This is a genomic window from Pseudomonas sp. PS01270 (genome assembly GCF_029959775.1).
Taxonomy (GTDB): domain Bacteria; phylum Pseudomonadota; class Gammaproteobacteria; order Pseudomonadales; family Pseudomonadaceae; genus Aquipseudomonas; species Aquipseudomonas atacamensis.
This window is the reverse complement of sequence record NZ_JASCPT010000036.1, coordinates 1-43,112: the sequence shown is the minus strand read 5'-3', so window position 1 is coordinate 43,112 and position 43,112 is coordinate 1. Positions and strand designations below refer to the sequence as shown.

The 43,112-nt window shown below is 60.2% G+C and carries 36 protein-coding genes and 1 pseudogene; 11 read left to right on the top strand and 26 right to left on the bottom strand.

Annotated elements, in window-relative coordinates; all coding sequences use genetic code 11:
• Positions 1-108 precede the first annotated feature (108 nt).
• The 23 genes from ispD to rpsB all read right to left on the bottom strand — a co-directional run bounded on the left by ispD (position 109) and on the right by rpsB (position 26,241).
• Positions 109-816 (bottom strand): 2-C-methyl-D-erythritol 4-phosphate cytidylyltransferase, encoded by a 708-nt coding sequence (gene ispD / locus QMX86_RS13065; protein ID WP_110645900.1) that lies wholly within the window; start codon positions 814-816, stop codon positions 109-111.
• Positions 813-1,091, bottom strand: a complete 279-nt coding sequence (ftsB, locus tag QMX86_RS13060) for a cell division protein FtsB (protein WP_016771460.1) — start codon at positions 1,089-1,091, stop codon at positions 813-815. Before ftsB ends, ispD begins: the two co-directional genes overlap by 4 nt.
• Before the next feature lie 169 nt (positions 1,092-1,260).
• Positions 1,261-2,550 (bottom strand): phosphopyruvate hydratase, encoded by a 1,290-nt coding sequence (eno, locus tag QMX86_RS13055; RefSeq protein WP_282384254.1) that lies wholly within the window; start codon positions 2,548-2,550, stop codon positions 1,261-1,263.
• 155 nt (positions 2,551-2,705) lie between these two features.
• The gene (kdsA, locus tag QMX86_RS13050; RefSeq protein WP_073476037.1) at positions 2,706-3,551 is read right to left on the bottom strand and encodes a 3-deoxy-8-phosphooctulonate synthase; all 846 of its coding nucleotides are present in this window, start codon (positions 3,549-3,551) and stop codon (positions 2,706-2,708) included.
• 4 nt (positions 3,552-3,555) lie between these two features.
• Entirely contained in the window at positions 3,556-5,187 is a 1,632-nt protein-coding gene (locus QMX86_RS13045) for a CTP synthase (protein WP_016771462.1), read from the bottom strand.
• A 274-nt stretch (positions 5,188-5,461) separates the two neighbouring features.
• Positions 5,462-6,790 carry a tRNA lysidine(34) synthetase TilS gene (gene tilS / locus QMX86_RS13040; RefSeq protein WP_282384250.1) on the bottom strand — a complete coding sequence of 443 codons (1,329 nt, stop codon included), beginning with the start codon at positions 6,788-6,790 and terminating at the stop codon, positions 5,462-5,464.
• A gap of 148 nt (positions 6,791-6,938) precedes the next feature.
• Positions 6,939-7,886 (bottom strand): acetyl-CoA carboxylase carboxyltransferase subunit alpha, encoded by a 948-nt coding sequence (locus QMX86_RS13035; RefSeq protein WP_016771465.1) that lies wholly within the window; start codon positions 7,884-7,886, stop codon positions 6,939-6,941.
• A 139-nt stretch (positions 7,887-8,025) separates the two neighbouring features.
• On the bottom strand, positions 8,026-11,547 hold the full coding sequence (dnaE, locus tag QMX86_RS13030; RefSeq protein ID WP_110645898.1) for a DNA polymerase III subunit alpha: 3,522 nt from the start codon (positions 11,545-11,547) through the stop codon (positions 8,026-8,028).
• Between the two features lie 76 nt (positions 11,548-11,623).
• Positions 11,624-12,250, bottom strand: coding sequence for a ribonuclease HII (rnhB, locus tag QMX86_RS13025; RefSeq protein WP_016771466.1), 627 nt, complete (start codon positions 12,248-12,250; stop codon positions 11,624-11,626).
• A gap of 11 nt (positions 12,251-12,261) precedes the next feature.
• Entirely contained in the window at positions 12,262-13,395 is a 1,134-nt protein-coding gene (lpxB, locus tag QMX86_RS13020; protein ID WP_282384257.1) for a lipid-A-disaccharide synthase, read from the bottom strand.
• Positions 13,395-14,171: an acyl-ACP--UDP-N-acetylglucosamine O-acyltransferase gene (lpxA, locus tag QMX86_RS13015; protein ID WP_073476048.1), complete on the bottom strand. Its 777-nt coding sequence runs from the start codon at positions 14,169-14,171 to the stop codon at positions 13,395-13,397. Before lpxA ends, lpxB begins: the two co-directional genes overlap by 1 nt.
• Positions 14,168-14,608: a 3-hydroxyacyl-ACP dehydratase FabZ gene (gene fabZ / locus QMX86_RS13010; protein ID WP_016771469.1), complete on the bottom strand. Its 441-nt coding sequence runs from the start codon at positions 14,606-14,608 to the stop codon at positions 14,168-14,170. Before fabZ ends, lpxA begins: the two co-directional genes overlap by 4 nt.
• Positions 14,609-14,714: 106 nt before the next feature.
• Positions 14,715-15,770: a UDP-3-O-(3-hydroxymyristoyl)glucosamine N-acyltransferase gene (lpxD, locus tag QMX86_RS13005; protein ID WP_056783213.1), complete on the bottom strand. Its 1,056-nt coding sequence runs from the start codon at positions 15,768-15,770 to the stop codon at positions 14,715-14,717.
• 3 nt (positions 15,771-15,773) lie between these two features.
• On the bottom strand, positions 15,774-16,277 hold the full coding sequence (locus QMX86_RS13000) for an OmpH family outer membrane protein (RefSeq protein ID WP_003222140.1): 504 nt from the start codon (positions 16,275-16,277) through the stop codon (positions 15,774-15,776).
• Positions 16,278-16,322: 45 nt separating this feature from the next.
• Positions 16,323-18,698, bottom strand: coding sequence for an outer membrane protein assembly factor BamA (gene bamA / locus QMX86_RS12995; RefSeq protein WP_073476050.1), 2,376 nt, complete (start codon positions 18,696-18,698; stop codon positions 16,323-16,325).
• Positions 18,699-18,772: 74 nt separating this feature from the next.
• Positions 18,773-20,125: a sigma E protease regulator RseP gene (gene rseP, locus QMX86_RS12990; protein ID WP_282384240.1), complete on the bottom strand. Its 1,353-nt coding sequence runs from the start codon at positions 20,123-20,125 to the stop codon at positions 18,773-18,775.
• 54 nt (positions 20,126-20,179) lie between these two features.
• Complete coding sequence (gene ispC / locus QMX86_RS12985; RefSeq protein WP_256810343.1) at positions 20,180-21,370, bottom strand: 1-deoxy-D-xylulose-5-phosphate reductoisomerase; 1,191 nt, start codon at positions 21,368-21,370, stop codon at positions 20,180-20,182.
• Positions 21,367-22,173 (bottom strand): phosphatidate cytidylyltransferase, encoded by an 807-nt coding sequence (locus QMX86_RS12980; protein WP_073476058.1) that lies wholly within the window; start codon positions 22,171-22,173, stop codon positions 21,367-21,369. The genes ispC and QMX86_RS12980 overlap by 4 nt, the downstream gene beginning before the upstream one ends.
• The gene (uppS, locus tag QMX86_RS12975; RefSeq protein ID WP_016771475.1) at positions 22,173-22,928 is read right to left on the bottom strand and encodes a polyprenyl diphosphate synthase; all 756 of its coding nucleotides are present in this window, start codon (positions 22,926-22,928) and stop codon (positions 22,173-22,175) included. Before uppS ends, QMX86_RS12980 begins: the two co-directional genes overlap by 1 nt.
• Positions 22,929-22,942: 14 nt before the next feature.
• Positions 22,943-23,500, bottom strand: coding sequence for a ribosome recycling factor (gene frr, locus QMX86_RS12970; RefSeq protein WP_007954771.1), 558 nt, complete (start codon positions 23,498-23,500; stop codon positions 22,943-22,945).
• Positions 23,497-24,240: a UMP kinase gene (pyrH, locus tag QMX86_RS12965; RefSeq protein ID WP_003222124.1), complete on the bottom strand. Its 744-nt coding sequence runs from the start codon at positions 24,238-24,240 to the stop codon at positions 23,497-23,499. The genes frr and pyrH overlap by 4 nt, the downstream gene beginning before the upstream one ends.
• A gap of 208 nt (positions 24,241-24,448) precedes the next feature.
• Entirely contained in the window at positions 24,449-25,312 is an 864-nt protein-coding gene (gene tsf, locus QMX86_RS12960) for a translation elongation factor Ts (protein ID WP_016771476.1), read from the bottom strand.
• A gap of 191 nt (positions 25,313-25,503) precedes the next feature.
• Positions 25,504-26,241: a 30S ribosomal protein S2 gene (rpsB, locus tag QMX86_RS12955; protein WP_003222119.1), complete on the bottom strand. Its 738-nt coding sequence runs from the start codon at positions 26,239-26,241 to the stop codon at positions 25,504-25,506.
• A 373-nt stretch (positions 26,242-26,614) separates the two neighbouring features.
• Here rpsB and map point away from each other — a divergent pair, with 373 nt between their 5' ends.
• From map to dapC, 3 genes are all read left to right on the top strand, one after another.
• Positions 26,615-27,397 (top strand): type I methionyl aminopeptidase, encoded by a 783-nt coding sequence (gene map / locus QMX86_RS12950; RefSeq protein ID WP_024011828.1) that lies wholly within the window; start codon positions 26,615-26,617, stop codon positions 27,395-27,397.
• 40 nt (positions 27,398-27,437) lie between these two features.
• Entirely contained in the window at positions 27,438-30,140 is a 2,703-nt protein-coding gene (locus QMX86_RS12945) for a [protein-PII] uridylyltransferase (RefSeq protein ID WP_042606977.1), read from the top strand.
• Positions 30,141-30,362: 222 nt separating this feature from the next.
• Positions 30,363-31,562, top strand: a complete 1,200-nt coding sequence (gene dapC / locus QMX86_RS12940) for a succinyldiaminopimelate transaminase (RefSeq protein ID WP_273527123.1) — start codon at positions 30,363-30,365, stop codon at positions 31,560-31,562.
• Between the two features lie 45 nt (positions 31,563-31,607).
• Here the strand turns inward: dapC and QMX86_RS12935 are convergent, their stop codons facing one another.
• Positions 31,608-33,239, bottom strand: coding sequence for a Na+/H+ antiporter (locus QMX86_RS12935; RefSeq protein ID WP_282384228.1), 1,632 nt, complete (start codon positions 33,237-33,239; stop codon positions 31,608-31,610).
• 106 nt (positions 33,240-33,345) lie between these two features.
• Positions 33,346-33,432 (bottom strand): annotated as a pseudogene (locus QMX86_RS12930) (metal ABC transporter ATP-binding protein); the annotation flags it as partial.
• Positions 33,433-33,531: 99 nt separating this feature from the next.
• On the opposite strand from QMX86_RS12930, the gene QMX86_RS12925 reads away from it, so the two are divergent.
• The 4 genes from QMX86_RS12925 to QMX86_RS12910 all read left to right on the top strand — a co-directional run bounded on the left by QMX86_RS12925 (position 33,532) and on the right by QMX86_RS12910 (position 36,693).
• Positions 33,532-33,894, top strand: a complete 363-nt coding sequence (locus QMX86_RS12925) for an ArsC family reductase (RefSeq protein ID WP_038860603.1) — start codon at positions 33,532-33,534, stop codon at positions 33,892-33,894.
• Positions 33,895-33,925: 31 nt separating this feature from the next.
• Positions 33,926-34,960: a 2,3,4,5-tetrahydropyridine-2,6-dicarboxylate N-succinyltransferase gene (gene dapD / locus QMX86_RS12920; protein WP_073476070.1), complete on the top strand. Its 1,035-nt coding sequence runs from the start codon at positions 33,926-33,928 to the stop codon at positions 34,958-34,960.
• Between the two features lie 126 nt (positions 34,961-35,086).
• The gene (locus QMX86_RS12915; protein ID WP_282384223.1) at positions 35,087-36,292 is read left to right on the top strand and encodes a cysteine desulfurase; all 1,206 of its coding nucleotides are present in this window, start codon (positions 35,087-35,089) and stop codon (positions 36,290-36,292) included.
• Positions 36,289-36,693 (top strand): SufE family protein, encoded by a 405-nt coding sequence (locus QMX86_RS12910; protein ID WP_122505682.1) that lies wholly within the window; start codon positions 36,289-36,291, stop codon positions 36,691-36,693. The genes QMX86_RS12915 and QMX86_RS12910 overlap by 4 nt, the downstream gene beginning before the upstream one ends.
• A gap of 89 nt (positions 36,694-36,782) precedes the next feature.
• Here QMX86_RS12910 and tcdA read toward each other — a convergent pair whose 3' ends face one another.
• The gene (tcdA, locus tag QMX86_RS12905) at positions 36,783-37,601 is read right to left on the bottom strand and encodes a tRNA cyclic N6-threonylcarbamoyladenosine(37) synthase TcdA (RefSeq protein ID WP_282387678.1); all 819 of its coding nucleotides are present in this window, start codon (positions 37,599-37,601) and stop codon (positions 36,783-36,785) included.
• 214 nt (positions 37,602-37,815) lie between these two features.
• Between tcdA and QMX86_RS12900 the strand changes: the two genes are divergently transcribed.
• From QMX86_RS12900 to QMX86_RS12885, 4 genes are all read left to right on the top strand, one after another.
• The gene (locus QMX86_RS12900) at positions 37,816-40,407 is read left to right on the top strand and encodes a glycosyltransferase (RefSeq protein ID WP_282387680.1); all 2,592 of its coding nucleotides are present in this window, start codon (positions 37,816-37,818) and stop codon (positions 40,405-40,407) included.
• 209 nt (positions 40,408-40,616) lie between these two features.
• On the top strand, positions 40,617-41,768 hold the full coding sequence (dapE, locus tag QMX86_RS12895) for a succinyl-diaminopimelate desuccinylase (RefSeq protein ID WP_071174532.1): 1,152 nt from the start codon (positions 40,617-40,619) through the stop codon (positions 41,766-41,768).
• The gene (locus QMX86_RS12890; RefSeq protein WP_282387855.1) at positions 41,768-42,577 is read left to right on the top strand and encodes a putative RNA methyltransferase; all 810 of its coding nucleotides are present in this window, start codon (positions 41,768-41,770) and stop codon (positions 42,575-42,577) included. The genes dapE and QMX86_RS12890 overlap by 1 nt, the downstream gene beginning before the upstream one ends.
• A gap of 75 nt (positions 42,578-42,652) precedes the next feature.
• The gene (locus tag QMX86_RS12885; RefSeq protein ID WP_016771488.1) at positions 42,653-43,030 is read left to right on the top strand and encodes a hypothetical protein; all 378 of its coding nucleotides are present in this window, start codon (positions 42,653-42,655) and stop codon (positions 43,028-43,030) included.
• The last annotated feature ends 82 nt before the right edge of the window (positions 43,031-43,112 follow it).

Genomic DNA, 43,112 nt, shown 5'->3' with positions numbered 1-43,112 from the left:
AGCTCGCTCCCACAGTGGACGTGCAGTGACTGCAAATCTGGTGTCAGGCGCAAATCAAATGTGGGAGCGAGCTTGCTCGCGAAGGCGGCGCAATGGGCGCCACAGCAATCAGCGGCGGTTAGCCCACCGCTGGCGCAACCACTCCAGATCTTCCGGCCGGGTGACCTTGAGGTTATCCGCCCGCCCTTCGATCAGACGCGGTGCCAGACCGGCCCATTCCATCGCCGAAGCCTCATCGGTTATCACCGCATCCGCAACCAGGCTGTCGGCCAACGCCCGATGCAACGCGCCGAGGCGAAACATCTGCGGCGTATACGCCTGCCAGATCACGCTGCGATCCACCGTTTCAACCACACGTCCGTTGTTATCAACGCGTTTGAGCGTGTCGCGAGCGGGCACCGCCAACAGACCACCGACCGGGTCATCCGCGAGTTCGGCAAGCAACTTGTCGAGATCATCGCGACTCAGATTTGGCCGGGCCGCATCGTGCACCAGCACCCAGTCGTCATCGTCGGCACCTTGCGCATGCAGATGCAGCAAGGCGTTTAGCACCGAAGCGGAACGCTCCGCCCCGCCATCAACCCGCTGAATGCGCGGATCGTTGACGCATGCCAGATTCGGCCAATAGGGATCTTCGACAGCAAGACTGACCACCAGGCCCTTGAGGCTCGGGTGATCGAGGAAACAGCCGAGGCTGTGTTCGAGAATTGTGCGCCCGCCCAGTTGCAGATATTGCTTGGGACGGTCCGCGGCCATTCGGGCACCGACGCCCGCGGCAGGAATCACGGCCCAGAAGGCCGGCAGGGAATCGATCATTGGGCCAGCTGGTAAAGGGTTTCGCCATCCTTGACCATGCCCAGTTCGTGACGAGCCCGCTCTTCAACGGTCTCCATGCCTTTCTTCAGCTCGCTGACTTCAGCGTCCATCACCCGGTTGCGCTCCAGCAGGCCTTCGTTTTCGGCATGTTGCTCGGCGATCTGCTGTTTCAGCTCGGCGACCTGCGCCAGACTGCCATTGCCCACCCACAGGCGGTACTGCAGACCGGCCAGCAGCAAGAGCAAAACAAGAAACAACCAGTAAGGACTGCGCATCGAATATCAGGTATCCAGTGAAAAAAGACAGCCACGCATAATGTTGCAGCATCTGATAGCACGAAGCCTGGAAAGATCCAGGCTTGTGCTTAAGGCATCAGATTAGTGGCAAATCCATCGCTGTCACGACTTTTCCGACACAATCCGGTGTCCTTTGATCAGGTTGCGCTTAACCGCGGAACTCGGCACGGCCGTTGTACTTGGCCTTGCCGTTCAACTGCTCTTCGATACGCAGCAGTTGGTTGTACTTGGAAACGCGGTCGGAGCGGCACAGCGAACCGGTCTTGATCTGGCCAGCCGAGGTGCCCACAGCCAGGTCGGCAATGGTCGAATCTTCGGTTTCGCCGGAGCGGTGCGAGATCACGGCGGTGTAACCGGCAGCCTTGGCCATCTGGATGGCTTCCAGGGTTTCGGTCAGGGTGCCGATCTGGTTGAACTTGATCAGGATCGAGTTGGCGATCTTTTTATCGATGCCTTCTTTGAGGATCTTGGTATTGGTCACGAACAGGTCGTCGCCCACCAGCTGGGTATTCTCGCCGATCTTGTCGGTGAGGATTTTCCAGCCAGCCCAGTCGGATTCGTCCAGACCGTCTTCGATGGAGATGATCGGGTAACGCTCGGTCAGGCCTTTGAGGTAGTCGGCGAAACCTTCAGCAGTGAACACCTGGCCTTCACCGGACAGGTTGTACTTGCCGTCTTCGTAGAACTCGCTCGCGGCGCAGTCCAGTGCCAGGGTCACGTCGGTGCCCAGCTTGTAACCGGCGTTGGCCACAGCTTCGGAGATCACTTTCAGCGCGTCTTCGTTGGAAGCCAGGTTCGGTGCGAAACCGCCTTCGTCGCCAACGGCGGTGCTCAGGCCACGGGCCTTCAGCACGGCTTTCAAGTGATGGAAAATCTCGGTGCCCATGCGCAGACCTTCCGAGAAAGACTTGGCGCCGACTGGCTGGACCATGAATTCCTGGATGTCGACGTTGTTATCGGCGTGCTCGCCACCGTTGATGATGTTCATCATCGGGACCGGCATCGAGTACACACCCGGGGTGCCGTTGAGGTTGGCGATGTGTGCGTACAGCGGCAGATCCTGATCCTGCGCAGCTGCCTTGGCCGCAGCCAGGGACACGGCGAGGATGGCGTTGGCGCCCAGGGTCGCTTTGTTTTCGGTACCGTCGAGCTTGATCATCGCTTGGTCGAGGGCTTTCTGGTCGCTCGGGTCGGTGCCCAGCAGCAGATCGCGGATCGGACCGTTGATGTTGGCTACCGCCTTGAGCACGCCCTTGCCCAGGTAACGGCTCTTGTCGCCATCACGCAGCTCGAGCGCTTCACGCGAGCCAGTGGATGCACCGGACGGCGCGCAGGCGCTGCCGATGATGCCGTTGTCGAGAAGCACGTCCGCTTCCACGGTGGGATTGCCACGGGAGTCGAGAACTTCACGACCTTTGATGTCGACGATTTTTGCCATTGTTGTAAACACTCCAAAGTTGACGAAAACGACGCAGCTAGAGGAAATCTTTATCGTCGGCAAGCGAAGTACAGCGGGCAGACTTGCAGACGACAACGCTCACGCCCGAGGGCATGAGCGACAAATCGTGCGGTACTTTACCGGAGAATCGAGCGTTACGCGGTTTCTACCGTCGGAAAACTCTTCACCAGTTCGTCCAGAGCTTTGAGCTGGGCCAGGAATGGCTCCAGTTTGTCCAGACGCAAGGCGCAAGGGCCGTCGCATTTGGCGTTGTCCGGATCCGGATGCGCTTCGAGGAACAGACCCGCCAGCGACTGGCTCATGCCGGCCTTGGCCAGATCCAGAACCTGGGCACGGCGACCGCCGGCGGAGTCGGCACGACCGCCAGGCATTTGCAGCGAGTGGGTCACGTCGAAGAACACCGGGTATTCGAACTGCTTCATGATGCCGAAGCCGAGCATGTCGACCACGAGGTTGTTGTAGCCGAAGCTCGAACCACGCTCGCAGAGAATCAACTGATCGTTACCGGCTTCCACGCACTTGTTCAGGATGTGTTTCATTTCCTGAGGCGCGAGGAACTGGGCTTTCTTGATATTGATCACGGCATTGGTTTTGGCCATCGCGACAACCAGATCGGTCTGGCGCGACAGGAAGGCCGGCAGCTGAATGATATCGCAGACTTCAGCGACGACCGCAGCCTGGTCCGGCTCGTGGACGTCGGTGATGATCGGCACGCCGAACGCTTGCTTGATGTCCTGGAAGATGCGCATGCCCTCTTCCAGGCCAGGACCGCGATACGAGGTCACAGAAGAACGGTTGGCCTTGTCGAAGCTGGCCTTGAACACGTAAGGGATACCGAGTTTCTCGGTGACCTTCACGTACTCTTCGCAAACCTGCATGGCCATGTCACGGCTTTCCAGCACGTTCATGCCGCCGAACAGCACCATGGGTTTGTCGTTGGCAATCTCGATGTCGCCGACGCGGATGATCTTCTGTGCCATCGGGTTACGCCTTCTTCTGGTGTTGAGCCAACGCGGCTTTGACGAAACCGCTGAACAGCGGATGACCGTCGCGTGGGGTCGAGGTGAACTCAGGGTGGAACTGGCAAGCGACGAACCAAGGATGATCCGGCGCTTCAACCACTTCGACCAGCGCAGCATCGGCGGAGCGACCGGAAATCTTCAGGCCGGCTTCGATGATCTGCGGCAGCAGGTTGTTGTTCACTTCGTAACGGTGACGGTGACGCTCAACGATCACGTCCTTGCCGTAGCAATCATGGACTTTGGAGCCCGGCTCAAGCAGGCAATCCTGTGCGCCGAGACGCATGGTGCCGCCCAGATCGGACGCTTCGGTACGCACTTCGACAGCGCCGGTGGCGTCTTCCCACTCGGTGATCAGACCGACAACCGGATGGCCGCTGGCACGATCGAACTCGGTGGAGTTGGCGTCTTTCCAGCCCAGTACGTTACGGGCGAACTCGATGACCGCCACTTGCATGCCCAGGCAGATGCCGAGGTACGGAACCTTGTTTTCGCGAGCGTACTGAACGGCAGTGATCTTGCCTTCCACGCCACGCAGACCGAAGCCGCCCGGCACCAGAATCGCGTCAACACCTTCGAGCAGCGCAGTGCCCTGGTTCTCGATGTCTTCGGAATCGATGTAGCGCAGGTTGACCTTGGTGCGGTTGCTGATGCCGGCATGGCTCATCGCTTCGATCAGCGACTTGTACGCGTCGAGCAGTTCCATGTACTTGCCGACCATGGCGATGGTCACTTCGTGTTCCGGGTTCAGCTTGGCATCGACCACTGCGTCCCACTCGGACAGATCGGCGCTGCCGCATTGCAAGCCGAAACGCTCAACGACGAAATCGTCCAGACCCTGCGAATGCAGGATGCCCGGGATCTTGTAGATGGTATCGGCGTCTTCCAGCGCGATTACCGCACGCTCTTCAACGTTGGTGAACTGGGCGATCTTGCGACGCGAGGACACATCGATCGGGTGATCGGAACGGCACACCAGCACGTCTGGTTGCAGACCGATCGAACGCAGTTCCTTGACGGAGTGCTGGGTCGGTTTGGTCTTGGTTTCGCCAGCGGTGGCGATGTACGGCACCAGCGTCAGATGCATCAGCATCGCGCGCTTGGCGCCGACTTCGAAACGCAACTGGCGGATGGCTTCGAGGAACGGTTGCGACTCGATGTCACCGACGGTGCCACCGATCTCGACCATCGCCACGTCTGCGTCACCGGCACCCTTGATGATGCGGCGCTTGATTTCGTCGGTGATATGCGGGATTACCTGGATGGTTGCACCCAGGTAGTCGCCACGGCGCTCTTTGCGCAGCACGTGCTCGTAGACACGGCCGGTGGTGAAGTTGTTGTTCTGGGTCATGGTCGTGCGGATGAACCGCTCGTAGTGCCCCAGATCCAGATCGGTCTCGGCGCCGTCGTGGGTGACGAATACTTCACCGTGCTGGAACGGACTCATGGTGCCTGGATCGACGTTGATGTACGGATCCAGCTTCAGCATGGTGACCTTAAGCCCCCGCGCCTCCAGGATAGCCGCCAATGAAGCCGAGGCAATGCCTTTCCCCAATGAAGAAACAACACCGCCCGTGACGAATATGTAGCGCGTCATGAAAAACCCTAGAAGTCTGCGTTAAAGCGGAACGAGCCGCCGGGGAAAGCGAAGGAAGGCCGAAGCCCCCGATCACCTGCATTAATCACAGTGCACCTTTCGAAAAAACCGCCGCGTTGTGACAGACCGGCAGATGAAACACCGGTACGTTGCTCGCTACACATTTTTTGGAATCGCCCAGCAAAGACTGCTTGGTAATCGGCAACTCCTGCAATTCAGGCGAATCCACAGAAGTTGTATCAAGAAGGGAGCGTAGTCTACCGGAATGCTCCTTTCAGCTCAAACCTTGATCTTCGTCTGTTGGCTGCCAGTGCAATGTCCAGCCTTCGTCCATCTGACCAGCAAGACCCGGCAGGTTCGCCACGGCGAGCAACTCTTCGCCACGAAACAGCAGCGGCAATCTGCCACGCACGAAGGCCGGGACCGCGCGCTCGTTGAGCAGACGCTTGAGATCACGGCTGCCGCGCTCAGCCAATTGCATGACCTCACCGCCCTGCCGATAGGCAATACGCAAAGGCCCGGATGGAGCATGCCCGTGGAGCATGACGCGTCCGTTATCCGGCAAGCGTAGCGCTGAAGTCGGGGTCTGCCAGTCGGCGCCGATCACTGGCGTGCGCAACCAATTGCCGCTCAGCCACCAGACGCGACCGGCGCTGCGGTGCAGCTCTCCGTCGGCCAGACGCCAGATCGGTGAAGCGTCGGCGCCGGCATTGCACAGCGTTGTCCAACCCGACCAATGGTCAGCATCTGGCAGCCGGGTCAATGGTTCGAGCCAGTGGCTGAGGGCATTTCGCTGGCGCGCGTCAGACAACGCCCTCAATGGTGTCAGCTCCAGCGATGGCACACCCAGCCAAGCGAATTCATGGGGCGTTTCGGCTTGTGCGAGATCGATCTGCGCCAGCTCATCGAGCAAGCCCTGCGCCTCACGCAGATGCGCAGCCGTTCGCGCCATGCTGGCCTGCGCTTGCGGCCAGCGCTCGGCCAGCAGCGGCATGACTTGATGGCGCAGGTAATTGCGCGAAAACTGCCGGTTCTGGTTCGACGGGTCTTCGATCCAGCGCAACTGATGCGCCTGTGCATAACCTTCCAGCTCAGCACGGCTGACATCCAGCAACGGTCGAACCAGCATGCCCTGCCCCACTGGGCGCTGCTGCGGCATCGCCCCGAGCCCGCGTACACCGGCACCGCGCAACAGCCGAAACAGCAGCGTTTCCGCTTGGTCATCGCGGTGCTGGCCAGTCAGCAACACGTCATTGGTCTGCGTCAGCGAACTGAACGCGGCGTAACGCGCATCCCGCGCCGCCCGCTCCAGGCTCGCCCCGCCCTTTACGGTCACCCGCTTCACTTGCAACGGCACGCCCAGCGCATCGCAAACGGCCTGGCAATGTTGCGGCCACGCATCGGCCGCAGCCTGAAGGCCGTGGTGGATATGAATGGCGCTGAGCGCAGGGAGGGATTCGGTGTTCGCCAGAGTGGCGAGCAGATGCAGGAGGACGGTGGAATCGAGGCCACCGGAGAAGGCGATGCGCCAGTGAGCGACGTGGCGCCAGGGCTCAAGGTTCAGCAGAAGACGGGATGGCAAATCAATCGAGCGTTCACCCATGTCTTTACCCTCGCCGGAAACCAAATGTGGGAGCGAGCTTGCTCGCGAAAGCTGATTAACATTCAACAATTTCGTCGTCTGTTATAACGCCTTCGCGAGCAAGCTCGCTCCCACAGTGTTTTGCATCGTCAGCCAAATCGGCGCTCGATCAGAGACCGTAGCTCATCAGGCGATCGTAACGGCGCTTGAGCAGCGCTTCGTTATCGAACTGCTTGAGCATCGCCAGTTGCGAGCTCAGCTCGGCGCGGATCGAAGCGGCGGCAGCAGCCGGGTCACGATGGGCGCCGCCCAGTGGCTCGCTGATCACTTTGTCGACGATACCCAGGCCTTTCAGACGCTCAGCGGTGATGCCCATCGCTTCAGCGGCATCCGGTGCTTTCTCGGCGGTTTTCCACAGGATCGACGCGCAACCTTCCGGCGAGATCACCGCGTAGGTCGAATATTGCAGCATGTTCAGTTGATCGCAAACGCCGATGGCCAGTGCGCCGCCGGAACCACCCTCACCAATTACAGTGGCGATGATCGGAGTCTTCAGACGCGCCATCACACGCAGGTTCCAGGCAATCGCTTCGCTCTGGTTGCGCTCTTCAGCGTCGATGCCAGGGTAGGCACCCGGGGTGTCGATGAAAGTCAGGATCGGCATCTTGAAGCGCTCGGCCATCTCCATCAGACGGCAGGCCTTGCGGTAGCCTTCCGGACGCGGCATGCCGAAGTTGCGGCGAACTTTCTCACGCACTTCACGGCCCTTCTGGTGGCCAATGATCATCACCGGCTGGTCTTCCAGACGGGCGATACCGCCAACGATGGCAGCGTCGTCGGAGAAGTGACGGTCGCCGTGCAGTTCGTCGAACTCGGTGAAAATGTGCTCGATGTAATCGAGGGTGTAAGGGCGTTTCGGGTGACGCGCCAGACGTGCGATCTGCCAGCTGGTCAGCTTGCCGAAGATATCTTCGGTCAGCGTCTTGCTCTTGTCCTGCAGGCGGGAGATCTCATCGCCGATATTCAGCGAATTGTCATTACCGACCAAGCGCAACTCTTCGATCTTGGCTTGCAGGTCGGCGATCGGCTGTTCGAAATCTAGAAAATTCGGGTTCATAGGCGTCCGTCTTGGGTCGTGTCCCAAGTGAGCTTGGGCCGGCCGGTTGTCTATTCGCGCCCTACCTTAAGGGAGAGGCGCGCTGAGGTCGAGATTAAAAATTCAGGTTGCGGGCAAGCGCAATGATGGCACTTGCCGGTCAACGGTATTGGAGGAAGACGTTGTCTCGCCCGAACTGGTCACGCAGGGCTTGAATCAAGGTATCCGCCGGGTCGATCCGCCAGGTCTCGCCGAACTGCAGCAAGGTCTTCGCATCCGGGCTGGTGTACTCCATGGTCACCGGGCACGCGCCGCGATGACGCTTGAGCAGTTCGCCCAACCAGCGTAGCTGATCGCCTTTGAGATCCTGGGTGTGCAGCTTCAGGCGCAGGCTTTCGGCCAGATTGGTCCGCGCATCCTCCATGCTCATCACCCGCTTGACCCGCAGGCGCAGGCCGCCGGAGAAGTCGTCGTTGCTGACCTCGCCTTCGACCACCACCATCGCGTCGGTCTGCAACAGTGATTGCGCCGAATGGAACGCATCGGCAAACAGCGACGCTTCGATCCGCCCGGAACGGTCGTCGAGGGTGATGAAGCCCATCTTGTCGCCCTTCTTGTTTTTCATCACCCGCAGGGCAATGATCATCCCCGCCACCGTCTGCGTGTCGCGCGCCGGTTTCAGGTCGATGATGCGCTGACGGGCGAAACGGCGGATCTCGCCTTCGTATTCGTCGATCGGGTGACCGGTCAGGTACAGGCCCAGGGTGTCTTTTTCACCCTTGAGGCGTTCCTTGAGGGTCAGTTCCTTGGCTTTGCGATGAGATGCGTAAACGTCGGCGTCTTCTTCGACGAACAAGCCGCCAAACAGGTCGGCGTGGCCAGAGTCGTGGGTCCGCGCAGTCTGCTCGGCCGCCTTGATCGCCTCTTCCATCGCCGCCAGCAATACCGCGCGGTTACGGTCGATGTTGGCCTGATAGGCCTTTTGTTCGTCGTGGAAATACGGGCCGAGGCGATCCAGCGCGCCGCTGCGAATCAAGCCATCAAGAGTTCGTTTGTTGATGCGCTTGAGGTCGACCCGCGCGCAGAAATCGAACAGATCCTTGAACGGACCGGCCTGACGCGCTTCGGTGATCGCTTCCACCGGACCTTCACCGACACCCTTGATCGCGCCGAGGCCATAAACGATACGGCCGTCGTCGTTCACCGTGAACTTGAACTCCGAAGTGTTCACGTCCGGCGCGTCGAGGCGCAGCTTCATCGTCCGCACTTCTTCGATCAAGGTCACGACCTTGTCGGTGTTGTGCATATCCGCCGAGAGTACCGCGGCCATGAACGGCGCCGGGTAGTGAGCTTTCAGCCACGCGGTCTGGTACGACACCAGGCCGTAAGCGGCGGAGTGGGATTTGTTGAAGCCGTAACCGGCGAACTTTTCCACCAGGTCGAAAATGTTACCGGCAAGATCCGCATCGATCCCGTTGGTCGCGCAACCCTCAATGAAACCGCCGCGCTGCTTGGCCATTTCTTCAGGCTTTTTCTTACCCATCGCTCGACGCAGCATGTCCGCACCGCCGAGGGTGTAACCGGCCATGACCTGAGCAATCTGCATCACCTGTTCCTGATACAGGATGATGCCGTAAGTCGGCGCGAGTACCGGCTTCAGGCCGTCATACTGGTAGTCCGAGTGCGGATACGCCAGTTCGGCGCGACCGTGCTTACGGTTGATGAAGTCGTCCACCATGCCCGATTGCAGCGGGCCCGGACGGAACAGTGCCACCAGTGCGATCAAGTCTTCCAGGCAGTCGGGCTTGAGCTTTTTGATCAGCTCTTTCATGCCTCGCGATTCAAGCTGGAACACCGCCGTGGTTTCGGCTTTTTGCAGCAACTGGTAGGTCGGCTTGTCGTCCAGCGGGATAAAGGCGATATCCAGCGGCGGCTCGTTGACCTTGGCGCGGTCGCGGTTGATGGTTTTCAGCGCCCAGTCGATGATCGTCAGGGTACGCAGGCCGAGGAAGTCGAACTTCACCAGACCGGCGGCCTCAACGTCGTCCTTGTCGAACTGGGTCACCAGACCGTCACCGGCCTCGTCGCAATAGATCGGCGAGAAGTCGGTCAGTTTGGTCGGCGCGATTACCACACCACCGGCGTGTTTGCCGACGTTACGCACCACGCCCTCGAGTTTGCGCGCCATCTCCCAGATTTCCGCCGCTTCTTCATCGACCTTGATGAAGTCGCGCAGGATTTCTTCCTGTTCGTAGGCTTTTTCCAGGGTCATGCCGACTTCGAACGGAATCATCTTCGACAGGCGATCCGCCAGGCCATAGGACTTGCCCTGCACCCGCGCCACGTCACGGACCACAGCCTTGGCGGCCATGGAACCGAAGGTGATGATCTGGCTCACCGCATTGCGGCCGTATTTCTCGGCCACGTAATCGATCACCCGGTCACGGCCGTCCATGCAGAAGTCGACGTCGAAGTCGGGCATCGAGACCCGTTCCGGGTTGAGGAAACGTTCGAACAGCAGGTCATATTCCAGCGGGTCGAGGTCGGTGATCTTCTGTACGTAAGCCACCAGCGAACCGGCACCCGACCCACGGCCCGGACCTACCGGTACGCCGTTGTTCTTGGCCCACTGGATAAAGTCCATCACGATCAGGAAGTAACCGGGGAAGCCCATCTGGATGATGATATCCAGCTCGAAATTCAAGCGGTCGACGTAGACCTGGCGCTTGGCTTCGTAGTCTTCGGTGGTGTCCTTGGGCAGCAGCACCGCCAGGCGTTCTTCGAGCCCTTCGAAGGAGACCTTGCGGAAATATTCGTCGATGGTCATGCCATCGGGAATCGGGAAGTTGGGCAGGAAGTGCGTGCCCAGCTTCACTTCGATGTTGCAGCGCTTGGCGATCTCGACGGTGTTTTCGATGGCGTCGGGAATATCGCTGAACAGCTCGAGCATTTCCTCGGCGCTTTTCAGGTATTGCTGATCGCTGTAATTCTTCGAGCGGCGCGGGTCATCGAGGGCGCGGCCCTCACCGATGCACACGCGGGTTTCGTGTGCGGCGAAGTCTTCCTGCTTGATGAAACGCACATCGTTGGTCGCCACCAGCGGCGCACCGAGCTTGTCGGCCAGCGCCACGGCGCCGTGCAGTTGCTCTTCATCGTTGGGGCGGTTGGTGCGCTGGATTTCCAGATAGAAGCGATCCGGGAACACCGCCATCCACTCGCGGGCCAGCGATTCGGCTTCCGCCGGGTTGCCGCCGATCATGGCCATGCCGATCTCGCCTTCTTTGGCGGCGGACAGCATGATCAAACCTTCGTTGGCCTCGGCCACCCATTCGCGCTCGACGATGACCATGCCGTTGCGCTGGCCTTCGATGAAGCCGCGCGAGATCAGCTCGGTGAGATTGCGATAACCCTGAGCGTTCATCACCAGCAGGCTGAGGCGGCTCAGCGGTGCATCCGGGTCCTTGTTCGCCAGCCACAGGTCGGCGCCGCAAATCGGCTTGATGCCGGCGCCCATGGCGTTTTTATAGAACTTGACCAGGGAACACATGTTGTTCTGGTCGGTGACCGCGACCGCCGGCATGTTCATGGCGGTCAGCGCTTTGACCAGCGGCTTGATCCGCACCAGCCCGTCGACCAGGGAGTATTCAGTGTGCAGGCGTAGATGAACGAATGAAGCCGGCATAGTGATCCTGTCCAGTTACATAGAGACAACGAGGCCCGGATTGTACCGGGCCTCGAATAAAACATCAGCCTTGCGCCTAAACCTGCGTCAGGCTTTCCCGCGCCTCGTAAGCCAGGCGTACCGGGGCGAACGAGCGGCGGTGAATCGGCGTCGGGCCGAGCCGCGCCAGCGCTTCCAGATGAACGGGCGTCGGATAGCCTTTGTGGCCACCGATGCCGTAGCCCGGGTAGATCAATTCGAACGCCGCCATTTCGCGGTCACGACTGACCTTGGCCAGAATCGACGCCGCCGCGATCGCCGGCACCTTGCCGTCGCCCTGAATCACCGCCTCGGCACGCATCGGCAAATGCGGGCAGCGGTTACCGTCGATCATCGCCAGCTTCGGCTGAATATGCAGACCGGCAACCGCGCGCTGCATGGCCAGCATGGTCGCGTGGAGGATATTCAGATCGTCGATTTCTTCAACTTCGGCGCGGGCAATACACCAGCTCAGGGCTTTCTCGCAGATCTCGTCGTAGAGCTTTTCGCGCTTGGCTTCGGTGAGCTTTTTCGAATCGTCGAGGCCGAGGATAGGCCGGTTCGGATCGAGAATCACTGCTGCCGTTACCACCGCACCGCACAACGGGCCACGACCGACTTCATCAACACCGGCGACCAGTTCTTCGACTTCGGCTACCAGAGTGAAATCCAGGCCCATTTGCATGCTTGTCTTGCTCATTGTGTTTTGCCGATCAGGTCAAGGACGGCTTGCGCCGCCTGATTGGAAGCATCGCGCCGCAGCGTTCGGTGGATCTCGTCGAAACCGCGCGTCTGTTCATCACCGCCATCGATCAAGGGCGACAGTGTCTGCGCCAAGGCTTCGACAGTCGCATCATCCTGCAACAACTCCGGCACCAGCAAGCGCTGAGCGAGCAAATTGGGCAGCGACACGTACGGGCTCTTGACCATGCGTTTGAGAATCCAGAACGTCAGCGGCGCCAACCGATACGCCACCACCATCGGCCGCTTGTACAGCAGCGCTTCAAGGGTAGCAGTGCCGGAGGCGATCAACACGGCGTTGCACGCGGCGAGGGCCAAGTGGGATTTACCGTCGAGCAAGGTTACTGGCAAATCCCGGCCAGCAAGCAAGGCCTCGAGTTGCACCCGGCGGTCCGGGTTTGCACAAGGCATGACAAAGCGCACGCCAGGACGCATGGCGCGCAGACGTTCGGCAGTGTCGAGGAACAGCGCACCGAGGCGACTGACTTCACCGCCACGGCTGCCCGGCATCAACGCTACCAGCGGACCGTCGGGCAAACCCAGCTCGGCGCGGGCAGCGGCGCGATCGGCTTGCAGCGGAATGGTATCGGCCAAGGTGTGACCGACGAAACGCACCGGCACGCCTTTCTCTTCATAGAATTTCGCTTCGAACGGCAACAGGGTCAGCATCAGATCGCAGCCTTCGCGGATCTTCAGCACCCGTTTCTGCCGCCATGCCCACACCGACGGACTGACGTAATGCACGGTCTTGATCCCGGCCTGACGCAGCTTGAGTTCGATATTGAGGTTGAAATCCGGCGCGTCGATGCCGATGAACACGTCAGGTTTCGCGGCAATCAGTGTGGCAATCAGCTCTTTGCGGCGCTTGAGCAATTCACGCAGCCGCCCGAGGACTTCGACCAGGCCCATGACCGACAGGCGTTCCATGGGGAAATACGAGGTCAGGCCTTCGGCCTGCATCAGCGGACCGCCGACACCGATGAACTCGACTGCCGGGTGCTGAGCCTTGAGCGCACGCATGAGGCCGGCGCCGAGAATGTCACCGGAAGCCTCACCCGCCACCAGCGCGATACGCAGACTGGCCATGATCAGCGGGTGATGCCGCGAGTCGACGCCTGGATCGAATCGCGGAACACGGCGACTTCAGGGAACTGCGCAGACGACTCGGCCAGTTCGGCCAACGCCTGCTCGACCGTCAGGCCCTGGCGATAGACCGTCTTGTAGGCGCGGCGCAGCGCATGAATTGCGTCTTCGCTGAAACCGCGACGGCGCATGCCTTCGAAGTTCATGCTGCGCGCTTCGGCCGGGTTGCCGAACACGGTGACGAACGCCGGAACATCCTTGCCGATCGCCGTGCCCATGCCGGAAAAGCTGTGGGCGCCGATGTGGCAGTACTGATGCACCAGGGTGAAACCGGAGAGGATCGCCCAGTCGTCAACGTGTACATGCCCGGCCAACGCAGTGTTGTTGACCAGAATGCAGTGGTTGCCGATGACGCTGTCATGGCCGATGTGGGCATAGGCCATGATCAGGTTGTGATCACCCAGGGTGGTTTCCGAACGGTCCTGCACGGTGCCACGGTGAATGGTCACGCCTTCACGAATGACGTTGTGGTCGCCGATCACCAGGCGGGTTTCCTCGCCTTTGTACTTCAGATCCGGGGTGTCTTCGCCTACCGAAGAAAACTGGTAGATGCGATTGTGCTTACCAATGCGGGTCGGCCCCTTGAGGATCACGTGCGGCCCGATCACGGTACCCTCGCCGATTTCCACACCTGCGCCGATGATCGACCACGGGCCGACCTCGACGCCGTCAGCCAGAACGGCGGACGGATCGATGATTGCGCGAGGGTCAATCAAACTCATACTTTCTGTTCCGCGCAGATGATTTCTGCCGAGCAGACCGGCTTGCCGTCCACCGAAGCCTGGCACTCGAACTTCCAGATCTTGCGCTTGCAGCTGATGAAGGTCGCTTCAAGGATCAACTGATCGCCCGGCTTGACTGGCTGGCGGAAGCGCAGCTTGTCGGAACCGACGAAGTAATACAGGGTGCCGTCGGCCGGTTTGACGTCGAGCATCTTGAAACCGAGGATCCCGGCAGCCTGAGCCATCGCTTCGATGATCAGCACGCCCGGCATGATTGGATGCGCAGGGAAGTGACCGTTGAAGAACGGCTCATTGATGCTGACATTCTTGTAGGCGCGAATTCGCTTGCCTTCAGTGTCCAGTTCCACCACCCGGTCCACCAGCAGGAACGGGTAACGGTGAGGCAGGTATTCGCGAATCTCGTTGATGTCCATCATTTCAGGGGAAAGCCTATGTAAAGATTGGGAGCGCGACTGACGCGCACTCCTCTAGCAAATCAAGGAGGCAGTCCAGAGGCTGTGCACACTTGATATGGAAATGGTATCAGCCATCAGATGAAGCATTGCCGTCAGGGGTCACTTCCCCAACGCGCTTTTCCAGCTGTTTCAACCGTCGCGCGATGTCATCGAGCTGACGGATGCGGGCCGCGCTTTTGCGCCATTCGGCCGCCGGTTGCATGGCTGTGCCGGAAGAATAGGCGCCCGGCTCGGTAATCGAGTGGGTCACCATGGTCATCCCGGTCAGGAAAACGTTGTCGCAAATGTCAATGTGGCCGACCAGACCAACACCGCCGGCGAGCATGCAGTGCTTGCCGATTTTGGTGCTGCCGGAAATGCCGACGCACGCGGCCATGGCGGTGTGATCACCGACCTGGACGTTGTGCGCGATCTGAATCTGGTTGTCGAGCTTCACGCCATTGCCAATCACGGTATCGGCCAGAGCGCCGCGGTCGATGGCGGTGTTCACGCCGATCTCGACATCGTCGCCGATGGTCACGCCACCGATCTGGGCGATTTTCTGCCAGACGCCTTTTTCGTTGGCGAAGCCGAAGCCCTCACCGCCGATCACTGCGCCGGACTGAATAACCACACGCTTGCCGATGCGCACATCGTGATACAGCGTGACGCGCGGAGCGAGCCAGCCGCCTTCACCGATTTCGCTGCGCGCGCCGACTACGCAATGCGCGCCCAGCGTGACCTGTGCAGCGATTCGCGCACCGGCTTCGATCACCACGAACGGACCGATGCTGGCACTCGGGTCAACCACCGCGTCCGCCGCGATCACCGCTGTCGGATGAATCCCGCCAGCCGCTTTTGGCTTTGGATCGAACAGATGCGAGATGCGTGCATAGGCCAGGTAAGGGTCCGGCACCACCAAGGCATTACCTGCGAAACCTTCGGCGTCGGCTTCCTTGAGCAGCAGTGCAGCTGCTTGAGAACCGGCCAGGTATTTGCGGTATTGGGGATTTGCCAGAAAGCTCAACTGAGCTGGGCCAGCCTCTTGCAAAGTGGCTAGCCCAGTAATTTGCGTCTCGGGGTCGCCACGCAGGGTGGCGCCGAGGTGCTCGGCCAACTGGCCGAGCCTGATAGTCACGGTCATGGGTTACTTCAGCTGATTCATGCGCTCGATAACCTGGCGCGTGATGTCGTACTGAGGCTTGACATCGATGACTGCGCCACGCTCGAACACCAGATCAAAACCACCCTTCTTGATGACTTCTTCCACAGCGCTGTCCAGCTTCGGCTTCAGCTGCTTGAGCATTTCACGGTCAGCAACGGCCTTGGCTTCGTTCAGCTCCTTGGACTGGAACTGGAAGTCGCGGGCCTTTTGCTTGAATTCCAGCTCCAGACGCTCACGCTCGCCCTGCTGCATTTTGTCGCCACCGGCCATCAGACGGTCCTGAATGCCTTTGGCGCTGCTTTCCAGGGTTTTCAGCTTGGTCAGTTGCGGACCGAACTTCTTCTCGGCATCCACGGCGTACTTCTTCGCCGCGTCGGATTCCAGCAGTGCCATCTGATAGTTCAGCACGGCAATTTTCATGTCGGCGAACGCCGGGCCTGCCACCAGTACGGAGGCCAGGAGAACCAATTGAGTCAACTTACGCACGATGCACTCCTACAAAATCCATTGTCGTTGTCTTGGGTCAGACGCTTAGAACGTCTGGCCGAGGGAGAATTGGAACACTTGAGTTTCAGCGTCATCCGGTTTCTTGACCGGCATCGCCAGCGCAAAGCTCAAAGGACCCAGTGCGGTGACCCAGGTCACGCCGACACCTACGGAACTGGCCATGTTGCTCAGGCTGATGTCGTTGCACTTGGTGTTGGACGACGAACCATTGGCGTTCGTAGTGTCCTTGCACTGCGAGTCAAACACGTTACCGACATCCCAGAAGACCGAAGTACGCAGGGACCGCTGATCCTTGACGAATGGCAGCGGGAACAGAACTTCTACACCGCCCTGGATCAGGACGTTACCACCGAACGGCAGCGGATCCTGGTCCGGGTCGGCGATAGTGCCCGGGTTGTTACCACGGCTCGGCGTACTGCGCGGGCCGAGGGTGCTGTCCTTGAAGCCACGAACCGAGTTGAAACCACCGGCATAGTAGTTTTCATAGAACGGCAAACCATCGGTCGAACCGTAACCATCGCCATAACCGAGTTCGGAGTGCAGGCGCAGTGTGTAGTTTTCGGTGATCGGCTGGAACAGCTGACCACGGTAGTCAAGTTTGAAGAACGACAGGTCGCTGCCAGGAATGGTGGTTTCCAGGGTCAGGCTCTGGGAACGACCACGGGTCGGCAACACGCCTTTGTTCAGGGTCGACTCGGACCAACCGGCCGAGGCCTTGAAGTTCAGGTAGTTGTCGCCTTCCTTCTCGACGAAATCGAAAATCTCGTCAACGGTATAGCGACCGGTGTTGATCTTGTCCTGCTGGGCAGACAGACCGAAGGTCAGACGCGAAGTCTCACTGATCGGGTAGCCGACGTTGACGCCCGCACCGAGGCTGTCTACCGCATAGCTGGAAATATCAGCATCGAGTTCATCGTAGTCGGTGGTGCGATAGAACGCGTTGTAACCCAGGCTCACGCCATCAGCGGTCCAGTAGGGGTCAACGTAGCCGAAGTTGTAGCGGCTCTGGTATTCGCTGCGGGTCAGGCCGATGCTGACGCGGTTACCGGTACCGAGGAAGTTGTTCTGGGTGATCGAACCACCGAGGATCAAACCGGCGCTCTGGGCGAAACCGACGCTGGCGGTGATCGAACCGGAAGCCTGTTCTTCAACGGCGTAGTTCACATCGACCTGGTCGTCGACACCTGGCACGGCCGGGGTTTCAACGTTGACTTCCTTGAAGAAGCCCAGGCGCTCCAGACGGGTCTTGGACTGGTCAATCAGGTAGGTCGAAGCCCAGCCACCTTCCATCTGACGCATTTCACGACGCAGCACTTCGTCCTCGGACTTGGTGTTGCCACGGAAATTGATGCGGTTGACGTAGGCACGCTTGCCCGGATCGACAGCGAAGAGGATGTCCACAGTGTGGTCATCATCGTGCGGCTGAGGCACGCCGTTGACGTTGGCGAAGGTGTAGCCCTCGTTACCCAGACGACGGGTGATCAGCTCGGAGGTGGTGGTCATCAGCTTGCGCGAGAACACCTGGCCCTTCTGCACGAGCAACAGCGACTTGATCTGGTCTTCAGGGACTTTCAGGTCACCGCTGAGCTTGACGTCACGAACGGTGTACTTCTCGCCTTCGGTGACGTTGACAGTAATGTAGACGTGCTTCTTGTCCGGGGTAATCGAGACCTGGGTCGAAGCGATGTCCATGTTGATATAGCCGCGATCCAGATAGTAGGAACGCAGACGCTCCAGGTCACCGGAAAGTTTTTCGCGGGCATATTTGTCATCGTTCTTGAAGAACGACAGCCAGTTGGTGGTTTTCAGTTCGAACAGGTCGGTCAGGTCTTCCTCAGGGAAAACCGTATTGCCTACCACGTTGATGTGCTGAATGGCGGCAACGGTACCTTCGTTGATCTTCACCTTCAGACCCACGCGGTTACGCGGCTGCGAAACCACTTCGGTGTCAACGGTTGCCGAGTAGCGACCCTGGGCGACGTACTGACGTTGCAGTTCGTTACGCACACCCTCAAGGGTGGCGCGCTGGAAGATTTCGCCTTCGGCCAGACCGGATTGCTTCAGGCCCTTCATCAGGTCTTCAGTAGAGATCGCCTTGTTGCCTTCGATCTCGATACTGGCGACCGATGGACGCTCGACCACGGTGATGACCAGAACGTTGCCTTCGCGGCCCAGCTGGATATCTTGAAAGAAACCGGTTTTGAACAACGCACGAGTGGATTCCACCAGGCGACGATCATCCGCCTGCTCGCCGACGTTCAACGGCAAGGCACCAAAGACGCTACCCGCGGAGACCCGCTGGAGGCCATTGACGCGAATATCAGAGATAGTGAAGGACTCGGCGTGAACTTCGGCGATCATCAATACGGTGAGAACCGCAGTTAGCAGCAGACGTTTCATGAAGTCCTTTCTTATTCCAACTGGCAATAAACAAACTGCCGCAAAATGCGGCAGATTCGCAATTCAGCGAAGCGTTACAGTCGACCCAGATCGTTGACCAGAGCAAGCAACATCACCCCGACCACCAAACTGATACCGATCTGTATCCCCCAACCTTGCACCCGATCCGACAAGGGGCGACCACGCACCCACTCGATCAGATAAAACAACAAATGCCCCCCATCCAGTACAGGAATGGGCAGCAAATTCAGAACCCCCAGGCTAATACTCAGATAAGCAAGGAAATTCAGGAAATCAGCGACGCCCGACTGGGCAGAAGCGCCCGCCACTTTAGCAATGGTTATCGGTCCACTCAAGTTTTTTACCGAGAGCTCGCCGAACAGCATTTTCTTCAGTGAATCCAACGTCAGAATGCTCATGGTCCAAGTGCGACGGGCACCCTCGCCAATCGCGGCCAGCGGGCCATAGCTGACTTCGCGGATCATTTCCGGTGGCCAGTCGATGGCTTTGACGCCAGCGCCCAGATAACCGCTTGGCGATTTGCTTTCACCGCGCGCCGCCAGGGTCACAGGGACGTCGATTTGAGCATTGTCGCGATCGATGCGCAGCATGATTTTGGTATCAGGACGCGTACGAACGGTATCGACCACTTGCTGCCAGTCATCGAGCGGCTGGCCATCAAGCGCCAGCAAGCGATCGCCGGTTTTCAGCCCGGCGGCCTGGGCCGGACCTTTCGGGTCCAGCTCGGCAAGCACCGGCGGCAAGGCCGGACGCCAGGGACGAATGCCCAGCGAGCGGATCGGATCCGGCTCGTCGGCACCTTTTAGCCAGTTATCCAGTGCCAGCGTGCGCGGTGATTCTGCCGTCGAACCCTGCTCGCGCACCAGCAATTGAATCGCACCGCTCTCACCGAGACGACGCACCAGTTGCAGATTGACCGCAGCCCAACCGGACGTTGGCTCGCCATCGATCGAGACGATCTCCTGACCCGCGTTCAGACCAGCCTTGGCGGCAATGCTGCCAGACTCGACCGCGCCGATGACCGGACGCACCTGCTCGCTGCCGAGCATCGCCAGCACCCAGAAAAACACCAGCGCCAGCAGGAAGTTGGCAATCGGGCCGGCGGCAACAATAGCAATGCGCTGACGTACCGATTTGCGATTGAACGACTGATCAAGCTGATCGACCGGCACTTCGCCTTCGCGCTCGTCGAGCATCTTGACGTAGCCGCCCAGCGGAATCGCGGCGACCACGAACTCGGTGCCTTGCTTGTCATGCCAGCGCAGCAACGGCATGCCAAAGCCCACGGAGAAACGCAGAACCTTGACGCCACAGCGACGCGCGACCCAGAAGTGGCCGAATTCGTGGAAGGTGACCAGCACACCCAGGGCGATCAGGGTGCCGGCAATCATATAGAGCGCGCTCATCTACTTTCTCCGCAATCCTGTTCAGTGTCGCGTGTCGCCGTTGTGTTGCAAAAACTATCGGCCGTGCCGACTCAACCACTGCTCAGCCAGCAATCGCGCTTTCGCGTCCGCCGTAAATACGGCGTCGAGGTCGTGCAGCGCCACTACCGGCTCCAGATTCAAGACTTCCTCGATGATACTCGCGATTTCCAGGTAGCGAACCCGTCCGTCGAGAAACGCTGCCACGGCCACTTCATTGGCCGCGTTGAGCATCGCCGGCGCGCTGTCGCCAGCTTCGGCCGCCTGACGGGCCAAACGCAGGCAGGGGAAGCGGCTTTCATCGGGCGCCTCAAAATCCAGTCGCGCAATGGCGAACAGATCCAGTGGCGGTACGCCGGAATCGATACGCTCCGGCCAGGCCAGGGCGTTGGCGATCGGTGTGCGCATGTCCGGATTACCCAACTGCGCCAGGACCGAGCCATCGACGTAATCGACCAGAGAATGGATCACGCTTTGCGGATGAATCACCACTTCGACCTGAGACGGTTTGGCATCGAACAACCAGCAGGCTTCGATCAGTTCCAGACCCTTGTTCATCATGCTTGCCGAATCCACGGAGATCTTGCGCCCCATGGACCAGTTCGGATGCGCGCACGCCTGTTCAGGCGAAACATCTGCCAGCTCGGCCATCGGCGTCTGCCGGAAAGGCCCGCCAGAGGCCGTCAGCAAGATCCGCCGCACCCCCACCGAGCTCAAGCCGCGCGCGAAATCCGCGGGCATGCACTGAAAAATCGCGTTGTGCTCACTGTCGATCGGCAGCAGCACCGAGCCGCTTTTGCGCACAGCCTGCATGAACAGAGCGCCGGACATCACCAGCGCTTCCTTGTTGGCCAGCAGAATCTTCTTGCCCGCCTCGACCGCCGCCAGTGTCGGACGCAAACCCGCCGCACCGACGATGGCCGCCATTACTGCATCGACTTCGGGCGCGGAGGCAACCTGACACAGACCCTCCTCGCCTACCAGGACGCGAGTCGGCAAACCGGCTGCACGCAAATCGTCCTGCAACCCGCGCGCTGCGGCCACTTCAGGCACCACGGCAAACTGCGGCACATGACGCACGCACAACGCGAACAACTCACTGAGGCGTGTGAAACCACTCAATGCAAAAACCTGATAACGCTCAGGATGACGGGCAATCACATCCAGGGTGCTCAGACCGATCGAACCGGTCGCACCCAACACGGTAATCTGCTGGGGACGACTCACGGTGCGGCCATCCAGAGCAATACGGCGAACACCGGAATGGCTGCGGTCAGGCTGTCGATGCGATCCAGCACGCCACCATGCCCGGGCAGCAGATTACTGCTGTCCTTGATGCCGGACTGGCGCTTGAACATGCTTTCGGTAAGGTCACCGACCACGGAAATGAAGACGATCACTGCCGCGCCGACCAGGCCTTTGAGCAGCTCGGCCACGGTCCAGTCGCGCACCAGCCCGACAATCGCGGTAATCACCAGACTCAGCGCCAGACCACCGTACACGCCTTCCCAGCTCTTGCCCGGGCTGACCTGCGGCGCGAGCTTGCGCTTGCCGAACTTGCGCCCGGAAAAGTAAGCACCGATGTCCGCGCCCCAGACCAACACCATCACCGCCATGATCAACCAGTTACCCAGCGGGTACTGCTTGATCTGCACCAGACCCTGCCACGCAGGCAGCAGGATCAGCAGACCAATCAGCAGTTTGGTCGCCGCTGTGGACCAGTGCGCGCTGGAGCGTGGATACGTCAGCACCAGATAAGTCGCAATCGCCCACCAGATTACCGATGCACCGAGCACCCAAGGCGCAAGCCCGGGCAGCACGTACATGACAAACAGCATCAAGGCGACCACGGCGGCAAAGCCGACGCGGAACGATTGTGCGGTGAAGCCGGCCAGACGCGCCCATTCCCACGCACCGAGGCTCACCACCAGGCCGATGAAGAGCGCGAAGCCGGCACCCTTGAGCAGGAAAAACCCGCACAAGGCAATCGGCAACAGGATCAGTGCAGTGATGATTCGTTGTTTAAGCATTAAACCCGGGCTCCAGCTTCGACCTGTTCGCTCGTTTTACCGAAGCGACGCTGACGTGAAGCGAAATCGGCCAGCGCGGTGCGCATGGCGTCGTGTTTGAAGTCCGGCCAGAACAGGTCGGAGAAGTACAGCTCGGCGTAGGCCAGCTGCCACAGCAGGAAGTTGCTGATGCGATGCTCGCCACCGGTGCGGATGCACAGGTCAGGCAACGGCAGATCGCCGGTAGCCAGGCAGGTCTGCAGCAGATCCGGAGTGATGTCCTCCGGGCGCAAGTGCCCGGCCTGGACTTCACGCGCCAGACGCTGCGCGGCCTGAGCGATATCCCACTGACCGCCATAATTGGCGGCGATCTGCAGGACAAAGCGGTTGGCACCGACCGTCATGGCCTCGGCCTCGCGCATCGCCGCCTGAAGCTCAGGGTGGAAGCGCGAGCGATCGCCAATGATGCGCAGGCTGATGTTGTTGTCGTTGAGACGCTTGGCCTCACGACGCAGCGCCTTGAAGAACAAATCCATCAAGGCACTGACCTCATCGGCCGGGCGCTGCCAGTTTTCACTGGAGAAGGCGAACAGGGTCAGGACTTCGACCTTGGCCTCAGCGCACACCTCGATCACCGCCCGCACAGCATCCACGCCCGCTTTATGCCCGGCGACACCCGGCATAAAGCGTTTTTTCGCCCAGCGATTATTGCCATCCATGATGATCGCGACATGGCGCGGCACCGCGGACGGCGCAGTCTGCTTGGTCTTGTCCATTTAAAGCTCGACCCTTATACGGCCATCAGGTCTTTTTCTTTCTCGTCCGTGGCCTTGGTGATCTGGGCCTCGGATTCTTTGGTCAGCTTGTCGATATCGGCGATGGCACGACGCTCTTCGTCTTCGCTGATTTCCTTGTCCTTGACCAGTTTTTTCAGCTCGCCCAAGGCATCGCGACGGATGTTGCGCACGGCAACGCGCGCGTCTTCCGCTGCACTACGGGCCTGCTTGGTGAAGCCCTTGCGGGTTTCTTCGGTAAGGGCAGGCATCGGGATCAGCAGCAACTCGCCCAGGTTGGTCGGGTTGAGGTTAAGACCGGCGCTCTGGATTGCCTTGTCGACAGCCGCGAGCATGTTGCGCTCGAACGCCACGACCTGCAGGGTGCGCGAGTCCTTTACGGTGACGTTGGCAACGCCGCTCAGCGGGGTATCAGTGCCGTAGTAAGGCACCATGACGCTGCCCAGGATGCTCGGGTGAGCCTTGCCGGTACGAATCTGGCCGAACGCGTGGTTCAGAGATTCCAGGGATTTCTGCATACGCGCCTGGGCGTCTTTCTTGATTTCGTTGATCATTGTTGGCCTTCCTCGATCAAAGTCCCTTCAGCGCCGCCGTGCACGATGTTCAGCAGGGCGCCGGGCTTGTTCATGTTGAATACGCGCAGCGGCATCTTGTGATCGCGGCACAGACAGATGGCAGTCAGATCCATTACACCCAGCTTGCGATCCAGTACTTCATCATAAGTCAGATGATCGAACTTCTCGGCATGCGGGTCCTTGAACGGGTCTGCGGTGTAGACGCCATCAACCTTGGTGGCCTTGAGCACAACGTCAGCGTCGATTTCGATTGCACGCAGGCAGGCTGCCGAATCCGTGGTGAAGAACGGATTGCCGGTACCGGCCGCGAAGATCACGACATCCTTGGAGTTCAGGTGACGCATGGCTTTGCGGCGATCGTAGTGATCGGTCACACCGACCATGGAAATGGCCGACATGACGATGGCCGAGATATTGGCACGTTCCAGCGCATCGCGCATGGCCAGGGCGTTCATCACAGTGGCCAGCATGCCCATGTGGTCGCCCGTGACCCGATCCATACCGGCCTTGCTCAGGGCTTCGCCACGGAACAGGTTGCCACCGCCGATCACCAGACCGACCTGCACGCCGATGCCGACCAGTTGGCCGACTTCCAGCGCCATGCGATCCAGAACCTTCGGATCGATCCCGAACTCTTCCGAGCCCATCAGGGCCTCGCCGCTAAGCTTGAGTAGAATGCGTTTATAGCGAGCCTGATAACCACTGCCCTGCTGAGCCATTGCGAATCTCTCCTGCGGCGTATTTAAAATTCTTTGCGAGCTGTTTACAGCTGGCGTTCACTCTAGCTTGGCGCTGCTGCAGCGCCATCGGAACATGGCTTTGTAAGTCAGTTCCGGGTGGAAACCAAATAAAAAATTGGTACCCCATCTGAAAAGAGGCTGCGCGCGTTAGCGGGCAGCCTCTTTCGGGCGACAGTTGAAAACCGTCTTATTGCTTGGCGGCAGCCAGCTGGGCAGCAACTTCTTCAGCGAAGTTGTCGACCGGCTTCTCGATGCCTTCGCCTACTTTGAAGTAGGTGAAGGAAACGATTTCAGCACCGGCTTTCTTGGCCAGTTCGCCAACCTTGACTTCAGGGTTCTTGACGAACGCCTGCTCGACCAGGCTCGCTTCTGCCAGGAACTTGCTGATACGGCCCTTGACCATGTTCTCAACAATGTTTTCTGGCTTGCCTTTGATCTTTTCTTCGTTCAGCTGCAGGAACACAGCTTTCTCACGCTCGATCGCTTCGTCGGAGACTTGCGAAGGCAGCAGGAACTCAGGGTTGCTTGCAGCAACGTGCATTGCGATGTCTTTGGCCAGCTCGACGTCACCGCCTTTCAGGACAACAGCAACACCGATCTTGTTACCGTGCAGGTAGGTGCCGACAACGTCACCTTCTACGCGTACCAGACGACGGATGTTGACGTTCTCGCCGACTTTGGCAACCAGCGCTTCACGAGCCGATTCCTGAGCGGCGATCAGCGGAGCTGCGTCGGTCAGTTTTTCGTCGAAAGCTTTTTCTACGCTGGCAGCAACGAAGTTCTTGAAGTCGTCTTGCAGGGCCAGGAAGTCGGTCTGCGAGTTGACTTCCAGCAGCACGGCTGCCTTGTCATTCGATTTGATGGCGATTGCGCCTTCAGCGGCAACGTTGCCAGCTTTTTTCGCAGCCTTGATGGCGCCCGAAGCACGCATGTCATCAATGGCTTTTTCGATGTCGCCGTCAGCCTTTTCCAGGGCTTTCTTGCAATCCATCATGCCTTCGCCGGTACGCTCGCGCAGTTCTTTGACCAACGCTGCAGTAATTGCTGCCATTTTCAAATTCCTCTTGGATAGGTTTTCAACCATTCCACCCGATCGAACGGGCGTTCAATTCTTCCCGAACCACCCATGTTGGCTGCCGCACATGACAAATACAGACGTGGGCGCCGACAAATGGTTTTCGAGGTGGCAAAAAGGGGGCCAAGCCCCCTTTTTGCTTACTGAGTCAACGCCAGGGGCGTCGATTACTCAGCTGCAGCCTGAGTTTCTTCAGCTGCGAATTCAACAGTACCGCCAGCAACATTGTTGCGACCACGGATAACTGCGTCAGCCATCGAACCCATGTACAGCTGGATAGCGCGGATGGCGTCATCGTTGCCTGGGATGATGTAGTCAACGCCTTCCGGGCTGCTGTTGGTATCGACAACGCCGATGACCGGGATGCCCAGCTTGTTGGCTTCGGTGATCGCGATGCGCTCGTGGTCAACGTCGATCACGAACAGTGCGTCTGGCAGACCGCCCATGTCCTTGATGCCGCCCAGCGAACGATCCAGCTTCTCAAGATCACGGGAGCGCATCAGCGCTTCTTTCTTGGTCAGCTTGGCAAAAGTACCGTCTTCGGCTTGAACTTCAAGGTCACGCAGACGCTTGATGGAAGCACGAATGGTCTTGAAGTTGGTCAGCATGCCGCCCAACCAGCGGTGATCGACGTACGGCGAACCGCAACGTGCTGCTTCTTCAGCAACGATCTTGCCAGCGGAACGCTTGGTGCCGACGAACAGAATCTTGTTTTTGCCCTGGGCCAGACGCTCTACGAAAGTCAGAGCTTCGTTGAACATTGGCAGGGTTTTTTCAAGGTTGATGATGTGAATCTTGTTACGCGCGCCGAAAATGTACTTGCCCATTTTCGGATTCCAGTAACGGGTTTGGTGACCGAAGTGCACACCGGCCTTCAGCATATCGCGCATGTTGACTTGGGACATGATAGTTCCTTGATAAGTCGGGTTTGGCCTCCACGTATCCCAATGACCAACCAGAGGCATAAAGCCCAAGGCACCCAGGTCATCGTGTCGACACGTGTGTGGATTTAAGCTTTTCGGGGCATCCCCGGAAAGCGGCGCATTTTATACCACAGGGTGCGCAGAAACGGAACCCGGAATCTGTATTCGCACCAAGGACATGGGCGCAGCCCCCTTGGAATCGGCTCGATGGGCACCATTGTATAGACACAAGCCAGACATGCAGGCGCGGATTTGCGCCTCTCGTCTGGTAGAATCGCGTTTTTCAGGGTCGCAAAATGTACGCTTGCCACCCAATTCGTATCCGTAAGCGCCGCCGAGCGCAGAGAGAGCCTGTATGACCGTCAACCTCAAAACCCCCGAGGACATCGCTGGCATGCGTGTCGCCGGCAAACTGGCCGCCGATGTGCTGGAAATGATTGCCGAACATGTCAAACCGGGCGTGACCACTGATCAGCTCAACCAGATCTGCCATGACTACATCGTCAACGTGCAGCAGGCCATCCCCGCGCCGCTCAACTACAAGGGCTACCCGAAGTCGATTTGCACTTCGATCAACCATGTGGTCTGCCACGGCATTCCGAACGACAAACCGCTGAAAAACGGCGACACCCTGAACATCGACGTCACGGTGATCAAAGACGGCTACCACGGCGATACCAGCCGCATGTTCCACGTCGGCGAGGTACCGGTCTGGGCCGAGCGCCTGTCGCAGGTCACCCAGGAATGCATGTACAAGGCCATCGAGATCGTCAAACCTGGCTGCCGCCTCGGCGACATCGGTGAAGTGATCCAGAAGCACGCGGAAAAGAACGGTTTCTCGGTGGTGCGCGAGTTCTGCGGCCACGGCATCGGCAAGGTCTTCCACGAAGAGCCGCAGATCCTGCACTACGGTCGCGCCGGCACTGGCATGGAATTGAAGGCAGGCATGACCTTCACCATCGAGCCGATGATCAACCAGGGCAAGGCCGACACCAAGGTTCTCGGCGACGGCTGGACCGCGATCACCAAAGACCGCAAGCTCTCGGCCCAGTGGGAACACACCCTGCTGGTCACCGACACCGGCTACGAGATTTTCACTTTGCGCAGCGATGACACCATCCCGCGTATCTCGGCCTGACACCCAGAACGCTCCCAGCCTATAGAAGGAAAGCCAATCGATGCCGCAGGTGGATCCCGAACTCTTCGACCGCGGCCAGTTCCAGGCTGAACTGGCCCTCAAAGCGAGTCCTATCGCGGCGTTCAAGAAGGCGATCCGCCAGGCCCGCGAGGTCCTCGACACGCGTTTTCGCAATGGCCGCGACATCCGCCGGCTGATCGAGGACCGCGCCTGGTTTGTCGACAACATCCTGCAAAAGGCTTGGGAGCAGTTCAACTGGAGCGAAGACGCCGACATCGCTCTGGTGGCAGTGGGCGGCTACGGTCGCGGCGAGTTGCACCCGTATTCCGACATTGATCTGCTGATCCTGCTCGACAGTGCCGACCACGAAGTTTTCCGCGATTCCATCGAGCGTTTTCTGACGCTGCTGTGGGACATCGGTCTAGAGGTCGGCCAGAGCGTGCGCTCGGTCGACGAATGCGCAGAAGAGGCCCGCGCCGACCTGACTGTGGTCACCAACCTGATGGAAAGCCGCACCATCTGCGGCCCCGAGCGTCTGCGTCAGCGCATGATCGAAGTGACCAGCACCGCGCACATGTGGCCGGCCAAGGAGTTCTTCCTGGCCAAGCGTGCGGAACAGAAAGCACGTCACCACAAATACAATGACACCGAATACAACCTTGAACCGAACGTCAAAGGTTCGCCCGGCGGCCTGCGCGATATTCAGACCATTTTGTGGGTGGCCCGGCGTCAGTACGGCACGCTGAACCTGCGCGCCCTCGCTGGCGAAGGCTTTCTGGTCGAAAGCGAAAACGCCCTGCTTGCCTCCTCCCAGGAATTCCTCTGGAAAGTGCGCTACGCGCTGCACATGCTCGCCGGCCGCTCCGAAGACCGCTTGCTGTTCGATCATCAACGCACCATTGCCGGCCTGCTCGGCTTTGAAGGAGACGACGCCAAACAGGCGGTCGAAAACTTCATGCAGCAATACTTCCGCACGGTGATGAGCATCGCCCAGTTAAGCGACTTGATCATCCAGCACTTCGAGGAAGTCATCCTCGCTCCGGAAGACGAGGCGCCGCCGCAACCGATCAATTCGCGCTTCCAGCTGCATGACGGCTACATCGAGGCGCGCAATGACAATGTGTTCCGCCGCACCCCGTTCGCCATGCTGGAGATTTTCGTGCTGATGGCCCAGCAGCCGGAAATCAAAGGCGTGCGTGCCGACACCATTCGTCTGCTGCGCGAACATCGTCATCTGATCGATGACAACTTCCGCAACGATATCCGCAACACCAGCCTGTTCATCGAGCTGTTCAAGTGCAAGATCGGCATCCACCGCAATCTGCGGCGGATGAACCGTTACGGCATTCTCGGGCGTTATCTGCCGGAGTTCGGTTTTATCGTCGGGCAGATGCAGCACGACCTGTTCCACATCTATACGGTCGATGCGCACACGCTGAATCTGATCAAACACCTGCGCAAACTGCAGTACACCCAGGTTTCGGAGAAATTTCCGCTGGCGGCCAAGCTCATGGCCAAGCTGCCCAAGCCTGAGCTGATCTACATGGCCGGCCTGTACCACGACATCGGCAAGGGCCGGCATGGCGATCACTCGGAGATCGGCGCGGTCGATGCCGAGGCGTTCTGCCAGCGTCACCAGTTGCCGGTGTGGGACAGCCGCCTGATCGTCTGGCTGGTGCAGAACCACCTGGTGATGTCCACCACTGCGCAGCGCAAGGATCTGTCCGACCCGCAGGTGATCCACGATTTCGCTCAAGCGGTCGGCGACGAAACACGCCTCGACTACCTCTACGTGCTGACCGTGGCCGATATCAACGCGACCAACCCGACGCTGTGGAATTCATGGCGCGCGAGCCTGTTGCGCCAGCTCTACACCGAAACCAAGCGCGCCCTGCGCCGGGGTCTGGAAAATCCGGTGGACCGCGAAGAACAGATCCGTCAGACGCAAAGTGCAGCGCTGGACATTCTGGTGCGCGGCGGCACCGATCCGGACGACGTCGAGCAACTGTGGGCGCAATTGGGCGATGACTATTTCCTGCGTCACACCGCCGGCGATGTAGCCTGGCACAGCGACGCGATCCTGCAGCAACCGGTTGATGGCGGGCCGCTGGTGCTGATCAAGGAAACCACCCAGCGCGAGTTCGAGGGCGGCACGCAGATCTTCATTTATGCACCGGACCAGCACGATTTCTTCGCCGTGACCGTGGCGGCGATGGACCAGCTCAACCTGAACATTCACGACGCCCGGGTCATCACCTCGAGCAGCCAGTTCACTCTCGACACCTACATCGTGCTCGACAACGAAGGCGAATCGATCGGCGACAACCCCGCGCGGATCAAGCAGATCCGCGAAGGCCTGACCGAAGCGCTGCGCAACCCGGACGACTACCCGACGATCATCCAGCGCCGTGTGCCGCGCCAGCTCAAACACTTCGCCTTCGCCCCGCAAGTAACGATCCACAACGACGCCCAGCGTCCGGTGACCGTGCTGGAACTGACGGCGCCTGACCGGCCGGGCCTGCTGGCGCGGGTCGGGGGGATTTTCCTCGAGTTCGATCTGTCGCTGCAGAACGCCAAGATTGCGACCCTGGGCGAGCGCGTGGAAGACGTGTTCTTCATCACCGACGCGCACAACCAGCCGCTGTCTGATCCGCTGCTGTGCAGCCGTCTGCAGGATGCGATCGTCGAACAGCTGAGCGTCAATCAGGAACCGGATATCAAACTTTCGCGGATCAGTATCTGAATCACCCGTTTATCCATGTGAATGCAGCCCATGCTTTCCTCCGGTACATACAATCCCCTGTGGCGAGGGGCTTTATCCCCGTTCGGCTGCGAAGCAGTCGTAAAACCTGTGTATGCGGACATTCAGTTGAACCGCAGTGAATGGTTTTGGGGCCGCTGCGCAGCCCAACGGGGATAAATCCCCTCGCCACAGAAAGCTCTTGAGCATTTAAAAGAGGCCCCCATGAACAACGCTCTGAACCAGCTCCAGCCGTACCCGTTCGAAAAGCTCCGCGCCCTGCTCGGCAGCGTTACGCCGAACCCGGACAAACGCCCGATCGCCCTGTCGATCGGCGAGCCGAAACACCGTTCGCCGAGCTTTGTCGCCGAAGCGCTGGCGAACAGTCTGGATCAGATGGCGGTGTACCCGACCACCCTCGGCATCCCGGCCCTGCGCGAAGCCATCGCCGGCTGGTGCGAGCGTCGTTTTGGCGTGCCGAACGGCTGGATCGATCCGGCGCGCAATGTGCTACCGGTCAACGGCACCCGTGAAGCGCTGTTCGCCTTCACCCAGACCGTGGTCAACCGTGGCGACGATGCGCTGGTGGTCAGCCCGAACCCGTTCTATCAGATCTACGAAGGCGCGGCGTTCCTCGCCGGGGCCAAGCCGCATTACCTGCCATGCCTGGATGAAAACGGCTTCAACCCGGACTTCGACGCGGTAGCACCGGATATCTGGCAGCGTTGCCAGATTCTGTTCCTGTGCTCGCCGGGCAACCCGACCGGCGCGCTGATTCCGGTTGAGACCCTGAAGAAGCTGATCGCCTTGGCTGATCAGTACGACTTCGTCATTGCCGCCGACGAGTGCTACAGCGAACTGTACTTCGACGAACAAACCCCGCCGCCAGGCCTGCTCAGCGCCTGCGTCGAACTGGGCCGCAATGACTTCAAGCGCTGCGTGGTCTTTCACAGCCTGTCCAAGCGCTCCAACCTTCCGGGCCTGCGTTCAGGCTTCGTTGCCGGCAATGCCGACATCCTCAAGGGTTTCCTGCTCTATCGCACTTACCACGGCTGCGCGATGCCGGTACAGACTCAACTGGCCAGCGTTGCCGCGTGGAATGACGAAGTGCATGTGCGCGCCAACCGTGCGCTGTATCGCGAGAAGTTCGATGCGGTGCTGAACATTCTCAGCCCGGTCATGGACGTACAGCGCCCGGATGGCAGCTTCTATCTGTGGCCGAATGTGCAGGGCGATGATGCGGCGTTCTGCCGCGATCTGTTCGAGCAGGAACACGTGACCGTGGTGCCGGGCTCGTATCTGTCTCGCGATGTCGATGGCGTCAATCCTGGCGCCGGGCGTGTGCGCATGGCGCTGGTTGCGCCGCTGGCGGAATGCGTCGAAGCCGCCGAACGGATTCGTGACTTCATCACCCGCCAGAAGTGATCACGGAGCGCTTGCGGCAGTCCCCTGCTGCAAGCGCTCAAGCGGTTATTTGACCTGCCCCAGATTGGCCTCGCTCAAATCCAGTTCCCCGAGCACTTCTCGCAACACGTCATCACCGATCTGGTGCTGACGACTGAGGCTGTAGAGTTCCAGACGTTGCGCGCGCAGCGCTTTCAAACGCAGGCGACGCTCAAGCAGATCCATCTGGAATGCCAGCGCCTGGGCTTCGGCGGAATCGTTGAATACATCAAGTTGATGGCGATATTCGGACATGATCCGCGCCTTGAGCTCCGCCGCCAGCGCCGCTTGAGCGGCATCCTGTGGGACCACTTCTTCGCTTTCCAGCGAGTGAATCGCCGCTTCGGCCGGCTTGCGCCATGCGTCGCGCACCTCCTGACGACGCTTGTCGTCGGGACTTTTGTCGATGCCGCGCAGCAGCAAGGGCAGCGCGATACAGGCCGAGACCAGCGACAGCAGAATCACCCCGGCAGCAATGAAGATCAGCAAGTCGCGTTCAGGAAAAGCCTCGGCGCCGATCAGCATCGGCACCGACATCACGCCCGCCAGCGTCACCGCCCCGCGCACACCGCCCACCGTCAGCAACCAGCATGAACGCGCCGTCGGCACTTGCGTCAGCTCGCCCTTGCCGCGCACTCGGCGCAGCAACACCGACAAGCGCCAGATGCTTTGCACCCAGATGAACCGCAGCAGCACCAGCGCGACGAAGATCGCCAACACATCGAGGCAGCGATAGAACAGCGTCGGCCACAGCGTCGGCTCATGGCTGACCACCGCCTTGATGATGTCTGGCAATTGCAGGCCAAGCAGCAGGAAGATCAAGCCATTGAACGCAAATTCGAGCAGCGCCCAAACGCTGCGATTAAGCAATCGCGTGCTGGTCTGGCGTGGCAACAGATCGAGCCAGCTCTGCATCATCCCCGCTGCCACCGCCGAGAGAATCCCTGAAGCGCCCAGACGTTCGGCCAGTACATAAGCGGCGAACGGCAGCAGCAACATGAACACCACGTGAGTGGCCGGATCGTCCCAGCCCCGGGCGATCATCCACGCGCGCAGGCGTCCGACCAGCCAGCTCAACGCCACACCGACCGCCAGACCACCGAGCGCGACCGCGACGAAGGTCAGACTGGCATTGGTCAGCGAAAACACGCCCGTGACCGCTGCAGCGAGGGCGAACTTGAAGGTCACCAGGCCTGAGGCGTCATTCATCAGCGCCTCGCCCTGAAGGATGTGCATCAGCGGCGTCGGGAGACGGTTCTGCGAAATCGCTGAAACCGCCACGGCGTCCGTTGGCGACAAAACCGCTGCCAGGGCAAAGGCCACCGGCAACGGAATCGTTGGCAATAGCCAATGAATGAAATAGCCGGCACCGACCACGGTGAACAGAACAAGGCCGACGGCCAGGGTCAGGATCGGTCCACGCAATTGCCAGAAGGCGCGTTTGGGCATGCGCCAGCCATCGGAAAACAGCAGCGGCGGCAGGAACAGAAACAGGAACAATTCCGGGTCGAGGGCGACGTGCAGCCCCAGGGTCGGCCAGGCGAGCAAGGCACCGGCGGCGATTTGCACCAGCGGCAATGGCAGCGGGATGACCCGCCCGACCAGTCGCGAGACGCTGACCAGCATCAGCAGGATGAGGACGGTGTAAGCAGTTTGCATAAAACCAGAATCTCAGGCGATCGACAGCGTTGAACTGCCATATTAGCGCCTTAGGCTGTGGCTGACCGTTGCACCTATGTCGCACGGCCAGACGCCGGACTAAATGTGGGAGCGAGCTTGCTCGCGAATGCGGTGTGTCATTCAGCACAGAAATTGACTGAAAGGCCCCCTTCGCGAGCAAGCTCGCTCCCACAGGTTTTACAGCGTTACGACAACCGTGGCCGACGAAACCGTCCGGTCATGGCATAATCCGTCACCATTTTTTTCCAGCACCTGTAAAGGGGGCGATTCCTTGGCCGTTTCAAGTAAAACGTTGCACCTTTTCGGCATCAAAGCCTGCGACACCATGAAAAAGGCGCGCACCTGGCTCGATGAACACGCTGTCAGTTATGACTTTCACGATTACAAGACCGCCGGCATTGACCGTGAGCACCTGACCCAATGGTGCGACGAGCACGGCTGGCAAACCGTGCTGAACCGCGCCGGCACGACCTTTCGCAAACTCGACGACGAACGCAAAGCCGATCTCGACCAGGCGAAAGCCATCGAACTGATGCTCGCACAACCCTCGATGATCAAGCGCCCGGTGCTCGATCTCGGTGACCGAACCCTGATTGGCTTCAAGCCAGATATCTACGCGGCCGCTCTGAAGTAAGCAGCCCGTCACTCTTTGTAGAGGTATTCACATGTCCAATTCCCTGTTCAGCATCGCCTTTGGTGTCGGCACCCAGAACCGTCAAGGCGCATGGCTGGAAGTGTTCTACGCACAGCCACTGCTCAACCCTTCGGCCGAACTGGTCGCGGCTGTTGCGCCGATCCTCGGTTACAGCGAAGGCAACCAGGCCATCACCTTCACCACCGCCCAGGCCGCGCAACTGGCTGAAGCCGTGAAAGGCATCGACGCCGTGCAAGGCAAGCTGCTGACCCGCCTGGCCGAAAGCCACAAGCCGCTGGTCGCCACGCTGCTGGCCGAAGACGCGCAACTGACCTCCACGCCTGAGGCCTACCTCAAGCTGCATCTGCTCTCGCACCGTCTGGTCAAGCCGCACGGCGTGAGCCTGGCCGGTATCTTCCCGCTGCTGCCGAACGTGGCGTGGACCAGCCAGGGCGCGATCGACCTGAGCGAACTGGCGGAAATGCAACTCGAAGCGCGCCTGCGCGGCGAGCTGCTGGAAGTGTTCTCGGTGGACAAGTTCCCGAAAATGACCGACTACGTGGTACCGGCCGGCGTGCGTATCGCTGATGCTGCACGTCTGCGTCTGGGCGCCTATGTCGGCGAAGGCACCACCGTCATGCACGAAGGTTTCATCAACTTCAACGCCGGCACCGAAGGCCCGGGCATGATCGAAGGCCGCGTTTCCGCTGGCGTCTTCGTCGGCAAGGGTTCGGACCTGGGCGGCGGTTGCTCGACCATGGGCACCCTGTCGGGCGGTGGCAACATCGTGATCAAGGTCGGCGAAGGCTGCCTGATCGGCGCCAACGCCGGTATCGGCATTCCGTTGGGCGACCGCAACACTGTGGAGTCGGGCCTGTACGTCACCGCTGGCACCAAGGTTGCGCTGCTGGACGAGCACAACAATCTGGTCAAGGTTGTGAAGGCGCGTGAGCTGGCTGGTCAGACTGACCTGCTGTTCCGTCGTAATTCGGAAACCGGTGCTGTGGAGTGCAAGACCCACAAATCGGCGATCGAACTGAACGAAGCGCTGCACGCTCACAACTAAGCGCTGTAGGCCTGTGGGAGCGAGTCTGCTCGCGAAACTTCTGGCGTCCTCAATGACGCTTTCGCGAGCAGGTTCGCTCCCACAAGGTTTGGCGTACACCCCGCCCAATTTCACAGGGCTGAACCCATGATGATCCCCTCCCCCTGGCGCGCCGATTTCCCGGCTCTCGCCGCCCTGCAACGGCAAGACCAGACCTATCTGGACAGCGCCGCCACCACGCAAAAACCCCAGGCCCTGCTCGACGCACTGACGCATTACTACGCCAACGGCGCGGCCAATGTGCATCGTGCGCAACACCTGCCCGGTGCCCACGCGACGCAAGCGTTCGAAGACAGTCGGCGCAAGGTTGGCCAATGGCTGAATGCCGGTGACAGCGGGCAAATCATCTTCACCCACGGCGCCACCAGCGCGCTGAATCTGCTGGCTTATGGTCTGGAGCCTCTGTTTCAGCCGGGCGATGAGATTGTCATCAGCGCCCTGGAGCATCACGCCAACCTGCTGCCGTGGCAGCAACTGGCGCAACGTCGCAATCTGAAACTGGTGATCCTGCCGCTGGATGCCGACGGCCTGATCGACCTCGGCGCTGCCGTACACCTGATCGGCCCGCGCACGCGTTTGCTGGCAGTCAGTCAGCTGTCCAACGTCCTTGGTGCCTGGCAACCGCTGACCGCTTTGCTCGGCATGGCCAAGGCGCAGAACGCGCTGACGGTAGTCGATGGCGCGCAAGGCGTGGTGCACGGCCGGCATGACGTGCAGGCGCTGGGTTGCGACTTCTATGTGTTTTCCAGCCACAAGCTCTACGGCCCCGATGGCCTCGGCGTGCTGTTCGGGCGCAACGCTGCGCTGGAGCAATTGCAGCATTGGCAATTCGGCGGCGAGATGGTGCTCGACGCCAACTATCAGGATTCGCGCTTCCGCCCGGCGCCGTTGGGGTTCGAGGCGGGCACACCGCCGATCGCCAGTGTCATCGGCCTCGGCGCCACGCTGGATTATCTGGCTGGACTGGATCAGCAAGCCGTGTCTGCCCACGAAGCGGCGCTGCACGACTACCTGTTGCGCGGCCTCGCCGCCCGCAATGGCATTCGCCTGCTGGGCAAGCCGCAACTGGCGCTGGCCAGTTTTGTCGTCGAAGGCGTGCACAACGCTGATCTGGCGCATCTGCTTACCGAACAAGGCATCGCCGTGCGTGCGGGGCATCACTGCGCCATGCCGCTGATGAAAAGCTTCGAACTGGCCGGCGCGATTCGCGTGTCGCTGGCGCTGTATAACGATTCGGAAGATCTGGAGCGCTTTTTCGAGGCGCTGGATCAGGCGCTGGAGATGTTGCGATGAGCCTGCCGGTGGAAGCGGCCGAAGCGCTGCAGACGTTTCAGACTGCGGCGGGCTGGGAACAGCGGGCGCGGTTGCTGATGCAGTTTGGCGATCGCTTGCCGGCGCTGGATGACGCGCAAAAGTGCGAGGCCAACCGGGTGCATGGCTGTGAGAGTCAGGTATGGCTGGTCGGTGAGTTGCGCGACGGGCACTGGCAGTTCAAGGCGAGCAGCGATGCGCGGATGATTCGCGGGTTGGTGGCGTTGCTGCTGTTGCGGGTCAACGGCTTGTCGGCGGCGGAGTTGCAGCAGCTGGATCTGCCGGAGTGGTTCAATCAGCTGGGGTTGTCGCGGCAGTTGTCGCCTTCGCGCAGCAATGGCCTGAATGCGGTGCTCCAGCGGATGAATGAGTTGGCGCGCTAATCGCCTTCGCGAGCAGGCTCGCTCCCACAATGGAAATGCATTTCCCTGTGGGAGCGAGCCTGCTCGCGAAGAGGCCCTCATTAATACCCTCAGGCTTGAGGCTTGACCCGGTCCGCCGGGCGCCGAACACCAGCGACAATCTTGTCCACAGCCTTGGTCGCCGCGACCATGCCAAACGTCGCGGTAACCATCATCACCGCGCCAAACCCGCCGGCGCAGTCGAGCTTCACGCCGTCGCCGACAAAACTCTTCTGCAGACAAATGCTGCCGTCCGGTTTCGGGTAGCGCAGCTGTTCGGTGGAAAACACACACGGCACGCTGTAGTGGCGGGTCACGGTGCGGGAAAAGCCGTAGTCCCGGCGCAACGTCGAACGGACTTTCGAGGCCAGCGGATCGTTAAAGGTACGGTTCAAGTCGCAGACCTGAATCAGCGTCGGATCGATCTGCCCGCCCGCGCCGCCGGTGGTGATGATCTGGATCTTGCGGCGTTTGCACCAAGCGATCAGCGCCGCTTTGGCATTGACCGCATCGATGCAGTCGATCACGCAGTCGATGTTCGGCGTGATGTATTCGGCCATGGTGTCGCGGGTGACGAAATCGGCCACGGCGTGCACCGTGCAATCAGGATTGATCCCGCGCAGACGCTCGGCCATCACCTCGACCTTGGGTTTGCCGACGGTGCTGTCCAGCGCATGCAACTGGCGGTTGGCATTGCTGACGCAGACGTCGTCGAGGTCGAACAGCGATATCTCGCCAACCCCGCAACGGGCGATGGCTTCCGCCGCCCAAGAACCGACGCCACCAACGCCGACGATCGCCACATGGGCGGCGCGCAAGCGTTCCAGGCCCTCGATGCCATACAAACGGGCGATGCCTGCAAACCGCGGATCTTCTGTACTCATGACCATTACCCCAAAAACCGGCGCGCATTATAGGGCCACGCAGCGACAAGTTTTAAGCTGCAAGCGACAAGTGTAAGAACTTAAGTCAGAGACGGCTGCCCAATGTCAGGCATTTTCCCGTCAGTTGTACGGCTGGTTAACCGCCGGTGTAGGATGCGCGCCCCTCGGGCGTCTATCCGACCGATCCTTCGTTCCACAGCCTTTGGAACCCGAAACAGCTATGTCATCGCGTAAATTTGGACTCAACCTGGTGGTGGTGCTGGCCATCGCTGCCTTGTTCACCGGTTTCTGGGCGCTGGTCAATCGCCCGGTCACGGCGCCGAACTGGCCGCAGCAAATCTCCGGCTTCTCGTATTCGCCATTCCAGCAGGGGCAATTCCCACAGAAGGATCAGTATCCGTCTGACGATGAAATGCGCCGTGACCTGGAAATCATGAGCAAGCTGACCGACAACATCCGTATCTATTCGGTCGACGGTTCGCTGGGAGACATCCCGAAACTGGCTGAAGAATTCGGCCTGCGCGTCACCCTCGGCATCTGGATCAGCCCGGACCAGGAACGCAACGAACGGGAAATCACCAAAGCCATCGAACTGGCCAACACCTCGCGCAGCGTCGTGCGCGTGGTGGTCGGCAACGAGGCGCTGTTTCGCGAGGAAATCACCCCGGAAGCCCTGATCGTTCTGCTGGATCGGGTGCGCGCTGCGGTAAAAGTACCGGTGACCACCTCCGAGCAATGGCATATCTGGGAGAAATACCCGCAACTGGCCAAACACGTTGACCTGATCGCCGCCCACGTCCTGCCCTACTGGGAATTCATTCCGGTGGACAAGGCCGGCCAGTTCGTCTTCGACCGCGCCCGCGATCTGAAAAAACTCTTTCCGAAAAAACCGCTGCTGCTTTCCGAGGTCGGCTGGCCGAGCAATGGTCGCATGCGCGGTGGCGCCGATGCCTCGCCGGCAGATCAGGCGATTTACCTGCGCACACTGGTCAACAAGCTCAATCGCCAAGGCTTCAACTACTTCGTGATCGAAGCGTTCGACCAGCCGTGGAAGGCCAGCGATGAAGGTTCGGTCGGCGCCTACTGGGGCGTGTTCAACGCCGCGCGCCAGCAGAAATTCAATTTCGAAGGCCCGGTGGTGGCGATTCCGCAGTGGCGCGTGCTGGCCATCGGCTCGGTGGTGCTGGCGCTGCTGTCGCTGACCCTGCTGATGATCGACGGCTCGGCGCTGCGCCAGCGCGGTCGCACGTTCCTGACGTTTATCGCGTTCCTCTGCGGCTCAGTGCTGGTGTACATCGGTTACGACTACAGCCAGCAATACAGCACGTGGTTCAGCCTCACGGTCGGATTTCTCCTGGCGCTCGGTGCGCTCGGGGTATTCATCGTCCTGCTCACCGAGGCCCATGAACTGGCCGAAGCGGTGTGGATTCACAAGCGCCGCCGGGAATTCCTGCCGGTGCTGGGCGATTCCGACTACCGGCCGAAAGTGTCGATCCACGTGCCCTGCTACAACGAGCCACCGGAGATGGTCAAACAGACCCTCGACGCCCTCGCCGCCCTCGACTATCCCGACTTCGAAGTCCTGATCATCGACAACAACACCAAGGATCCGGCGGTGTGGGAACCGGTACGCGACTACTGCGAAACCCTCGGCCCGCGCTTCAAGTTCTTCCACGTTTCACCGCTGGCCGGTTTCAAGGGCGGCGCACTGAACTACCTGATTCCGCATACCGCCAAGGACGCCGAAGTGATCGCGGTGATCGACTCCGACTACTGCGTGCACCCGAACTGGCTCAAGCACATGGTGCCGCACTTCGCCGACCCGAAAATCGCCGTGGTGCAGTCGCCGCAGGATTATCGCGACCAGAACGAAAGCACCTTCAAGAAGCTCTGCTACGCCGAATACAAGGGCTTCTTTCACATCGGCATGGTCACCCGCAACGACCGTGACGCGATCATTCAGCACGGCACCATGACCATGACCCGCCGTTCCGTGCTGGAAGAATTGGGCTGGGCTGACTGGTGCATATGTGAAGACGCCGAGCTCGGTCTGCGCGTGTTCGAGAAGGGCCTGTCGGCGGCGTATTACCACGACAGCTACGGCAAAGGCCTGATGCCGGATACCTTCATCGACTTCAAGAAACAGCGTTTCCGCTGGGCGTATGGCGCGATCCAGATCATCAAGCGCCACACCCGCAGCCTGCTGCGCGGCAAGGACACCGAACTGACCCGTGGCCAGCGTTATCACTTCCTCGCCGGCTGGCTGCCGTGGGTCGCCGATGGCATGAACATCTTCTTCACCGTTGGCGCGCTGTTGTGGTCGGCGGCGATGATCATCGTGCCGCAACGGGTCGATCCGCCGTTGCTGATTTTCGCGATCCCGCCACTGGCGCTTTTCGTGTTCAAGGTCGGCAAGATCATCTTCCTTTATCGCCGCGCCGTCGGTGTGAATCTGAAGGATGCGTTCTGCGCGGCGCTGGCCGGGCTGGCGTTGTCGCACACCATCGCCAAAGCGGTGCTGTACGGTTTCTTCACCAGCAGCATTCCGTTCTTCCGCACGCCGAAAAACGCTGACAACCACGGTTTCTGGGTGGCGATCAGCGAGGCTCGCGAGGAGCTGTTCATCATGCTGTTGCTGTGGGGCGCGGCGCTGGGGATCTTCCTGGTGCAGGGCATTCCGAGCAATGACATGCGCTTCTGGGTAACCATGCTGCTGGTGCAGTCGCTGCCGTATCTGGCGGCGCTGATCATGGCGTTCCTGTCGTCGCTGCCCAAACCTGCGGCCAAGGCTGAGCCGGCACCGGTCGTCTAAATCCGCAACGCAGCACTAAACGGCGGCCAATGGTCGCCGTTTTGCTTTAAGATAACCGCCATTTTGCGGGCGCGCTCCTATCCCTGTGGGAGCGAGCTTGCTCGCGAAGGCTTTGTAACATTCAACCCTTATGTTGCCTGTTACACCGCTTTCGCGAGCAAGCTCGCTCCCACATTGGCCTCGCTCAAATTCATGATCCGGAGTTTTCCATGACGGCCCACGCCGACCTATCGCCGACCCTTCAACTGGCCATCGACCTGATCCGCCGTCCTTCCGTGACCCCAATCGATGCCGACTGCCAGAAGCAGATGATGCAGCGCCTGGGCGATGCCGGTTTCACCCTGGAGCCGATGCGCATCGAAGATGTGGATAACTTCTGGGCCACTCATGGCAACAACGACGGCCCGGTGCTGTGCTTCGCCGGCCACACCGACGTGGTGCCGACCGGTCCGGTTACCGCATGGCAGATCGATCCGTTCAATGCCGTGATCGACGAACATGGCATGCTCTGCGGCCGTGGCGCGGCAGACATGAAAGGCAGCCTGGCATCGATGACAGTCGCCGCTGAACGCTTCGTCGCCGACTATCCGAATCACAAGGGCAAGGTCGCTTTCCTCATCACCAGCGATGAAGAAGGCCCGGCGCATCACGGCACCAAGGCTGTGGTCGAGCGTCTGGTCGCGCGCAAGGAGCGTCTGGACTGGTGCATCGTTGGCGAACCGTCGAGCACCACGCTGGTCGGCGATGTGGTAAAAAACGGCCGTCGCGGCTCCCTCGGTGCCAAGCTCACGGTCAAAGGCGTGCAGGGCCACGTGGCCTACCCGCACCTGGCGAAGAACCCGATCCACCTCGCCGCTCCGGCGCTGGCAGAGCTGGCCGCCGAGCACTGGGACCACGGCAACGATTTCTTCCCGCCGACCAGTTTCCAGATTTCCAACCTCAATTCCGGCACCGGCGCGACCAACGTGATCCCGGGTGATCTGGTGGCGGTGTTCAACTTCCGTTTCTCCACCGAATCGACCGTCGAAGGCCTGCAGAAACGCGTTGCCGACATCCTCGACAAGCATGGTCTGGACTGGCACATCGACTGGGCGCTGTCCGGCCTGCCATTCCTCACCGAACCGGGCGCGCTGCTCGATGCGGTGTCGTCGAGCATCAAGGACATCACCGGTCGCGAGACCAAGGCGTCGACCAGCGGCGGCACCTCCGATGGCCGCTTCATCGCGACCATGGGCACGCAAGTGGTTGAACTGGGCCCGGTCAACGCGACCATCCACCAGGTCAACGAGCGCGTGCTGGCAGCCGATCTCGATGTGCTGACCGAAATCTATTACCAGACCCTGATCAAGTTGCTCGCCTGATGCTCGCGTGCCCGATCTGCAGTGAGCCGCTCAACGCGGTCGACAACGGCGTGGTCTGCCCCGCCGGGCATCGGTTTGACCGTGCGCGTCAGGGTTATCTGAACCTGTTGCCGGTGCAGCACAAGAACAGCCGCGACCCGGGCGACAATCAAGCGATGGTCGAGGCGCGGCGTGATTTCCTCAACGCCGGGCATTACGCGCCAGTGGCCAGGCGTCTGGCTGAATTGGCGGCGAGTTATGCGCCGGAGCGCTGGGTCGACATCGGTTGTGGCGAGGGTTACTACACCGCGCAAATCGCCGAAGCTTTGCCGAGCGCTGATGGCTACGCGCTGGATATCTCCCGCGAAGCGGTCAAACGCGCCTGCAAGCGCAATCCGGCGATCACCTGGTTGATCGCCAGCATGGCCCGCGTGCCATTGGCTTCAGGCAGTTGCCAGTTTCTCGCCAGCGTCTTCAGTCCGTTGGACTGGGAGGAAGCCAAGCGTCTGCTCAGCGTCGGCGGCGGCCTGATGAAGGTCGGCCCGACCCGCGGCCATCTGATGGAATTGCGCGAACGCCTGTACGACGAAGTGCGCGAATACACCGACGACAAGCACCTGGCCCTGGTGCCGGCAGGCATGGTTTTGGCGCACAGCGAAACCCTGGAATTCAAGCTGACTCTGCACAAGCCCGAGGACCGCGCCAACCTGTTGGCGATGACGCCTCACGGCTGGCGTGCCAGTGCCGAGCGTCGTGCGGCGGTGATCGAGCAGGCCGAGCCGCTCGAGACCACCGTGTCGATGCGCTACGATTATTTCGTTCTTCAATAACTTTTGGTCTCGGGCACAGGCCCGGGGCCGGCTAAATCCGCGAATGGATTTTTCAGACCCGCAGTGAGGACATCCATGCGCCAACCGGACATCGAGATTTACCTGAAAGACGCCGACGTCGACCACAAGGCCATCGCCGCCTGGCTCGGCCAAGCGCTTGGCCCGTGCAGCGACTGGGTGCAGAAAGGCCAGACGTACAAGTGCAAGGCCGGCAACGTGCCGGTGACCTGGCTGCCGAAAGCCGTGGGCAAGTGGAACAGCCTGTTCCTGGAAAGCGACCAGACCCCCTGGGACGACGACATCGCCTGCGCCCGCGCAGCCTTTGCCGCACTGAACGTCGAAGTGCGTTGTGCACCGGGGACGTGGGTCGAAGAAGAAGGTGAAGAAACCGCCGATCGCTGGATTCGCATCAGCGAAGACGGGGAAGAAGAGATCACCTGGAAGACCGCGTAACCAGGGCAACGTCGAGCCCATGTGGGAGCGAGCCTGCTCGCGAATGCGCAGTGTCAGTCGATATGAATGGTGACTGATACAC

What these genes read in the sequence shown, in the direction of transcription:
- ispD (WP_110645900.1), bottom strand. Translation starts at nt 816, where the DNA reads ATGATCGATTCCCTGCCGGCCTTCTGGGCCGTGATTCCTGCCGCGGGC.
- ftsB (WP_016771460.1), bottom strand. Translation starts at nt 1,091, where the DNA reads ATGCGCAGTCCTTACTGGTTGTTTCTTGTTTTGCTCTTGCTGCTGGCC.
- eno (WP_282384254.1), bottom strand. Translation starts at nt 2,550, where the DNA reads ATGGCAAAAATCGTCGACATCAAAGGTCGTGAAGTTCTCGACTCCCGT.
- kdsA (WP_073476037.1), bottom strand. Translation starts at nt 3,551, where the DNA reads ATGGCACAGAAGATCATCCGCGTCGGCGACATCGAGATTGCCAACGAC.
- QMX86_RS13045 (WP_016771462.1), bottom strand. Translation starts at nt 5,187, where the DNA reads ATGACGCGCTACATATTCGTCACGGGCGGTGTTGTTTCTTCATTGGGG.
- tilS (WP_282384250.1), bottom strand. Translation starts at nt 6,790, where the DNA reads ATGGGTGAACGCTCGATTGATTTGCCATCCCGTCTTCTGCTGAACCTT.
- QMX86_RS13035 (WP_016771465.1), bottom strand. Translation starts at nt 7,886, where the DNA reads ATGAACCCGAATTTTCTAGATTTCGAACAGCCGATCGCCGACCTGCAA.
- dnaE (WP_110645898.1), bottom strand. Translation starts at nt 11,547, where the DNA reads ATGCCGGCTTCATTCGTTCATCTACGCCTGCACACTGAATACTCCCTG.
- rnhB (WP_016771466.1), bottom strand. Translation starts at nt 12,250, where the DNA reads ATGCAAATGGGCCTGGATTTCACTCTGGTAGCCGAAGTCGAAGAACTG.
- lpxA (WP_073476048.1), bottom strand. Translation starts at nt 14,171, where the DNA reads ATGAGTTTGATTGACCCTCGCGCAATCATCGATCCGTCCGCCGTTCTG.
- fabZ (WP_016771469.1), bottom strand. Translation starts at nt 14,608, where the DNA reads ATGATGGACATCAACGAGATTCGCGAATACCTGCCTCACCGTTACCCG.
- lpxD (WP_056783213.1), bottom strand. Translation starts at nt 15,770, where the DNA reads ATGACCGTGACTATCAGGCTCGGCCAGTTGGCCGAGCACCTCGGCGCC.
- bamA (WP_073476050.1), bottom strand. Translation starts at nt 18,698, where the DNA reads ATGAAACGTCTGCTGCTAACTGCGGTTCTCACCGTATTGATGATCGCC.
- rseP (WP_282384240.1), bottom strand. Translation starts at nt 20,125, where the DNA reads ATGAGCGCGCTCTATATGATTGCCGGCACCCTGATCGCCCTGGGTGTG.
- QMX86_RS12980 (WP_073476058.1), bottom strand. Translation starts at nt 22,173, where the DNA reads ATGCTTAAACAACGAATCATCACTGCACTGATCCTGTTGCCGATTGCC.
- uppS (WP_016771475.1), bottom strand. Translation starts at nt 22,928, where the DNA reads ATGGACAAGACCAAGCAGACTGCGCCGTCCGCGGTGCCGCGCCATGTC.
- frr (WP_007954771.1), bottom strand. Translation starts at nt 23,500, where the DNA reads ATGATCAACGAAATCAAGAAAGACGCCCAGGCGCGTATGCAGAAATCC.
- pyrH (WP_003222124.1), bottom strand. Translation starts at nt 24,240, where the DNA reads ATGGCTCAGCAGGGCAGTGGTTATCAGGCTCGCTATAAACGCATTCTA.
- tsf (WP_016771476.1), bottom strand. Translation starts at nt 25,312, where the DNA reads ATGGCAGCAATTACTGCAGCGTTGGTCAAAGAACTGCGCGAGCGTACC.
- rpsB (WP_003222119.1), bottom strand. Translation starts at nt 26,241, where the DNA reads ATGTCCCAAGTCAACATGCGCGATATGCTGAAGGCCGGTGTGCACTTC.
- map (WP_024011828.1), top strand. Translation starts at nt 26,615, where the DNA reads ATGACCGTCAACCTCAAAACCCCCGAGGACATCGCTGGCATGCGTGTC.
- QMX86_RS12945 (WP_042606977.1), top strand. Translation starts at nt 27,438, where the DNA reads ATGCCGCAGGTGGATCCCGAACTCTTCGACCGCGGCCAGTTCCAGGCT.
- dapC (WP_273527123.1), top strand. Translation starts at nt 30,363, where the DNA reads ATGAACAACGCTCTGAACCAGCTCCAGCCGTACCCGTTCGAAAAGCTC.
- QMX86_RS12935 (WP_282384228.1), bottom strand. Translation starts at nt 33,239, where the DNA reads ATGCAAACTGCTTACACCGTCCTCATCCTGCTGATGCTGGTCAGCGTC.
- dapD (WP_073476070.1), top strand. Translation starts at nt 33,926, where the DNA reads ATGTCCAATTCCCTGTTCAGCATCGCCTTTGGTGTCGGCACCCAGAAC.
- QMX86_RS12915 (WP_282384223.1), top strand. Translation starts at nt 35,087, where the DNA reads ATGATGATCCCCTCCCCCTGGCGCGCCGATTTCCCGGCTCTCGCCGCC.
- QMX86_RS12910 (WP_122505682.1), top strand. Translation starts at nt 36,289, where the DNA reads ATGAGCCTGCCGGTGGAAGCGGCCGAAGCGCTGCAGACGTTTCAGACT.
- tcdA (WP_282387678.1), bottom strand. Translation starts at nt 37,601, where the DNA reads ATGGTCATGAGTACAGAAGATCCGCGGTTTGCAGGCATCGCCCGTTTG.
- QMX86_RS12900 (WP_282387680.1), top strand. Translation starts at nt 37,816, where the DNA reads ATGTCATCGCGTAAATTTGGACTCAACCTGGTGGTGGTGCTGGCCATC.
- dapE (WP_071174532.1), top strand. Translation starts at nt 40,617, where the DNA reads ATGACGGCCCACGCCGACCTATCGCCGACCCTTCAACTGGCCATCGAC.
- QMX86_RS12890 (WP_282387855.1), top strand. Translation starts at nt 41,768, where the DNA reads ATGCTCGCGTGCCCGATCTGCAGTGAGCCGCTCAACGCGGTCGACAAC.
- QMX86_RS12885 (WP_016771488.1), top strand. Translation starts at nt 42,653, where the DNA reads ATGCGCCAACCGGACATCGAGATTTACCTGAAAGACGCCGACGTCGAC.